Below are 53,968 nucleotides of genomic sequence, written 5' to 3' on the forward strand. Positions count from 1 at the left end.
CGTGGACGGGACCGACGCGGCGCTGAAGTGCGTCATCCTCGCGAACGTGCTCTCGTTCGGCGCGGCCGACGACCCGGCCGACGACCCGGGCGACGCCCGGGAGTTCACGCTCGACGACGCCGACGTCGAGGGGATTCGAAACGTCGCCGGAAGCGCGCTCGACCTCGCGAGCGAAGACGGGATGACGGTCCGGCTCATCGGCGAAGTCGGGGACGACACGGTCCGGGTCGCGCCCCGGCTCGTGAAACGGAACTCGCCGCTCTCCGTGTCGGGAACGACGAACGCCGTCCGGATCGAGACCGCATCGGCCGGAACCCTCACCGTCTCCGGGCGCGGGGCGGGCGGTTCCGAAACCGCGAGCGCGGTGCTGATGGACCTCAATCGGCTTCCGTAGCGCTTCGGACGGTTTCGGTTCCGAAGAAAAGAAGACCGATCGATTCTGGGCGGACCGACTACGCGACGAGGCCGTCCTCGGCCTCTAACAGCTCGTGGTACCGGTTCCGGATGGTGACCTCGCTGATGTCGGCGACCTCCGAGACCGCGGCCTGCGTCGTCTTCTCGTTGGTGAGAAGCGCGGCGGCGTAGACGGCGGCGGCCGCGAGGCCGACCGGCGACTTGCCCGAGTGGACGCCCTTCTCCTTGGCGTTCCGCAGGAGGCTCTTCGCACGCATCTCGGACTCCTCGGAGAGCTCCAGGTCGGAGGCGAACCGGGGAACGTACTGCTCGGGGTCGGCCGGCTTCACTTCGAGCTTGAGCTCGCGGACGACGTAGCGGTACGTCCGCGCGATCTCGGCCTTCTCGACGCGCGACACGTCCGCGATCTCGTCGAGGCTGCGCGGGACGCCGGCCATCCGGGCGGCGGCGTACACGCAGGAGGTGGAGACGCCCTCGATGGAGCGGCCGGGCAGGAGGTCCTCGTCGAGCGCGCGGCGGTAGATGACCGAGGCGGTCTCGCGGACGTTGTCCGGGAGCCCCTGTGCCGACGCCATCCGGTCGATCTCGCCGAGCGCCTGCTTCAGGTTCCGCTCCTTGGAGTCGCGGGTGCGGAAGCGCTCGTTCCACTTGCGGAGCCGCTGCATCTTCTGGCGCTGGCGCGCGCCGAGCGACCGGCCGTACGCGTCCTTGTCGCGCCAGTCGATGTTCGTCGAGAGCCCCTTGTCGTGCATCGTGTTGGTCGTCGGGGCGCCGACGCGGCTCTTCTCGTCCTTCTCGCGGGAGTCGAACGCGCGCCACTCCGGCCCGCGGTCGACCGAGTCCGCCTCGACGACGAGTCCGCAGTCGGCGCAGACGCTCTCGCCGTGTTCCTCGTCGTTGATGACGTTGCCGTCGCACTCCGGACAGCTCAGCGTCTCGTCTGTCTGTTCCGATTCCTTCTCGTCCGTCTCCGTTCGGGAGCGGCTCCCCCGCGTGTGTAGTCGTTCACTCATGGCTAAACCCCCTCTCGGTAACTGAACACTGCCCGAGAGCGATCTTGTCCGATAGAGGGTGGAACCAAACTTAAAACGACCGGAACGCGTCGCCGGAAACCCGACGAAAGGACACGATCTATCACGTGTTTTCGGGGATCTCCTGTGTCGACCGAAACGCTTGGGCGGGTGGCGCTCCGATCCGTCCTCGATGAGTACCCCTCGTGTCGTCTCGCTGGCCCCGAGCGCGACGGCGACCGTAACCGCTCTCGGCGCCGTAGAGACGCTGGCCGGCGTCACGCACCACTGCGATCCGCCGGACGACGCGGGCAGCGCGCACGGAACCGACGCGCCCGTCTCCGTCGGCGGCTGGCTCACCCCCGACCTCGACCGCGCCGCCGGTCTCGATCCCGACGTCGTCCTCACCAGCGACGGGCTCCAGAGCGACCTCGCCGACGACTGCCGCGAGCGCGGGTTCGACGTCCGCCACCGGGAGCCCGAGACGCTCGACGAGGCGATCGAGACCTTCGCCGCCCGCGGCGTTGACGTGGGTCGGCCCGAGGCCGGCGAGCGCCTCGCCGCCGAGTCACGAGAGCGTCTCGACCGGGTCGCCGACGCGGTCGCGGACCGCCCGCGCCCGACCGTCTACTGCGAGGAGTGGTCGGACCCGCCGATGGCCGCCGGCAACTGGGTCCCCGACGCCGTGCGCGCCGCCGGCGGCCGGTACCCCTTCGTCGAGTCGGGCGAGCGCTCCCGCGAGGTCGATCTGGGAAGCGTCGAGGCGGCCGACCCCGACCACGTCGTCGTCCACGTCTGCGGGCACGGGGACCGGATCGATCCCGCGACCGTCGAGGGGCGCGACTGGGCGGTCGACGCGCCGGTCCACGTCATCGACGACTCGCTGTTGAACCAGCCGAGCCCCGCCCTGATCGACGGCGTCGAGCGGCTGGCGGGCCTGCTCCACCCCGACATCGAGACCTATTCGTAGCCCGTCGCTCGACAACCGGTATGCGAGTCGGCGTCGGCAGCGGCAACCCGGTGAAGCGGCGCGCGGTCGAACAGGTCCTCGAGTCGTCGCGGGGGGCGGACCTCGTCGACGAGCTCGGTGGGGATCCGACGGCCGTCGCGGTCGAGTCGGTTCCCGTCCCGTCGGGCGTGGGCGAACAGCCGACCGGCCACGCCGAGACGATCGCCGGCGCGGAGAACCGGGCCGCGGCCGTCTTCGACGCGGAGCCGGGCGCGTACGACCTCGGCGTCGGTATCGAGGGCGGCGTCGCCCGGTTCGACGGCGGGGACGGGCTCTTTCTCGTGATGTGGGCGGCGGTCTCGGACGGGTCAGAGACGGGTCGCGGTGCCGGGCCGAGCCTCGAACTCCCGACCGACATCGCTGCCCGGATCGCCAGCGGCGAGGAACTCGGTCCCGTGATGGACGACGTCCTCGACACGTCGGGCGTCGCGAGACGCGGCGGCGCCGCGGGCGCGCTCACGAACGGCCGCGTCGACCGCGCGGACGCCCTCGCGACCGCGGTCGCCGGCGCCCTCGGTCCGTTCGTCTCCGACCTGTACTGATCCCGTCTCCGACCTGTACTGATCCGGCCTCCGATCCGCACAGACCGGATCCCAGGGTCTCGACGTCGGCGTTCGAGGATCGTACCGAAACGCGGGGCTCCTGCCCTCGACGCGGACGCTCTCATGACGGAAATCGCATGACTGCGGCGTGTTAACCCGATCTACCAACCGCCTTATGTGGAGATACGACCTGTAGCCCGTATGAGCACGGTCCAACCCGACGCGGTCGCCGTCGAATCGGCCGGCCTCTCCGCGAAACAGGCGCGCATCCTGCGGTACCTCCGCGAGAACGCCGCCGATAAGACGTACTTCAAGTCGCGGCTGATCGCCGACGAGCTCGACCTCTCGGCGAAGGAGGTGGGCGCGAACATGGGCGCGGTCGCCGACGCGGCGGCGGACATCGACGTCGAGAAGTGGGGGTACTCGTCGGGGACGACGTGGATGGTCACGGCCTGATCGAACGTCGCGACCCGCGGCGAGCGCGTCTCAGGGGTCGTACGCGACCAACGACGCCGCGTCGTCCGCGAAGGCGACGGCGTCGGCGTCGAAGGAGTCGGCGTATCGGACCGTGAGCGTGAGCAGTCGCTCCGGCTCGGTCAGCGCGTAGCCGTCGGTCCGGTCGAGGAGGCCGGCCGCCTCGAGGTCGGCGGCAGCGGTGCTCACGGTCGGCCGAGAGACGTCGAGTTCGGCGGCCAGCTCCGCGCCGGTCGCCGTCGGATCGCGCAACAGCGCGAGGACCATTCCGCGCGGCGTGTCGCGTCGGAGGTACCCGAGCGCGCGCTTGTCGAGGTCGTCGAACCTGTCGGCGGGGAAGTAGCGGCGGTAGTCGGCGTCCTTCGCCGACTCGACCTCGTCGGCCTCCTCCAGCTTCCGGAGGTGGTACTGCGCCTCCCCGGTGCCGAGTCGGAGATCGTCCCGGAGCTTGGAGAAGTGGGCGCCGGGCGTCGTCGGCACGTACCCGCGGATGGCCTCGCGGGTCTCGTTCGCGTCGCCTCCCTCGCCGCCCCCGGAGTCGGCGGTCGCGGTCCCGACGAACGGCGCGGCGGCTCCGATGGCGGCGAACCGCCGGAGCGTCTCGCGTTTCCGCCCGTCGATCCCGTCGGTCACGCTGCGGAATAGTCGTCGCCTCGACAAAAGTACTTCGTTCGGGGCTGTATCGGACCGCTTCGCGTCGCGGGCGCCAACGACCCCGACGGAGTCGCAATCGCAATCCCTCGTCAGTTCTCCCGCTCGGTCTCCACGTCGCCGTCAGCGGCCTCTTCGTCCATCTCTTGGATGACCTCGTCGGCCGACTTGATGTCCGCGCCGGCGCCGCCGGCCTTGACCGCCTCCGCCTCCTTCTCCAGCTCCTCGACGTCCATCTCCGCGGACTCCTCGATCTGGCCGAGGATCTCGTCGATGTCGTCGAGCCCGAGCATCTTCCGGGTGTCGTCGTCGAACTCCTGTCCCTCGAGGCCCTCCATGTCCTGAACGTCGGAGCCGGACAGCGCCTTGCCGTAGCGGCCGACGAGGCTGGTGAGCTCTTGCGGGAGCACGAACGTGGTGGACTCGCCTTTGCCGATCTCTTCGAGGGTCTCCATCCCCCGCTCGATGATGGCGCGCTCGCCCATCGACTCGGCCGAGCGGGCGCGGAGGACCGTCGAGATCGCGTCACCCTGCGCTTCGAGGATCTGAGACTGCTTTTCCCCCTGCGCGCGGATGATGTTCGACTGCTTGTCACCCTCCGCCTGCTCGACCGCGGAGCGGCGTTCCCCCTGCGCCTCGAGGATCATCGCGCGGCGGCGGCGCTCGGCGGAGGTCTGTTGTTCCATTGCCTGCTGAACGTCCTTCGAGGGGTTGACCTCGCGGACCTCGACGCTCTCGACGCGGATCCCCCACTCGTCGGTCGGCTCGTCCAGCTCTTTGCGGATCTTCGCGTTGATCTCCTGGCGCTTGTTCAGCGTGTCGTCGAGTTCCATGTCGCCGAGGACGGCGCGGAGCGTGGTCTGCGCGAGGTTCGAGACGGCCTTCTTGTAGTCGTCCACTTCGAGGAACGCTTTCTTGGCGTCCATCACCTTGATGTAGACGACCGCGTCCGCGGTGACCGGCGAGTTGTCCCGCGTGATCGCCTCTTGGCGGGGAACGTCCAGGGTCTGCGTCCGCATATCGAACGGGTACGTGCGGGAGACGAACGGCGGGATGAGGTTGATCCCGGGTTCGAGCAGTTTTCGATACTCACCGAACACGGTGAGCGTCTTCTTCTCGTAGGCGTCGACGATCTCGAACGACTGCCAGAGCGTGACGACCACGAGCAGCAGGAAGAGCAGCCCGACGCTCACCAGGCCGAACCCGAGGCCGGATTGGAGGGTAATCGGATCCATGCCTCAACCTTGGGCCATCGCGTTGTTAATACTTCGCCCGACGCGGGATACGTCTCTCGCGAATCCCTCTCGAACCGCGTGGCTCCGGCCACCCGCCGCCGATCTGTGCGCTCCGAAGATAACAAACCCTAAAACCCGGCTCGTCGACCGATCCCGTATGCATTTGCGGTTCGTCGGGCGGCTCGGGCTCGCGGACGCGGTGACGGTGGCGAACGCGGCGATCGGCTTCCTCGCGGTCGTCGCCGCCGCCGTCGACCCCCGGATCGCGGCCCGCCTCATCCTGCTCGCCGCGGTCGCGGACGGGCTCGACGGGGTCGTGGCGCGTCACCGCGGCTCCACCGACGCCGGGCCGTACCTCGACTCGCTGGCGGACGTGGCGTCGTTCGGCGTCGCGCCCGCCGCGCTCGTGGCGTTCGTCCTCCTCGACGCGCGAACGTTCGCGGCCGACCCGGTCTTCGTCGCCGCCGGACTCGGCGTCGCGGCCCTGTTCGTCTCGCTGGCGGTCGCCCGGCTCGGGATGTACACCGCCTACGACGCCGACGAGCGCGAGACGGTGGGCGTGCCGACGACGCTCGCGGCCACGGTGCTCGCCGCGGCCGTCATCGCCGGCTACACCGCTCCCGCGTTGCTCGTCGCGGTGACCGCCGCGTTCGCCGTGCTGATGGGGTCGACGGTCACGTACCCCGACCTCCACGCGCAGGACGCGCTCGTGATGGGCGTCGTGCAGGCGGCCGTAATCGTCACCCCGGTCGGCCACATGGCCACGTCCATCCTCCCGGCGTGGATCGGCGAGGGGTTCGCGTTCGCGCTGCTGTTCCTCTCCGTCGGCTACCTCGTCCTCGGACCGCGGTTCTACTGGGGCGACGGGATCCGGTCGCCGACGGACGTGGGGGACGGGAAAGATGCGAAAGACGCCGACGCCGTCGAAGATCGCGGCGCCTAGGGCGTCGTCGTGTCGCGGGACGGGAAAACGCGAATCGGAACGGAACGGATCGCAGAACGAAGTCGGGGTCGCTCCCCGGAACGCCTTACAGGAGGTCGTCGAAGTCCTTGTAGCGGGTGATGTCGACGCCATCGTCGGTGACGACGGCGACGTTGATCCCGTTACCGGACGCGAGGTCGCGCTCGACGGCGGACTGGATCGCCTTCGCGGCGATCTCGGTCGCCTCGTCGACGGTCACGTCGTCGTGGTACTCCTGTTCGAGGACACCGAGCGCGTACTGGGAGCCGGAGCCGGTGACGGTGTACTCCTCCTCGGTCGTGCCGCCGAGGGCGTCGATGGAGTAGATGTGGGCGCCCTCGTCGTCGACGCCGCCGAGGATCGGCTGGACGATGTAGAACGCGCCGGAGCGGAGGAGGTTCCCGGTGAGCGTCGACAGCGCCTCCATGGACATGTCCTTGCCGCGGCGGGTCTCGTAGAGGCTCGTCTCGGCCTTCAGCGTCGAGATGAGATTCTGGGCGGCGGAGACGGAGCCCGCGATCGTGAGCGCGCCGCGGGGGTGGACCTCCTCGACCTTCTGGACGTCCTTCGAGGAGACCATCCCGCCGAGGGAGGCGCGCATGTCGGTCGCCATCACGACGCCGTCGGCGGTCTTGATGCCGACCGTCGTGGTTCCGGTCTTCATCTCGCCCTCGCCGTCGGCCTGCGCCGCGCGGCGTTCGCTGTGTTCGAACTCGCCGATCTCAGGTCCGAAAACGGGCTGATCGCGGCCTAGCTCCTCGGCCGGTCCGTCGGAGAGGTCGCCAGTCGGTGTTCGCATTACGCCTCCGTTGGCCCGGCGCGCTGATAAAGGCAACCCTTCGGGGACCGACCGCCGGTTCCGACGGGTCTATTCGTCGGCGATCGTGCTCGGCACCGTTTATAAGCGAGGCGGTGCCCGAATCGACGCCGGACCGGCGATCTCGCTTCTGGGTGACGGGTCTTCGATCTCATACGAACTGGTCGTTCAGGCCCGGGTCGTCTCTCGGGCCAAGCGGATCGTCTTATGAGCGGATCGTCTTATGAGCGGATCGTCTTATGAGCGGATCGTCTTATGAGCGGATCGTCTCATGCAGTGGCGCGTGCCGACGAGCGGCCGAACGCCGCGAGTAGCGAGGGACCGAAGGACCCTCTGACGGCCGGCGACTTCGCCGCCGGCGACTGGCGGTTTCGGCGGTGGTCACCCGATCGGCAGCGATCGGTTAGAAACACCGATCGGCTCCGAAACGACGCTCGCCAGACGGAGGCGCTATCAAAAGTACTCTCGGAGACGGGGCGGTCACGGCGGCGCCGACGCGCTCACTCCTCGGTGGCCTCGTACACCTCGCCGGTGGTCTCGACGAGCCGGCCGATGGGGACGTTGATACCGAGTTGCTTACGGGCGAAGACGGCCACCGGGAACAGCGAGATCCCGACGGCGACGGTCGCCTGGTGCAGCCCGAAGAGGGCCGCCGTACGGATGCGGTCGAACATGGGTCTTCGAGCGACACGAACGGAGGTGTGTATAAATACTTTCCGGGGGCTGTGGTTCGGACACCCCGACGCAGTCGTGCGTTTTCGGATCATAAATTAACGTTTATGAAATATAATAGCGGAGCTGTCACGATCGGGATATCCACGGCGGTCCGAACCCCGCTCGTTTCCATAAGTTATGCGTATCCATCGCGCCTCGTGCGCCTCGCATCCGCGGGGTCAGTGGGGTCTCCGGGGTTCGGACCGAACCCCGGGCGGCTCCGGTCGCGGACCGAACGGGATTTAACCGTTCCGTCGCCTATCAGGCGGCGTGCAGAACGTCACGGACCGAACGCGGAACCCGTTCGGGATGCGCCCGGACTGCGAGTCGTTCGTCCCCGGCTACGGCGACGCCAACGCCGACTTCCACGTGATCGGCGACCATCCCGGTGTCCACGGCGGCGTCGACGCCGGCGTCCCGTTTACCGACGAGCCGTGGTCGACCGCGTTCCTCTCCGCGCTGGTCGAGGGGGGCCTGATCGCGGGGTTCGACGAAGACCCGGCGACTGACGACGGCGAGACCGCGGACCCGATCGCCGCCGGCCGGACGTTCTTCTCGTACCTCCACATGTGCGTCGCCGACGGCGTCCCGGACGAGGCGTCGTACGACGACATGGAGCGGTTCTTCGACGCGGAGCTCCGAGCGATCGCCGCTCACGTCCTCCTCCCGGTCGGCGCCCGCGCGACCGACCACGTCCTCCGGCAGTACACTTCGCGGGCGCACAAGACGGAGATCGATATGGACGCGCTCCACGCCGAGGAGCTGCTCGGCTCCGGCTGGCTCGTCCTCCCGGTCAAGGACCCCGCCGAGTGGACCGACGGCGACGGCGACCGGCTCGCCGCGGCGCTCCGCGAGCTCCGATCGACGGACTTCCGCCGCGAGAGCGACCTCGGACGCTTCATCGCCGGCAGCGACCCGTACCTCGTCAGGTGACCGTCCCGGATCGCGGGCCGCCACCGTCCGCTGCGGCGATTCAACCCGCTCGGCCGCGCTTATCCGATCGCTCGGGCGGATGCATGTGGGGTTCCGACATGTCTTCGAGGCTCCGAACGGATCGTTCGGGCCGAATCCACACCATTAGTGTTCGAACGTTATTCATTCGCGGGATGGTGGTGTGATATTTGTCGCTACTCCCCGAATTTTATACTCGTCACCGCCATTCGTCAGCAGACGCCCGATCGATCGGGCGTCGGCCGTAGGACTGGTACTCCATACGGCGGCTTGGTCAGCATCGGCCCTCACGGGCCGTTTTTCGCGTCGTTCGGTCCCCGCCTACTCCTCTGCCAGCAGCGCGTCGAGGTACTGTCCGACGTGGTCGTCCATGCGTCGTTTGAACCCCGCCCGCCGCGCGAGCCGGTCGAGCTCCCGAGAGACGTACGTCCCGTACTGGACCGCCTTCTTATCGGCCGTCCGGACTGACTCAGGAACCCGACTGGCCGCCGCCCGGCGGAGCGCGACCTTTCGCTCGCCGTCGCTCGCGAGCAGTTCGCCCGGCAGCGCGAGCGCGGCCGCGACGATCCGGTCGTCGAGAAGCGGCGCGACCGGCTCGACCCCGGCGGCGCGGAGCGCGAGCACGTCGCGTTCGAGCTGGTCCGGGAGCGTCCGGACGGTCTCGGTTCGCGCTCCTCGCACCGTCTCCGCCGCGACGCGGTCGTCGCCGACGGGGTCGGCGACCTTGCTGTAGCCGCCGAACAGCTCGTCGGCACCCTGTCCCACCGCGAGCCGGCGGAAGCCGTCGGCCGCGGCCGCCTCCGCCGCGAGGTACAGCGGGACCGCGATCGCCACGTCCATCGGGTTGCGTCGCCCGGTCGCCGCGGCGACCTCGCGGACCGCGCGCACGAGGTCGTCGTGGGCGATCTCGACGACGCGGAGGTCCAGATCCATCTCCGCGGCGGCCTCGCGGGCGGCCGCGACGTCGTGACACCCCTCGAAGCCGGCGACGTAACACGGGGCGTCCGGGACCGCGGCGGCGACGACCCCGGAGTCGACGCCGCCGGAGAAGGCGACCGCGAGGTCGTGTCCGTCGCTCCCGGGCTCGGTTTCGATACCCCCGAGCGCGGCGTCGAGCGCCTCGTCGACCGCGGCCTGGCCGGATTCCGGATCGGTGGGCCCCTCGTCCGGAAGCGACCAGACGCGCTCGGTCCCCGCGCCCGACGCGACGGCGCCGGCCGGGACGGGTTCCGGATCGTCGAGGTCGGTCCGGTCGAAGCTCCACGCGTCCGATTCGGTGGGGTCACCCTCCGACGCCGAATCCGCGGCGCCGCGCTCGACGAACAGCGGCTGGCGGCCGAGCACGTCGCGGACGAGCACCGGCCCCTCGCGGTTCGGCGGATCGCGGAGCAGCCCGGCGAACCCGCGCCCTCCGGGGAAGGGGTTGCCGCCGCGGAGGGTGTCACGGACGCGCCCGGGCGATGCGCCGCGCAGATCGGAGGGCGGAACGCCTACCATCGCGGTCAGCGGAGCGCGTTCAGCGCACGGAGCGCCCGGCGTTTGGCGCCGCCGCCGAACTGGCGGAGCGAGACGCGCCACGGGGTCCGTTTCCCGACGACGCTGGTCCGGCCGTCGGCGATGCCGTCGAGGATCGCCTCGGCCGAGCGGTCGTCGGCGCCGACCTCGGTCACGGCCTGTCCGACCATCTCCGAGATGTGGGCGTCGCTGCCGGCGGTCATCGGGAGCCGATTCCGGATCGCGAACTTCTCGGCCTGCCGGTTCGAGCGACCGGTGAACAGCCGGGAGTTGTACACTTCGAGGGCGTCGGCGCTCGCCAGCTGCTCGTCGGTGATGTGGGCGGCGACGCCGTGGCGGGACTTCTGGAAGGGATGCGGAACGACCGCGATCCCGCCCTGGTCGCGGATCCGATCGAGCGTCTCGTCGAAGGGGAGCCCGCTCTCGACGCGCTCGCTGATGCCGAACGCGAGGACGTGGCCCGCCGCGCTCGTCACCTCCATGCCGACGATGCCGACGAGTCCGTAGTCGGGGGCCTTCTCGGCCGCCTCGATGCTGGCGTCGATCTCGTCGTGGTCCGTGACGGCGAGCGCGTCCAGTCCGACCGCCGCCGCCTGCTCCAAGAGGAGGTCGACCGGATCACGCCCGTCGTAGGACAGCGCGGAGTGCGCGTGCAGCTCGACCGATAGCACGCGCTCAGGTTCGAGCGTCGTCTTAAAAAGCGCCCCGGTCCGCGGCGGTTCGCGTCGATCTCTGCACGAGACTCCGTCGCTGCGATCCGATATTTAAAAAGACCCGATGCGGTGGCGCGTGCCGGTGAGCGGCCCGGAGGGCCGCGAGCCGCACGCGCGAGGGAGTCGCTGGCGCCGACGGCGCCAGCGACGAGGTTGGGGAGGTGTGAGGCTGCGGTCGCGGTGCGGTCGGGGAGGATTCAAAGGGGCAGCCGCGAGGACGGCGCAGGCGACGTAAGCACCGCAGGAACGACCGTAGCGAGTGACGAGGAGCGCAACGAGCGTGCGCCGTCCTCGCGGCTGGGGCTTTGGCGGTGTTCGCCGTCACTCCGGTGTCAGCGATTTATAAGCGAGCGGCTGGGGCTTTGGCGGTGTTCACCGCGTCGACGACGGCAACGGTATTTAAAAAGTACCGAGCGGACCGATCAGAACGCGCTTTCGCCGACCGTCTCGCGGTACGTCCCGGTGCCGCGGTGGCCCGCGTCGTCCCACGTGTCGACCGCGACCAGCACGCGGGTGTTCACTGCGTCGGCCGGCGCGTCCTCGATCCGGAGCGTCGAGTCGCCGATGCGGGCGACGGCCTCGCCGCCCTCCGCGCCGGTGACCATCACCTCGATCACGTCGCCCGGCTCGTAGTCGGGGGTCGATCCCCGGAACGACAGCCCGGCGAAGAACTTGTCGAAGCGGCTCATGCGCGCGACACCTCCTCAGAGGTGCGGTCGGGAATGTACTCGCGCCCGAAGCCGGTGATCGCGGCGAGCAGGAAGACGATCACGAGGAACCAGCCGTGGAACACGTACGGCACGACCTCGATGGGGTTGACCACCATCTCGGGGCCGTACTCCGTGCCGAGCCCCTCGGGCCCGACCATCACCTGGTACCCGACGAGGACGCCGCCGGCCCACGGGAAGATGTACCCGAGCGCCGACGTGTTCGCGTCCAGGATGTTCGCGCGCCGGTAGCCGTTGATGTTGAACTTCTCGCCGATCCGCGCGATGTACGGCGCGATCGCGATCTCCGCGGCGGTGTTGATCGTGATCATCCCGTTGATCGTCGCCGTGCCGAGGACCATCGTCAGTTCGGCCCGCCGGACGTTGGTCGCGACGGAGTTGAGCAGGAAGTCCTGGATCGCCGCGAAGCCGCCGCCGCGGATCATGATCTGCGCCATCGCCACGATCAAAAGCGTCAACACGATGAGCGGGAAGAAGCCGATCGCGCCGGCGTAGAGGCTCCCGCCGACGCCAGCGGTCTCGCCGACCACGACGAACGGCAGCGCGGTGAACGCCCCGGCCTCGGTCACGGTGAACGCGAGGATGTCGCTCACCGACGAGAGCCCGAACGCGAGGTTGAACGCGACGGCGACGACGATCCCCCACGAGATCGCTTCGACGATGTGTCGCCCCGCGACCGCCGTCACGATCACGACGCCCATCGAGAGCAGGTGGACCAGACCGAGTGCGGTCGCCGTCTCGCGGAGCGCGACCGACCCTTCGAGGCTCGCGCCCGACATTGCCGACCCCATGATCAGGTAGGCGATGAACGCCGGAATCGCCGCCGCGATCGCGTACTTGAACCGCGAGGCGACGACGCCGCCGATGTCGGCGTCCTGCGTCACCGCGCTCACGATCGTCGTGTCGCTGACGGGCGCGAGGTTGTCGCCGAACACGGCGCCCGACAGGATCGCGGCGAACAGCAGCACCGGGTTCGCGCCGATGAGGACCCCGGCCGGGAAGAAGAGGGTCACGAACGCGACGGTGGCGCCGTACCCCGTCCCGATTCCGGTCGCGAGCAGGCCACAGAGGACGAACGCGGCCGCTGGGAACGTCGCCGCGCCGACGTTCAGCGCGTCGGCCGCGAAGATGAGCCCCTCGACGAACCCGCCGACCTGTAGCGTCTCGGCGAACATCCCGGCCCACAGCCACGCGACGATCGCTGTCGCCGCGACGCGCTGGGTCATCCCCTCGAAGATGGTGTCGGCGTACGCCTTCCAGTTCCCGCGCACGAAGAACATACCGAGGATGGTCCCGAGCAGCGCTCCGATCACCAGCCCGTTCGTGTCGCCGATACCGAGGACGCCGCTCTGGAAGATGGCCCAGAGGATGAAGAAGGCGAGCGGGACCGTGCTCGCCCACTTCCCGCCGTAGAACGTGATCCGCGGCTCGGAGCCGGTCTCCATGCCCGTATCGGCGCTGAGTCCTCCGTCGGTCACGAGTTCGTCGTCCGCCTCCAACTCGCCTTCCGTCGCGGGCCCGCCGTCGGACGCGCCGACGTCTCCCTGGCCGCGGCGACCGCCGCCTGGCGGGGCGCCGTCGGGTGGTTCGTCGCCGGTCCGCTCGATCGGGTCGCCGTCGGATTCGTCGGTCATGTGTCTTTCCCACGCATCCCGTCATCGACGACCTACGTAAACCCTCGTGTCCTGCTGCCGTCGGCGCTTCGTCTCTCACCTCCGCTCGCGTCACCGATTTCACCCGTTCGCGATCGCCCGAGCGGGCCACAAGAACACGCTTAAGAACCCCGGCGCCGACCCCTCACACGGGAACAGCACAGCTGCAGATCCGACGCGCCGGGGTCTTTTCGCCCACGGCTTGGGAATGTAGCAGTGCGCCGACGCCTCCGGCGTCGCGGTCGGATCGCCCGCTTGCGCGGGCCGTCCGGTCGGACCGCTCGCTCCGCGAGCCGTCCGTCAGCCGCGTCGCGCGGAGTCGCGGTCACGTTGCGGTTGTGCCGTTCCAACCAGATACACAATGGCACGAATGCACACGCGCCGTCGCGGTTCGTCCGGTTCGGACAAGCCGGCGACGGACGAGAACCCGGAGTGGAGCGACGTCGACGTCGAGGACATCGAGTCCCGCGTCGTCGAACTGGCGGAGCAGGGCCACGACCCCAGCGTCATCGGACTCAAGCTCCGTGACGAGGGCGTCAAGGGCGTCCCGGTGCCCGACGTGAAGCTGGCCACCGGCAAGAAGGTCACCGAGATCCTCGAAGAGCACGACGCCGACTCGGAGCTCCCCGAGGACCTCCGTAACCTGATGTCCCAGGCCATCCGCCTGCGCGAGCACATGGCGGAGAACGGACAGGACCACCAGAACAAGCGCGCGCTCCAGAACACGGAGTCGAAGATCCGCCGCCTCGCGAACTACTACCGCGGCGACGAGATCGACGAGGAGTTCACGTACACCTACGAGAACGCCGCCGAGCTCCTCGACGAGGAGTGACGACGCCGACTCCGACGAACGGCCACTCCGACGGGAACGGCTCAGACGAGTAACCGAGACGACGCGACACGCAGGTCGCGACGAACCGACACACGACCGCACCACACGACCCCACGATGACCGAAGCCACATCCGCCACGCCCGCCCCCGACGCCCTCGCCGGCGTCCTCGCGGACGCGCCGTTCGTTCGGCTCGTCGCGACCGACGACGGCGACGCGGTAGCGGCGGCCGCGCTCCTCGCGCGAGCGCTGCGGACGGTCGGCACGCCGTTTCAGGTCCGCGTGTCCCGCGACCCGATCCCCGACGCCGGCGACGACGCCGTCGCGGTGACCGTCGGCGCGGACCGCGGCCCGCACGCGATCCCCGGCACGGGGCGTCCGGCGAGCACGGACGCGTTCGCGATAGCGCGCGCGCTCGGCGTCGACCCCGATCCCGTCGTCGCCCTCGCTGGCGTCGTCGCGGCGGGCTCCGTGCCCGGCACGGACGGCTCCGGCGACGCGCTGGAGGCGGCCGAACGCGCGGACCGCGTCCGCCGACGCCCCGGCGTCGCGCTCCCGACCGTCGACCTGGCGGACGGGCTCGCGGCCTCGACGCTCGTCCGGATGCCGTACTCCGGCGATACCGAGGCTGCACGCGCCGCGCTCGCCGAGATCGGGCTCCCGGCCGACCTCGACGACGACGCGCACCGGCGACTCGCGTCGCTGGTCGCCGTCGACGTCGCGGACGCGGAGGGCGCGAGCGCGCGGGCCGCCTCGGCGGTCGAACGCGCGCTCCGCCCGTACGCGACGGCCGGGGACGCGGCGCCGTTCGAGACGGTCGGCGGCTACGCCGACGCCCTCGACGCGCTCGCCCGCGAGGCCCCCGGCACGGGGGTCGCGCTGGCGCTCGACGCCGAGCCGAGTGACGAGCTTCGGACCGCCGCGCTCGACGCGTGGCGGACCCACGGGCTCGCCGCGCACCGCGCGCTCGACGCCGCGACGACCGGCCGGTACGACGGCTGTCTCGTCGTCCGAGTCGACCTCACGGGAGACGGCTCCGAAGGCGGGGACGGCTCCGAGGGCGGTGACGCCGCGCCCGACGCGGCCGCCGTCCTCCCGACGATCGCCCGGCTCGTCCGAGACTTTCGGTCGCCGGAACCGGTCTCGATCGCGGTCGACGAGGCCGCGGGCCGACTGGCCGCCGCGTCGACCGGCGGGGGCCGCGCAGCGGACGACGCGGACGCCGAGCCGATCGGGCTCGGCGACGCCTGCCGGTCGGCGGCGGGCGAGGTCGGCGGCGACGGCTGGGGGACCGCCGACCGCGGCGGGATCGCGGTCGACGAGAGCGAAGCGACCGACGGCGACATCACGGGCGCGCTCGCCGCGCTCAGGGAGGCGCTATGAGCGGGGAACCCGCTGGGGGCGGGGCGTCGACCCGGACGGCGACCGTCCGGACGACCCACGCCGACGCCGCCCTCGTCGCCGCCGCGCTCGCCCCGGACGAGACCGACTCGATGACCACCCGCGTCGACGGCGACGCGATCGAGTGCGTCGTCGAGCGGCCGACCACCGGCGGACTGCGGTCGACCGTGGACGACCACGTCGTGAACCTACGCGTCGCGGACCGAATCGTCGAGCGCGCGAGGGGCCACCTCGCGGCCGACGACGGAGGGCGCCGCTCCGACACCAACGGCGACACCGACACCAACACATGAGCGAACGATCCGTATCCAAGAGCAGAGAACAGAAGCGCTGGTACTCCGTGCTGGCGCCCGAACAGTTCGACCGGCAGGAGCTCGGCGAGACGCTCGCCGAGGAGCCCGACCAGGTCGTCGGCCGCACGATCACGACGACGCTGGGCGAGCTGACCGGCGACTCCGGCGCGAACAACACGAAGCTCACGTTCAAGATCACCGACGTGGGCAGCGACACGGCCTACACCGAGTTCATCAAGTACGAGCTCACGCGGGACTACCTGCGCTCGCTCGTCCGCCGCGGCGCCTCGAAGGTCGAGGCGTCGATCACGGTGCTGACGACGGACGACTACCGCATCCGCGTGCAGCCCGTCGCGCTGACGACGAAGAAGGCCGACCGCTCGCAGGAGAAGGCGATCCGCCGCGTCATGATCGACAAGGTCCACGCGGCCGCCGAGGACCGCACCTTCGAGTCGTTCGTCGACGCCATCGTCGACGGGAACCTCTCCTCGGCCATCTACGGCGAGGCGAAGCTGATCTACCCGCTTCGCCGCGTCGAGGTCCAGAAGCTGACCCTCGAAGCGCGCCCGTCCGAGGTCGCCGCCGAGGAGGAGACCGCCGTCGACGTCGACGCCGAGGAAGTGGCCGTCGACGCCGACGAGTAACGCCTCGCCGAGCGGACCCGCAGCTTTCCCGTTTATCAGTCGCCCAGCGGCGGCGCTGGCGTGAGATCGTGGAAGCGATATCGATGCGGTGGCGCGCGCCTCCGAGTGGCTGGGGCTTTGGAGGCGTTCAACGTCGATCGACAGTCAACGATTTATAAACCGTTCACTCACTCCACGTCTCGCGTCAACTGCTTACGGTACGGCTCGAACCCCTGTATCTCGTAGAACGCTATCGCTCGCTCGTTATCCACGTCGACGTCCAGCCGGAGCTCGTCGCAGCCCTGGTCACGCGCATCCGCCTCGGCGCGCTCGACCAGCCGCCCCGCGATCCCGGTCCCGCGGTACGCCTCGCTGACGTAGATGTCGCCGACTACGAGCCGGTCGGGGCGGTCGAACACCGTGGGACACCTGTCGACGCTCGTCGAGACGAACGCCGCGAGATCGCGGTCCGGATCCGGGACGCCGACGGACGCGGGGTCCTCGGGGTCGAGGCGAGCGGGGTCGATGTCGTCCGCGCCGACCCCGGCGTCGACCGCGACGACCCACGTCCGGTAGTCGTCGTTCTCCCGGAGCAGGTCGAGCCGGAACTCGGTCTCCGCGGCGATCAGCTCCTCGTCGGGCCGGTCCGCGAGCGCGTGCGCCTCGACGTTCGCCGCGAGGTCGCGGTGGTACGGCAGCCACAGGTCCGCCGCGTAGCGCTCGGCGGCGGCCTCGGTGGCCGGCAGGCGTCGGATCTCCATACGGCGGCCACCGGAGCCGGCGGCATACGCTTTCGGGTCGCGTGCGGGCCGTCGCAGCTCTCGATATTCGGGAGACGAAAGCTTGAAACGCCGCTCGCTCGACTTCACGGACATGGAACTGCGGGTCATCGAGAAGACCGACACGGAACTCCGCATCGAGATCGCCGGCGAGGACCACACGTTCATGAACGTGCTGAAGGGCGTCCTGCTGGAGACCGACGACGTCGCGGCCGCGACCTACGACATGAACCCCGAGCAGTCCGGCGGTCAGACGGAGCCGGTGCTGACGGTGAAATCCGAGTCCGGCGACCCGCTCGACGTGCTCGCCGACGCCGCGGAGTCGATCACTGACCGAACGGACGCGCTGCGCGACGCCGTGAAGGCGGCCTGACCTCCGGGCCGAATCCGTCCGATCTGAATCCGGGCTGAGACGACGGGAGCCTCCGAGCGTCTTTTCGCACACTTCCGCTGCCCCGCAAGTCGCTCGGCCGGGGATACGAGGGGCATACCTAAGTGCCGACTCCCGAAACGTGGGGGTATGCCGCCGAGCGTACTCATGCTGGGATGGGGGTACCCGCCGAACATCACCGGCGGGCTCGACGTCCACGTCGGTGAACTGTTCTCCGGGCTCCGCGACGATCTCGGGGTGGAGGCCGCCCTCGTGTTGCCCGCGGAGTTCGCGCCGGACGACGAGCCGGGGATCGAGCCCGTCGAGACCGGGGAGGGCGACGTCGCGGCCCGGGTCGACCGCCTCAGCGACCGGTTCGCCGAACTCGCTCCCGACTACGACGTGATCCACACGCACGACTGGTTTGGCTACGGCCCCGGCCGACAGGCCGCCCGCGCGTCGGACGCGACGTGGGTGTCGTCGTTCCACTCGCTCGCGAGCGACCGCAACATCGACCCGCCGACCCGCGAGGTCGAGACCGAGCGCCGCCTCGCGAACGCCGCGGACACCAACATCGCGGTCAGCGAACTCGTCCGCGAGGACATCCGCGAGCTGTACGACGCCGACTCCCGCGTCGTGTACAACGGCTTTTCGACGCCGAAATTCTCCGGGAAAGACGTCCGCGAAGACCTCGACATCGACGGCGAGATGCTGTTTTTCGTCGGCCGACACACCGACCAGAAGGGGATCTCGCACCTGCTGTACGCGGTGCGGAAGCTTCACCGTCCCGACGTGACCCTCGTCGTCGGCGGGTCGGGCCATCAGACCGACCAGCTGAAGCGGTTCGCCGAGCTGCTCGGCATCGAAGACCGCGTCGAGTTCGTCGGCTACGTCCCGGAAGCGGAACTCGGCGACTACTACGCCGCCGCCGACGCGTTCGTCTCGCCCTCGTACGCGGAGCCGTTCGGAATTACGATCACCGAGGCGCTCGAGGCCGGGACGCAGGTCGTCGCGACCCGATCGGGCGTCGCGGAGGTACTCCCTGACAACTGCCTCGTCGAGGTCGAGGTCGATTCGGAGTCGATCGTCGACGGGATCGCGACCGCGCTCGACCGCGAGCAGCCCCCGGAGTACGAGCGTCGCGAGTGGTCGGACGTCACCGAGGACACGCTGGCCGTGTACGAGGACGTGGCATAGGACGCGCCGGAACCGGTTCGCCGATCGCTTTCGACCGCTACTCCTTGTCGTCGCCGCGGTACACGTCGAACTCGGTGGCCGTCTCCGGATGCGTGATCCGGAACCCCTCCGCGGTCTCGACCACGCCGCGGGTGCTTCCTGCCCCGCCGCCGTACGGGCTCTCCTCGCCGTCGATCCCGCTTCCCCCCTGATACGGCGAGGTGTACGGCGAGTCTGACACGGGCTCGTCGAAGTCCTCCGGCGGGAGGTAGATCCGCTCGCCGCTCGCGGAGCGAACGACGACGGCGACGTCGCGGGTCCCGGTCACGTCGATGACGGTCCGCTCCTCCGTGACGCGCGTGTCGATGTCGATCTCGTCCATACCCCACGTTGCGCACGGAGGTGGTTTAGCCCTACCGGCGGTCGAACGCGGCGGCGTCACGTGGGACTGGGAGGAGCCGCGTCACGTGGGGTTGGGAGGAGCCGCGTCGCGGAGGCGAGCCGGTAGGGGTGGTGAACCCTTTTGTGCGGTCGCGTCGAAGCCGGACTCGATGGACGTCAACAGCCATGCCGAGGAGCTCGCCTCCGACCTCGGTGTCGACAAAGAGGAGGTCAAAGAGGACCTGCAGAACCTACTGGAGTACAGCGTCCCGATCGACGAGGCCAAACAGAGTGTCCGCCGGAAGCACGGCGGCGGAGGCGGCGGCTCGACGCCGACGCCCGACGCCGTCGACGTGGACGAGATCACCACCGACCACGACGGCGTGACGGTCACCGTTCGCGTGCTCACGCAGGGGACCCGTACGATCCGGTACCAGGGCGACGACCTCACGATCCGCGAGGGAGAGATCGCCGACGAGACCGGCGTCATCTCCTACACCGCGTGGCAGGACTTCGGGTTCGAGCCGGGCGACTCGCTGACGATCGGCAACGCCGGCGTCCGGGAGTGGGAGGGCGCGCCGGAGCTCAACCTCAACGACTCGACCACCGTCGCCATCGCCGACGAGCCGGTCGAGGTCGATCGGGAGGTCGGCGGCGACCGGAGCCTCGTCGACATCGACGCGGGCGACCGCGGCCGCAACGTCGAGGTCCGCGTGCTGGAGGTCGACGAGAAGACGATCTCCGGGCGGGACGGCGAGACGGAGATCCTGGAGGGCGTCGTCGGCGACGCGACCGCGAAGCTCCCCTTCACCGACTGGCAGCCCCGCTCCGAGCTGAAGCCGGGCGCGGATCTCCGGATCGAGGACGTGTACGTCCGGGAGTTCCGCGGCGTGCCCTCGATCAACCTCACCGAGTTCTCGACGGTGACGCCGCTCCCCGACCCCGTCGAAGTCGCCGAGGATGCCCCTCGCCTCTCGGTCGCTGAGGCGGTCGGCTCCGGCGGAATGTTCGACGTGGAGATCGTCGGCAACGTCCTCGAAATTCGGGACGGCTCCGGGCTCATCGAGCGCTGTCCGGAGTGCGGCCGCGTGGTCCAGAACGGGCAGTGCCGGAGCCACGGCGACGTGGACGGCGAGGACGACCTCCGCGTGAAGGCGATCGTCGACGACGGCACCGACACCGTCACGGTCGTGCTCGACGACGAGCTCACCGCCGAGGTGTACGGCGGCGGCCTCGACGACGCCCTCGACGCCGCGAAGGACGCGATGGACAAGGAGGTCGTCGCCGAGGAGATCGCCGACTCGCTGGTCGGGCGCGCGTATCGCGTCCGCGGGAACCTCTCGGTCGACGACTACGGCGCCAACCTCGACGCCAGCGAGTTCGAACTCGCGGACGACGACCCGGCCGACCACGCCCGCGCCGCGCTCGCGGAGGTGGGCGAATGAGCGACGACGGGCCGGGCGCCCGCGAGGTCGCTCACCGCGTGTTCGCCGCCGAGTTCGACGACGCCTCGATCTCGTACTCCGAGAGCGACGAGGAGCGCGCCCCCAACTACGTCGTCACGCCGACCGGCGCGCGCGTGAACCGGCTGTTCGTCGCGGGCGTGCTCACCGAGATCGAGCGCGTGAACGACGAGACGCGCCGCGGGCGGGTCGTCGACCCCTCCGGGGCGTTCGTCACCTACGCCGGCCAGTACCAGCCGGAAGCGCAGACGTTCCTCGAACGCGCCGAGCCGCCGGCGTTCGTCGCGCTCACGGGGAAGGCGCGCACCTTCGAGCCGGAGGACTCCGACCGGGTGTTCACCTCGGTCCGCCCCGAGAGCCTCAACGCGGTCGACGCCGACACCCGGGACCGCTGGGTCGTCTCCGCCGCGGAGGCCACCCTCGACCGCCTCGCGGTGTTCGCGAAAGCCCTCGAATCGGACCTCCGCGGCGAGGAGCTCCGCGCGGCCCTCGAATCGGGCGGCGCGGCCGCGTCGCTGGCGGCCGGGATCCCGAAGGCGATCGACCACTACGACACCTCGACCGCCTACGTCGAGGCGCTCCGGCGGCTCGCCGTCGACGCCTTAGAGCTGATCGCCGGCGACCGCGACGAGGTGCGTTCGCTCGATATCGCGCCCGATGCGGGCGGCGAGGCCGCGATCGGCTCGCTCCCGGAGACGGACGTGACGATCGAGGCGCCGCCGGAGCCGGTCGGCGACGAGGGAATGGCGGAATCGGAAGGCGAGCCGATCGCCGCCGAATCGGACGACCCCACTGCAGAGTCGGAGCCGGCGGTGACTGGTGAGGAGCCGGCCGAGGCAGCCGGAACGACGGAGACGAGCGACTCCGGATCGATCGACACGGACTCGACCGATTCCGACGCCGCCGACACCGCTGAGGCCGCCACCACCGCTGACACCGCTGAGGCCGCCACCACCGCTGACACCGCTGAGGCCGCCACCACCGCTGACACCGCGGCTGTCGATTCCGAGCCCGAACCCGGCGACGAGAGCGACGGGCTCGGCGACTTCGACGCCGGGACGGCCGACCTCGGAACGGACGATGCCGGGACGGATGACACCGGGACCGACCTCGACGAGCCGTCGACCGAGCCCGCGCCCGACGAGATGTACGAACTCGACGAGGAGGAGCGTGAGGAGATCGAGTCGGAGTTCGGCACGGACTTCTCGACCGGGAGCGAGGTCGACGAGCCGGGCGAGGCCGATATCGACGTTCCAGATCCCGAGGAGATGGACGAGCCCCCGGCCGAGGAGGGCACCGCGACGTCAGCGGACGCCGAGGAGTCGGACGCCACCGCTCCGGCCCCAGCGAGTGAGACGCCGGCGGACGACGAAGCGAGCGAGACGGCCGGCGACCTCGACCTCGAAGCCGCCGTTATCGACGCGATGGACGCGCTCGACGACGGCGACGGCGCCGAGCGCGAGGCGGTCGTCGAGGCGGTCGTCGACGACCACGGCGTCGCCGCCGACGCGGTCGAGGACGCGATCCAGGACGCGCTGATGAGCGGGAAGTGTTACGAGCCCGGCGACGGCGTCCTCAAGCCGATCTGATGGCGCCGGGCGCGTCGCCCGCGGTCGAGCCGGTGGTCGGCGAACCGGCGGCGGTGGCCGACCTCGGCGGCCAGCGCGCGCTGCTGGTCGCCGACGTGCACGCCGGTATCGAAGTCGGCCTGCGCTACGAGCGCGGGGTCGAACTCGACGGCCGCGCCGACGAGCGCCGCCAGCGGCTCTGCGCCCTGATCGCCGAGACCGACGCCGACCGGCTGGTGGTCCTCGGCGACCTCGCGCACCGGATCGCGGCGCCGGAAGGCGACGAGCGGGAGGAACTCGTCGAACTGATCCGAGCGGTCACGGACCGCGTCCCGATGACGCTCGTCGAGGGGAACCACGATGCCGGCGTCGCGGAGGCGTTCGCGGACGACATCGACGTGATCGAGGCGGGTGGCGGTGTGCTCGACGGAGACACGACCACGGACACAGCCGTCGGCGTCCTCCACGGCCACACGTGGCCCGACCCCGACCTGCTCGACGCCGACGTGGTCTGTATGGGTCACGAACACCCCCAAGTGCGACTCGAGGACGCGGTCGGCGGATCGCGTGCGGAGCGCGCGTGGCTCCGCGGAACGCTCGATCCGGGGGCGTTTGTGGAGGACGGCGAAGCCGGCGCAGTCGCCGACGCGGATCCGCCCGAACTCGTCGTCTTCCCCGCGTTCAACGAGCGCTCCGGCGGGACGTGGATCAACGTCGACGGCCAGTCGTTCCTCGCGCCGTTCCTCCCCGACGCGCTGCCGGCCGGGGACGCCTACCTGCTCGACGGGACGCGGCTCGGGGAGTACCGACGGATCTGACGGACGCGACAGTCCCACCGATCCGCTACCCTCCCTCGGCGAGAGCGTTTTCTCTCGCGGGACGAAACGAACCCCATGGTCGTCGACAGCGCGCCGAGCGAGATCGACGAGGCGGGGTGGCACTGGCTTCGGGTCAAACACGTGACGGGGTTCCCGCGGAACGCTCGCGACGGCTACTTTCCGGAACACGGCGTGACGCGGCCGGCGGCGACGACGGAGGCGGACCTGCCGGAGATCGGTGCCGAGGAGGAGTCGCTTCCGGTCGACTCCGCCCCCGAGACCGTCGCCGACGCGGATCGGCTCGCCTTGGAGACGACGTACCTGAGCGGGAAGTGGCTCGTCGAGCGCCCTCCCGAGACGGTGGACGATCTCTGGAACGCGGTGGTCGACGACGTCGCGGCCGAGCGGTTCTGGGACGCGAAGGTCTCGACTCGGGCCGGCTGCGAGGCGTTCGACGAGCGGGAGCACGCGATACTCGTGTTCACGCCCAACTACTTCGATGGGGAAGATGTCGACCGAGTGCGACGCCGGCTCAGAGACGCCCACGGGGTGGCCGAGGAGATCCGATACCGACCGGACGTGTACACGCTTGACGGAGTCCACGAGGAGCGGCTCGAAGATCTCACCGACTCGGAATCGGCGCGGTTCAGGGCGTGAGACGGCAGCGACGATTCGCGAGGCTCGCGACTACTCGACAGGCCGGAACCGGAACCCGTCCCAGTCCTGGCTCTCGGGCTCGCGGATCCCGGCGCCCGGCTCGCGAAGTTCGTCGGCGTAGACGGGCTCGACGCGGTCGCCGATGTCGACGTCGAACGTCTCCCCGGAGCCGTCCTCTCGCTCCGCGATCTGCCCGAGCGCGCGGACCGCCGGTCCGTCGTACTCCTCGTCCATGTCGAACTCGACGATTGCGAGGGTGTTCGGCTCGCGGACGCCCGGCGGCGTCGCCGTCGAGGTCGTCCACGTGAGGATCGTCCCCTCGTACTCCCGGAGGTCGACCGTGCCGACGCGCTCGGCGCCGTTCGGGCTCACGGTGTGGGGCGGGTACGTGACGGTTCCGTCCGCGTACTCCGCGGCCTCGAAGGTCGGTTCGTCCGCCTGAGTGTTCTCGCTCATTGGTTGCCCTCCAGAATCGCCGTGGTCACGCAGTTCCCGAACCCGCCGACGTTGCAGGCGAGCCCCGTGTCGGCCTCGACCTGCCGCGGGCCGGCGTTGCCGGTGACCTGTTCGTATATCTCGTACACCTGCGCGACGCCGCTGGCGCCGAGGGGGTGTCCCTTCGACTTGAGCCCGCCGGAGGTGTTGATCGGGAGCTCGCCGTCGCGGTCGGTGACGCCCTCCTCGACCGCCTTCCACCCCTCGCCCTTCTCGAAGAAGCCGAGGTCCTCGCTCTGGAGGAACTCGAGGATGGTGAACATGTCGTGGAGCTCCGCCACGTCGACGTCGTCCGGACCGATCCCGGCCATCTCGTAGGCGATGTCGGAGGAGTCGGCGACTCCGCCCATCGTCGTCGGGTCCGCGCGCTCGTGGACGACGTGGGTGTCGGTCGCGCCGCCGATCCCCGAGACGACCGCGTACTCGTCCTCGGGAACGTACTCCTCGGCGACCGACTCCGGACAGAACACGAGCGCGGCGGAGCCGTCCGTGATCGGACAGAAGTCGTACAGGCGGAGCGGGTCGGCGACGATCGGCGACTCGAGCACCGTGTCGAGGTCGACCTCCTTCCGGAACTGCGCGTGGGGGTTGTCCACGCCGTTAGCGTGGTTCTTCACCGCCACCTTTCCGAGGCTCTCGCGCGGCGCGTCGTACTCGTCGAGGTAGAGCCGCGCCGTGAGCCCCGCGAACGAGGGGAGCGTGACGCCCTGTTTGTACTCGACCGGGTGAGTGAGCGACGCGATCACGTCGGTCGCCTCCGACGTCGTCCGGTGGGTCATCTTCTCGCCGCCGACGAGCATCGTCAGGTCGCTCGCGCCGGAGGCGACCGACTGCCACGCCGCGTACACGCCCGCGCCCCCCGACGAGGAGGTCTGGTCGATCCGGGCGGTGTAGGCGGGCTGTGCAGCCAGGTCGTGAGCGAGCGCGTTCGGGACCCCGGTCTGGCCCTCGAACTCGCCGCTGGCCATGTTCGAGACGTACAGGTGATCGAGGTCGTCGCCGTCGATCCCGGCGTCGTCGAGCGCGGCCGCGCCCGCCTCCGCCAGCAGCTCTCGCACCCACGCGTCACGTTGCCCGAACTGGGTCATCGACGCGCCGATGATCGCTACGCGTTCCATACGCGTGGGTCCACGGCGCCCGCCTAAAGCGTATCTCTCTGTGGCCGCCGAGCGGCCGCCCGCCGTTCCCCTCGACTCACTCCGCGCGCCGCCCGGCGTGGCCCGGGTAGTCGCGCTCGAACCGCGATCCGATCTCGTCGCGGTCGAGCCGTATCACGACCGGACGCCCGTGCGGACAGGCGTACGGGTTCTCGCACGCGTCGAGCCGGTCGAGCAGGTCGACGACCGACCCCTCCGTCAGCGAGGTGTTCCCGGTCACGGAGGGGTAACACGCGAGATCCGCGAGCAGCTCGTCGACCACGTCCGTCACCGGCTCGTCGCCCGCGGTCGCGTCGCCGACGAGCGCGGAGAGCACGTCCCGGACGAGTCCCGGGTCGAGCGCGGCGTCGAACACCGCCGGGACCGATTCGACCACCACCTCGCGCTCGCCCGCGCGCTCGGCGCGGAACCCGACCCCCGCGAGGTCGTCGACGAACTCCTCGAACAGCGCCGCCTCCCGCGCGGTGAGCTCGATCCGGACGGGCTCGGCGAGCGCCTGCGCGTCCGCGCCGTCGGCGAAGGCGGCCTGCAGGCGCTCGTAGTTCACCCGCTCGTCGGCGGCGTGCTGGTCGATCAGCACGAGCCCGTCGGGCGCCTCGGCGACGACGTACGTCTCGTGGAGCTGGCCGAGCACCCGCAGCGACGGGAGCGAGTCGTAGGTACGCTCCGCGCTCGTCGGCTCGCCGCCGAGGGTCCGCTGGGCGGTCGCGGTCGACCGCGACTCGGCCGTCGGCTCTCGTCGTTCGTCCGACGCTGGCGCGTCGGGGCCTGTCGCGGCGTCAGTGTCGGCCGCGTCTGAGTCGCCGGCCGTCGAGTCGCCGAACCGGTCGAGTCCGTCGCCATCTCCGGTGTCGGTCTCGGCGGTGGCGACCGCGCCACCGTCGTCGTCCCCCGCTCCGCCCTCGGCTCCCACCCCGCCCTCGGCCCCGTCCGGATCCGACTGCCAGCTCCGCGGCGAGGGGCGGTCAGACCCGGAGCCGGTGAAATCGGCGGACTCGGGAGAATCGGTGGAGTCGTCCGACCCCACGTCGCCGACCGCCCACGCCTCCTCGTCCGTGGGGTCCAGTTCGGACGCGCCGGTCGCGGAGCCGGCAGTCGGATCGCCGCTGTCGTCCCGGTCGCCGTCTCGACCGCTGTCGTCTCGATCCCCTCCCTTCCGATCGCTGAGCGCCGCGCGCTCGTGGTCGGTCCCGGCGCCGCCGACGGCCTCGGTCTCCGGGGTCTCGGGAGCGACCGCCGTCTCGTCCGGTGCGGACCGGCCTCTGGGGGCCGTCGAGCGGATCAGCCCGTGGTCGAGTAGGGCCTCCTCCACGGCGGCTACGACGGCCTCGCGCACCGCCGGCTCCTGGTCGAACCGGACCTCCAGCTTGCGCGGGTGGACGTTCACGTCGACGTCGCCGGGGGGGACCTCGACGAACAGCACCGCGAAGGGGTAGCGATCGGGCGCGAGCTGGCCGCCGTACGCGTCGAGGACGGCCTCGCGCAGGGCGCTCGCGGTGACGTACCGACCGTTGACGTAGGTCGCGAGGTACTCGCGGGTCGACCGGGTCGTCTCCGGGTGCGAGACGAGGCCGGTGACGCCGCGGACGGGCGGGTCGGCGGCGTCCGAGCCGGTCGGATCGCCGTCCCCGTCCGGCGCCCACTCCACGTCGACCATCGCCTCCGCGACCTCGCGGCCGTAGACGGCGAGGACCGCCGACCGGAGGTCGCCGTTCCCCTCGGTCGCGAAGGTCTCCCGGCCGTCGTGTTCCAGCGAGACGGCGACGCCGGGGTTCGCGAGCGCGTAGCCGGTGACGACCGTGTTGATCCGGTCGAACTCGGTCGCGGTCCGCTTGAGGAACTTCTTGCGGGCGGGGGTGTTGTAGAAGAGGTCCGCGACCTCCACGGTCGTCCCCTCGGGACAGCCCGCGGGTCGGACCTCGCCCACCTCGCCGCCCTCGACGGTGATCTCCGCGCCCGCGTCGGCGCCGGGCGGACGGGACCGGACGGTGAGCCGCGAGACCGCGCCGACGGTGTACAGCGCCTCGCCGCGGAAGCCGAGGGTGCCGACGCCGCGGTCGAGGTCCTCGATGTCGCCGATCTTCGAGGTGGCGTGCTCCGCGACCGCGGCCTCCAACTGGTCGGGGGGAATCCCCACGCCGTCGTCGCGGACGCGGATCCCCTCGGTGCCGCCGGCCTCGACCGACACGGCCACGCGCGTCGCGCCCGCGTCGAGGCTGTTCTCGATCAGCTCCTTGACGACGCTGGCCGGGCGCTCGACGACCTCGCCGGCCGCGATGCGCTGGACGGTCCGCTCGTCCAACCGCTCGATGTTCGGCGGCTCCATTGCTACTCACCGGTCGGTCGAGCGCGCACTTGAACCCGTTGTCGCCGACGGCGAGGCGAGAGGGAGGATGTGTCGCTGGAGTAGCGCTACTTAAAAACCGAACTGCGGTGGCGCGTGCCTCCGAGCGCCCGAAGGGCGTGAGGAGCACGCGCGAGGGAGTCGCTGGCGGCGGCAGCCGCCAGCGACGAGGCTGGGGAGGTGTGAGGCTGCGGTGCAGTGCGGTCGGGCAGGACTCAAAGTGGCAGTCGCGATTCCCGCGAGCGGAGCGAGCGGGAAGACGAGAGACAAAGTCTCTCGGAAGGACGAAGCACGGCGCAGTAAGCACTGCAAGGAGCGAGTGCAACGAGCGACTGAAGCGCGCAACAAGCCGCGCGAGTCGTCGCGGCTGGGGCTCTGGAGGTTTCCGCCGAGGAGTCGATCACGTGTGGCCGAACGGCTGGGGCCTTGGAGGAGTTTGTCGTCGATCCGCCAGTAGCCATTTATAAACGGACGACTGCGAACGTGTCAGAGTACACCACCAAATCATCGATCGCGTATAAGTAAGCGTAAGAACGAGAGATCGCAGAACGGAGGGAACCGGGCCGATCCGATTACCCCTCCATCCCGCCGAACGACAGCCCGTCTTCGACGGAGCGCTGGGCCGCGAAGTAGACGATCGCGACGGGGAGCGCGAACAGGTTCGCGAACGCCGCGAACCGCGTCCACGGCGTGGAGAACCGCCCCTCGGTCGCGATGTTGTACAGCTCCACCGAGAGCGGGTAGTTCTCTGGGCGCAGCAGCGTCTGCGCGATGATGAACTCGTTCCAGCCGGCGAGCCAGACGAAGATGAGCACGACGGCGAGCCCCGGCTTCGTCAGCGGGAGGATGACCTCTCGGATCGTGTCTAGGAAGCTCGCGCCGTCGACCATCGCCGCCTCCTCGTAGGAGACGGGGATGTTGTCCATGTACGTCTTCAACAGCCACGTGTTGAACGGGATCGCCGACGCGGCGTAGAACAGCCCGAGGATGAACAGGTTGTTCGTGAGTCCGTACGTGCTGAACAGCGAGTAGAGGGCGACGAGCGTCGCGATCGACAGCCCGGCGCCGATCTGCGTGAACAGCACGTAGCCGTAGAGGATGCGCTTGCGACCCACGAACTGCCGACGAGAGAACGCGTACGCGGCCGGGACGATCATCCCGAACCCGGCGACGAGCGTCACGCTGACGATGTAGAGGCTGTTGAACAGCGCGCCGGGACCGGTGTCGGTGCCGGCCCACCGGAAGCTCACCAGTCCGCTCTCCCCGCCGAGGACGAGCTGGGGATACCCCCAGTCGCCGTCGACGAAGAAGAAGTCGGACTCGTAGATCACCCACCGGTACGCGTCGAGGTTGTACGTCGCCGGGTCCGGGAAGATCCCGCTCGTGTTGAACAGCCGCGTCCCTTCCGCGAGCGACGCGGTCGTGATCCAGAACAGCGGAAACAGTAACACGAGCACCATCGCGAGCCCGAACAGCGTCATCAGGACGCTCTTGGTAACGTCCCACGCGGTGCGCTTCCCCGTGCGAACGTCGTATATCGCTCGCCGGATCATCACGGAGAACCGCTTCGGCGCGGTCGCGAGCGCGACCAGCTTCGCGCGGACCAAGGCGAGCGCGGAGGCGAGGAGGCTCATTCGTCACCCACCCCCTCTGCGAGGCCGCCGTAGCGCACGGCGACGTACATGAACAGCCCGACGAACGCGATGCCGACGATCAAGATTGCGGCCGATAAGCCGAACTGGTTGAACGTGATCGCCTCGCGGTAGCCGTAGACGATGATCAGCTCGTTTTGCCTCGATGGCCCGCCCTGGTTGAACACCCACGGGATCAGGAACTGCTGGAACGACGTCGCGGCCGTGAGGATCGACGCGAACAGCACCGGCCCCTTGATCGCGGGCAGCGTCACGGTGCGGAAGCGCTGAAGCGCGCCCGCTCCGTCGACCATCGCGGCCTCGTGGAGCGACCGGGGCACGTCCTGTAACGCGCTCACGATGATGATCACCATGAACGGGTACGCCAGCCACACCTCCGTGGTGACGTACGCGAAGAACGCCTCCCAGCGGCCGCTGAGGAAGCCGATCGGTACGTCGAACAGCAGGAGTTCGGGGGCCGACAGCGACGACATGAACTCGTTGTACCGGCCCAAGATCGTGTTGAACACCCCGTAGCGCGCGTCGCTGAACATCCCGCGCCAGACGGTGATCGTGAAGATGCCGGGGAACCCCAGCGGGACGATCACCGCCGCGCGCATGTACCGCTTGCCGGCGACGCGCACGTGGTTCAACAGGAGGGCGATCCCCACCGCCAGGAACACCTTGAGCACGAGCGAGACGGCGACGAACAGCCACGTCGTCGTCATCGACGTCCAGAACTGCGAGTCTCCGATCAGCTGGGCGTAGTTGGCCAGCCCGATCAGCTCGGCGCCGCCCCCGATCACCGACCCGGCGAACGTCGCGTCGGTGAGCGAGATGTAGAAGAGGTAGAAAATCGGATACAACATGAAACTGGAGAAGAGGAGGACGCCGGGGGCGACGAGCAGGAGCCCCCAGTCGCGGCTGGAGAAGGGCAGCGCTGTGCGGAGGCGCGAGAGCCCGCTGACGCCGGTGCCGGGTTGCGAAGAGGCCATCGCTTCGGAGAGGGCCTACAGCGCCTCCCGGATCTCGGAGGCGGCCTGATCGAGCGCGGCGTCGCTGTCCTGCTCGTCGTTGAAGACGCGCTCCAACGCTTCCGTCACGGGCGTCCAGACGCTGTCCATGTCGGGATGCGTCGGGATGGGGACGCCGTGGTCGACCTGTCGGGCGAACGCCTGGACCTCGCTGGAGAGGTCGTCGTTGCCCACCACGTCGGCGAGCACGGGGATGTACCCCTGCTCTTCGGCGTTGGTCTGGATGACGTCCGCGTTGGTCGTGTACCACTCGGCGAGGCCGGTCGCGGTGTCGACCGTCGACTGGTCCGCGTCGGCCAGCATCGCGCTGAAGTAGAACAGCTGGATCCCGGAGTACGTGCGCGGGTTGTTCCCGTCGACGGTCGGCAGCGTCGTGACGCCGAGGTTGTCGATCTCGCCGCTGAGATTCCCGAGCTCCCACGGACCGTTGATCGCGAACGGCGCGAGCCCGTCCGCGAACGCGACGATCTGCGACTCGTATCCGGGATCGGCGGGAACGTAATCGGACAGCGTTTCGAGGGCGTCCATGCCCCGCTTACACGCGTCGCTGTCGACGGTCACTTCCAGGTTCTCCTCGTCGAAGATGTTCCCGCCGTACGCCTGGATGAACCCGCTGACGAAGTAGGGGTCCGTCACGGGGTACGAGAGCCCGTACTGCCCGTTATCCGGATCGTGGTGCTCGTCCATGATCGAGACCATCTCCTCCATCGTCTCCGGCGGCTCGTCGACCATGTCCTCGTTGTAGAACAGGGCGACGGTCTCGGAGGCGAACGGGAGCCCGTAGAGCGAGCCGTCGAACTGGGCGGCCTGCCGGGCGGTCTCGGTGTAGCTGTCGAGCGAGACGTCGACGTCGTCGCTCGCGTCGTACAGGAACGGCGGCTCCTCGCGGACCGCGAACCGTCCGACCCAGTCGTGCGCCCAGATCCACGAGTCGGGGCCGTCGCCGGCCGGGATCGCCGTCTCCAACTGCTGGTCGAGTTCCCCGCCGGGGGCCTCCTTGTTGACGGTGTTGCCGGACTCCGACTCGTACTGGTCGATGTAGCCGGAGATGGCCTGGTCCTCGGCGTCGGAGAGGTCGGCCCACAGCCTCGCGGTGCCCGTGGTACCGCCGTCGGAACCGTCGGAGCCGTCGCTGCCATCGGAGCCGTCCGACCCGTCGGAACCGTCAGCTCCGTCACCGCCGTCGCCGCCGGTGCTGATACAGCCCGCGAGCGCCGCGAGCGCCGTCGATCCCCCCATCGATTTCAGGAGCGTTCTGCGTTTCTCGTTCATATGTCTACAACAAACGATGAATTACATATTCATACATTTAGTACTTTGGGTCGGGTTCGCAGGGAGCCCGATAAGCGCGGCTCGACGCCCGATCGAACCGCGATCGGCGTTCTGATAATATTTAAGATGAGATCGTTCCTCATACATCGGCAAAACAGCAAAGCACTAATATGCCAGTAGGACCGTTCTCCTGGAAATGGCACGAGTCACGCTCGACACGCTCCGGAAGGAGTTCGACCGGGGGACCATCGTCGCCGTCGACGACATCGACCTGGAGATCGAGGACGGCGAGTTCGTGACCGTCGTCGGGCCGTCTGGCTGCGGGAAGACGACCACGCTCCGGATGGTCGCGGGGCTGGAGGAGCCCACGTCGGGCGCCGTTCGGTTCGACGACGAGGACGTCACCGAGGTTCACGCGAAGGAGCGCCCGGTCGCGATGGTGTTCCAGAACTACGCGCTGTACCCCCACAAGACGGTCATGGGGAACATGGAGTTCGGGCTCAAGATGAGCACCGACATGACCCCGGAGGAGCGTCGCGAGCGCGTGACCGAGATGGCCGAGATGATGGGGATCGAGGACCTGCTCGACGACAAGCCGGACGAGCTCTCCGGCGGGCAGAAACAGCGCGTCGCGCTCGGCCGCGCCATCGCCCGCGAGCCCGAGGTGTTCCTGTTCGACGAGCCGCTCAGCAACCTCGACGCCAAGCTCCGCACCGAGATGCGCGCGGAGATCCAGAAGCTTCAGAAGGAGTTCGGCGTCACCGCGATGTACGTCACCCACGACCAGGAGGAGGCGATGACGATGGGCGACCGCCTCGCGATCTTGAACGACGGGAAGCTCCAGCAGGTCGGGAAGCCCACCGAGGTGTACGAGAACCCGGTCAACGAGTTCGTCGCCGGCTTCATCGGCTCGCCCTCGATGAACTTCATCGACGTGGAGGTCGAGACCGACGGCTCGTCGGCGACGATCCGCGACGACGCGTCGGGGCTCGCCTTCGAGCTCAGCGACGAGTACGTCGCGGGTCACGAGCTGGAGAACGCCCCCTACACGCTCGGGATCCGCCCCGAGAACATCCGGATCGTGGAGGACCCGACCGGCGACGAGACGCTCACCTCGACCGTCGAGGTCGTCGAGCCGATCGGCTCCGACAACTACGTCCACCTCGCGATCAACGAGGACTTCCTCGCGCGGTCGACCCCGGACGTCCTGCCCGAGACCGGCGACGAGGTCGGCGTGGCGTTCGAGGAGTCGGACATTCACCTGTTCGACACGGAGACCGGCGAGGACGTGTTCCTGACCGACGAGGAGATCGCGGCTGCGGTGGCCTGATAAACACCGTTTTCTCGAAGCGTGACCGTGTTCGCCGCCGTCGACGCGCTGCGTGATCGCCTATAAACAGCGGACTGCAGCTCGATGGCGACCGTCGTCCTCGCGGCTGCCCCTTTGAGTCCCGCCCGCCCAGCACCGCAGCCTCACGCCTCCCCAGCCTCGTCGCGGCCGCTTTTAAGCGGCCGCGGCTCCCTCGCGCGTGCTGACTCGCGGCCGCCAAAGGCGGCCGCTCGCAGGCACGCGCCACCGCAGAAAATAGGATCTAAAAGTCGATTTATAAACCGCTTCGTCCTCCGCGTCAGCCCCTCAGTCCGCCGCGTCCGGCGTCGGCGCCTCGCCGCCGAGCCGGTCGCGGTCGTGGTCCGCCTCGAAGTCGAGATCCGGCCCGCGCGCGATGATCCCGGAGGGAGTCACGTCGGGGTGAGTCGTGTAGTAGTGCTCCTTGATGTGGCTCATGTTCACCGTCTCGGCGACGCCCTCGGTCTGGTAGAGATCGCGCAGGTACGGCCAGAGGTTGTCGTACTGGTGGACGAACTTCTTGTTACACATGAAGTGGGTGTGGTACACCTGGTCGAACCGGACCAGCGTCGTGAACATGCAGATGTCTGCCTCGGTCAGCGAGTCGCCGACGAGGTAGCGCTGGTCGGCGAGGTGGTCGTTCCAGCGGTCGAGCGCGCCGAACAGCTCGTCGATCGCCTCGTCGTAGGCCCCCTGCGAGGTCGCGAACCCGGCCCGGTAGACGCCGTTGTTGACGGGCTCGTAGATGTCGGTGATCACCTGGTCGACCTCCGCGACGGTCGCCTCGTCGTCGGGACCGGGGAGCAGCGACGCGTCGTTGCCGAACTCGTCGAACGCGGTCGAGAGCATGCGGAGGACCTCGCGCGACTCGTTGTTGACGATCGTCTCCTCCTCGGTGTCCCACAGCACGGGGACGGTCACCCGACAGGTGGCGTCGGGGTCGGCCTCGACGTAGAGTTCGCGGAGGTAATCGCTGCCGTGGAGCTTGTCGGGGGTACACCCCTTCTTCTCGGGAGAGAACTGCCAGCCCCCCTCGGCGCGGTACGGGTCGACGACCGAGACGTCGATCACGTCTTCCAACCCGAGCAGCGACCGCGCGAGCAGCGTCCGGTGCGCCCACGGGCAGGCGTACGAGACGTAGAGGTGGTACCGGCCGGCCTCCGGCTGGAACCGCTCGTCCGGCTCGGCGTCGACGTGGTCGGGCACGTCGCTGCCGGCGATCCAGTTTCGGAAGGTCGTCTCGCCGCGCTGGAACGAGCCGTCCTCGCCCGTGGTCTCGTACGCGTCGGTCCGCCACTCGCCGTCGACCAGTTGGTTCATACCGATCGGACGGGCGCGATCCCCATAACGTGGGCGGGGACACGTGTGTCACCGGGATATTCGCTCCGTTTCGGATCTCTTCGGCCTCGCCGGCGGAACCGGCGGAGTCGACGGAACCGGTGCAATATTTCCGCGTCGCGACCACCTCCCGGACGCGGCCCGCCGGGTGCTCGTCGCGGGCCACGGCGCGTACCCCATGGACGAGGACGTCTCCCGGCGCCGCCCCGTCGCCCGCGCGCTCCCGGACGGAGAGGGACGCGAGCGCGCCGACGCCTTCCGCGAGGCCGGCGTCGACCACGTGGTCGGCTACCCCGCACGCGGGACCGACGAGCTCCTCTCGTCGGCGCCCGCCCCTCTGTTTTTAAGATGTGCCAGCGACAGGCGAGCGCATGAGCCGCTCCGACGCGCCGACGGACCGAGACGTTCCCGCAGATCGAGGCCCCTCGTCCCCCGAAGTCGCCGTCGTCGGCGGCGGCGCCGTCGGCGTCACCGCGGCCGCCGACCTCGCGGCCCGCGGCGCCGACGTGACGCTGTTCGACCGGGGCGACCTCGGCGCCGGAAGCTCCGGGCGCGCGGCGGGCGTGCTGTACGACGCGTACGCCGAGGACGTCGACGCCGCGCTGGCCGCCCGCGCGATGGAGCGGTTCCGGGCGTTCGACCGCTCGCTCCCCGGATTCTCGTTCACGTCGTGCCCCTACGTCATCGCCGTCCGCGAGGGCGACTCGGACGCCGAGGCCGTGCCGGCGATGGTCGACCGGATGCGGGCACACGGCCGCGACGTGTCGCTCGTCGACCCCGCGACCCTCGGCGACCGGTTCCCGATCGCCACAGACGACCTCGCGGTCGCCGCGGTGGCCGAGGGCGCCGGGTGGTGCGACCCCGCGAGCTACGTCGCCGCGACGGGCGAGCGAGCGCGTCGAGAGGGGGTCGCCGTCGAGACCGACACCCCCGTCTCGCTCGCGGGCGACGGTCCCGAACTGCGGGTCGGCGGCGTGGAGCAACCCGGCGACAGCCGGGAGTTCGACGCGGTCGTCGTCGCCGTCGGCGCGCACACCGCGGAGTTCCTCGGCGACGCGGGGATCGAGGTCCCCGTGGTCCCCTACCGCGTGCAGGCGCTGACGGCCGGGGTCGGCGGCGGGTCGGCGAGCTACGACGCCCCGATGGTGTACGACGCGACCGCGGGCGCGTACGTCCGGCCGCACCCGACCGGGCTGCTCGCCGGCGACGGCACGGAGCCGGTCCCGGCCGACCCGGAGGACTACGACCCGACGGGCGACGACTGGTTCGTCGAGTCGGTCTCGTCGACGCTCCGCGAGCGGCTCGACGCGGTGGGCGAGGGCGGGGCAGACGGCGCGGGCGAGACGGACGCTCCGGACGTGGAGCGCGCGTGGGCCGGCCTCTGTACGGCCACCCCCGACGGCGACCCGCTCGTCGGGCCGATCGGGGACCCCGCCGACCGCGTGTTCGTCGCCGCCGGCTGGCAGGGACACGGGTTCATGCGCGCGCCGGCGATCGGCGAGATCGTCGCCGAAGGGGTGTTGGCCTCGCTCGACGGGCGCGAAGCGAACGACCCGGAATCGCCGTGGATCGACGCGTTCGCTCCCGACCGATTCGACGGCGACGAGGAGTTCGAGATCGCGGAGGGGATGTCGGTGGAGGGCCGGGTGAGGGAGTGAGGGAGTGAGGGGTCGTCTCAGGCGTCGTCGGCCGCGTCGCTCTCCGTCTCGTCCGCTTCGTCCTCCTCTTCCACCACGGCCACGTCCCGGCCGTCGTCCTTCTTCGGGATCTCCACTTGGAGGGTGCCGTTTCGCGTGAGCGTCGCGTTCGCTCCCTGGGGCGTCACGTTCGCGTCGCGGGGGAGATCGGCGCTTCCGGAGAGCGAGACGCCGCGGCCGGGAAACAGCATCTCGTAGCCGTCGTAGAAGTCGCGGAAGCGGTCGAGTTCGACCTCGACTGTGTGATCGAGGAAGGTGACGTTCAGGTCCTCGCCGCGGACGCCGGGGGCGTCGAAGACGACGAGGTAGGCGTCGTCGCTCTCCAGGAGGTCGTACGAGAGCGGCCGCCGCTCCTGCATCTTGCTCCACCCGCGGCCGAGGCGTTCGAGGGCGCGGCGCACGACCGACCGGCCGGTCTCGACGAGTCCGCTCACGGGTTACACCTCGATCTCGGTGAGGTCGCTCCCGCCGCAGTACGGGCACGACAGGTCCTCGACCGCGTGGTCGTCGGGCACGTCGTAGGTGTAGTGGTTCTCGAACATGTCGAGCTCGCAGTCGTCGCTCTCGCATTTGACCTCCATCGTCGATGGCATATACGGAGTCGTTGTGTCGGCGAGGGCTTAAACGGCGTGGCGACGGCGGTCGAGAGGACGCGCCGACTCCGCGGGACCGATCAGAGTCCAGACCCCCGAAGGTGCTCGGGAACGACCGTGCGCTCGGCGAGGAACGCGACGAGTGTCCCGAACGCGACGCCGGCAAGGAAGCCGGGACCGTACGGGAAAAACGGGACTTCGAACGCGAGCGCGATGCCGAGGCCGACGGAGGTGGCAAGGACCGCGGCGCCGAACGCGACGTACGTCACCGTCTCCAGTCGATCCGGCGGGAGCCGGTCCCGCGCCACCCACGCGATCGGTCCGAGGGCGATTGCGGTGGCGACCGCCCACGCGGCCGCGATCCCCCACGGCCGGGGCTCCGCGCCGTAGAACTGCACCGCGGCGTACGCGCAGACGGCGGCGAGCGCGACGTACTGCCCGATCCGTTGGCGGCGGGTTGGCGTCTCGGAGGGCACGACTGCCGTATTCGTGCGGTTTCTTATAAATAGCCGACCCGCCGCCGGACGCTCTCGGGTGGGACTCCGGCGTTCCGCACGCTTTTCCCGTCTCGGCCGACTACGGTGGGGTAACATGACCGATTCGCCCGCGTCGGGCCGGGGATCGCTCCCGCCCGACCCGAACGACCTCTCCGTCACCATCGTCGACGGCTACGTCGACGAGCCGGCGCACTTCGGCGTGCCGCCGTACATCTCGACGTACCCGCGGTACACGGCCGGCGCGCTCGTCGACGCGGGCGTCCCCGAGTCGCGGATCACCTACCACACCATCGACGAGCTGCGCGAGGACCGGGGCAAACACGCCGACGTCGCGAACGCGGACCTCATGGTGTACGTCGGCGGAATGACGGTCCCGGGCAAGTACGTCGGCGGCACCCCAGCGGAGCCGGACGAGGTGCGCGAGCTCGGGTGGACCGCCGACGGCGTCACCCTGCTGGGCGGCCCCGTGCGGTTCGGGGTCGGCGAGGAGAACGCGGGCGCACAGGAGACCGAGCGCGACGACCTCGACTACGACTTCGTCGCCATGGGCGACGTGGAGGCGGCCGCGTACGACCTCGTCAGCGAGGGGTTAGAGGGGTTCGGTAACCGGATGCGCGACAACGCGGAGATCGACCGGTGGGCCGAGAAGGGGGCGTTCGTCGTCGAGCAACACCCGAACCACCCCGACTACCTCATCTGCGAGATGGAGACCTCCCGCGGGTGCGCCTACCGCTGCTCGTTCTGCACGGAGCCGCTGTACGGGAGCCCGGCGTTCCGCGAGGCGCGCTCGGTCGTCGACGAAGTGGACGCGCTCTCGGATCGAGGAGTCAGGCATTTCCGGCTCGGCCGGCAGGCCGACATCCTCGCGTTCGGCGGCGACGGCGAGGCGCCGAACCCGGACGCGCTCCGGGAGCTGTACGGCGGGATCCGCGAGGTCGCGCCCGACCTGCGGACGCTCCACCTCGACAACATGAACCCGGTGACGATCACCGACTACCCCGAGGCCTCACGCGAGGCGATCCGCGTGATCGCCGAGCACAACACGCCGGGCGACACCGCCGCGTTCGGACTGGAGTCGGCGGACCCGGTGGTCCAGGAGGAGAACAACCTGCTCGTCACCGCCGAGGAGTGTCTGGAGGCGGTCCGCGTCGTCAACGAGGAGGGCGGCTGGCGGCCGGGCGACACCCCCGAGGCGACGCCCGGCGGCGACGGCAGGGTGACCGGTCCCTCGACCGGGCCGGACGCCTCCCCGCGGCTCCCGAAGCTACTCCCCGGGATCAACCTCGTTCACGGGCTCGCGGGCGAGCGTCCGGAGACGTACGAGCACAACAAGGAGTTCCTCCAGACCGTCTACGACGAGGGGCTCATGCTCCGCCGGATCAACATCCGGCAGGTGATGGCGTTCGCCGGCACGGAGATGGCCGAGACGGGCGCGGACATCGCACAGGAGCACAAAGACCAGTTCCAGGCGTACAAAAAGGAAGTCCGCGAGACCGTCGACAACCCGATGCTGGACCGCGTCGTCCCGCCGGGGACGGTCCTCCCCGACGTTCACTTGGAGTACCACCAGGACGGCAAGACGTTCGGGCGCCAGCTCGGGACCTACGCCCTCCTCGTCGCCGTCCCCGGCGAGCGGGAGCTCGGCACCGCCATCGACGTGGCGATCACGGACCACGGCTACCGCTCGGTCACGGGCGTCCCGTACCCGCTCGACGTGAACGCGGCGTCGATGGACGAGCTGACGGCGATCCCCGGCATCAACCGGAGTAAGGCGGGCGACATCGTCGTCGGGCGCCCGTACGGCTCGATCGACGAGGTCGACACCGGCGTCGCCGACCTCTCGCGGTTCGCCGTCGCCGACGACACGAACGTGGCGATACCGGGGCGAGACCGCGCGGGATCGGGTCCGGGACCCGCCGCGCGCTCCCTACTCGACCGACGGGACGGCTCTTCCGTCGGGCGTGGTGACTGAGCTGATGGCGACGCCGGACCCGGGGCCGTCGGTTACTCGCGTCGAACTTCCGGTCGACACCCGCGCGCCAGGCGGGACGACGAACGCCTACCTCGCGGCCGGCCTCCTCGTCGACCCCGCGGCCCGTATCGAAGCGCTCGACGCCGCGGTCGGCGTCGACGAGTCGGGCGTTGCGGCCTCCTCGTCGACCACCGCGGTCGACGCGATCGCCGTCACCCACACGCACCCCGACCACGTCGGCGCGGTCGCCGAGTACGCCGACCTGACTGGCGCGCCCGTGTTCGCGCACGCGGACCACGTCGACCGGTTCGTTGCAGCGACCGGGATCGAGCCCGACGGGACGTTCCGTGACGGCGACCTCGTCGGCGACACCTCCGTCAGCGCGGTCGAGACGCCCGGGCACGCCTCGGATCACGTCGCGTTCGCGGTGCCCGCGAAGCTCGACGACGGGGGTGAGGACACGACCGGAGAGCTCCTCTGTGGCGACCTCGCGGTCGCCGAGGGAAGCGTCGTCGTCGGCGCTCCCGACGGCGACCTCCGCGAGTACCTGGACAGCCTCGAACGGGTCCGAGAGACGGGGTACGACCGACTCCGTCCGGGACACGGTCCCGCTATCGACGACCCGAAGGCCGTCTGTCAGCGACTGATCGACCACCGGCTGGACCGCGAGCACGCGGTCCTCGATGCGGTTGCGGCCGGGGCCGACGACGTGGGCGCCGTGGTGGACGCCGCCTACGAGAAGGACCTGACCGGCGTCGCGGACCTCGCGCGAGCGACGGTCGTCGCTCACCTCGAGAAACTGGTCGCAGAAAACCGAATTGACGACGGGTGGGCGGAGCGGACCGACGGCGATGCGTCCGCCGAGTAGGCTTTCCGTCGGGCTATGGCTCCGCTTCGAGGTGAGCCGCCAGCTCGTCGAGCGGCGTCTCCGCCACGTCCACGAACCGTCCCCCCACGTCCTCGACGCCGCCGTCCGCCGCCGGGTCGTCGCCGACGTGGACCAGCGACGCGGGCGCGACGCCGAGGGCCTCGGCCGCCGCCTCGAACGCCTTCGGGTGGGGCTTCCGCCAGCCGCAGCCGATGCTCGTCGTGACCGCGTCGAACTCGCCGCGGAGGCCGGCGCGGATCAGCGTCTTGGGAACCAGTTCGGGCACCGCGCAGTTCGAGAGGAGGCCGACCGGCCCCCGGTCGCTCACGTCGCGAACGGCCTCCAGCGCGCCGTCGCGCCGGGTCACGTCCGGGTCGAACGCCGCGACGACGGCGTGCCGGGCGACGTTGTCCGCGGCCTCCACGTCACGGGAGTCGAGCGCGTGCGCCACGTGTGCGGGGAGGGGGACCTCGGCGCCCGTCGGTGCGTCCACGTGTCGCTCGCCGTACGCGACGTGCCAGTCGTCCGGCACCTCGACGCCGCGTGACTCCAGCTCTCGCGCGACGATCTCCGCGGGGTCGGACGGGTACTCGACGTCGACGAGAGTCCCGAACAGGTCGAAGGTGACTGCCACAGTATCGGAACTACGGCGAAAACGGGATTGAACCTGTCGGTCGGCGCGGCCGATGCCGGATTTCGAGGCCGATCGGGTGCCCGGGCGCCCGTCGAGGCGCGTCCGTCAGAACATCGGCGCGATGTGGAGCCCGTAGAGCCGGAAGAGGCCGGTCACCCACGCGCACAGCCAGAGCAGCATGAACCCGGCCACGCCGGCTCGGAGCCGGGCGCGCCAGTGGCCCATGTCCTCGTGGATCTCGTCGATGTCGACGTCGGGGTCCTCGTAGGCGTCCGCGTTGCGCTTCGCCTGCAAGATCCGGGCGATGCCGGTGAGCGCGAACGCCAACAGCGCGTACGCCTGCACCCCGAGGAACGCGTGAATCACGGCGAGCCCGGACAGGTGCATGAAGAGCCGCGGGATCATCCATCCGACGATCGGGACCGTCGTGAGCACGAGCCCGGCGCCGATGTACCGCAGGTGGCGCATGAGGACGGTCCACGTCACGGTCTCGGTGTCGATCATGATCCACGCCCCGTACAGCAGGAACGGGAGGCTCGCCGTCACCGACAGCCCGGCCGCCGCCGCGATAACCGACTCGTCGACCATTACCCGCGGTTGGATCTCCGGCGCGTAAAGCCCCGCGATCCGCGGCCCGTGGCCGCGGTGTCTCCACCCGGATCGCTCCGGTCCGGGTCACACCGCCCGCAGACGAAAACAGTTAGCGTCCGGAGCACGTACTGACGGACAATGGAGGACACCTCGACGGACCCGGATCCGGGGTCGCGGCCGGACCGGTCGCCGGGCGAGTCCGACGGCGACGACGGGTCTCCCGGTGACGACGCGCCTCGCGAGGGTGACGGTGACGCTCCGGACGGTGCGTCCAGTGCGCCCGACGCTCCCGACGGCGCGGACGACGCGTACGACCTCGCCGCGCTCCGTGAACGGGTCGACGAGGAGTACGACTTCGACGACTTCGGTCCCTCGGACATGGCCCGGATGAGCGCCGAAGAGTGGGACGCCGCGTTCGATCCGGAGTCGTGGATCACCGGCGATCGGTTGCTCGATCGCGCTGAAGCGGAGCTGAAGTCCCGGATAGCTCGACGGGACGTGTTCGGCGTGTTGGAGCGCGTCCGAGAGGACGGCGAAGAGCGGATCCTCGTGTACTCCGACGAGGGGTACGCGATCGTCCGGCCGACGGGAGAGGTGACCGGTCAGGGGACCGTGCTCCGCGACATCGAACCCGTCGTCGCGCTGGCGGCGATGGAGTCGCACGACGTGCCCGAACCCCCGGACGACTGGTCGCTTCCGCATCCGGACACGGTCCCGGAGGGCTCTGGCGAATTCGGCAACCTGATGATCCAGGTGATCGCGGTCGTGCAGGTGCTCGCCGGGGCGGCGCTGCTCGTCGCCTCGTTCGTCGCCGACCTGAACACGATCGTCGCGCCGGCGATGGGGATCGTGTTCCTGCTTATCGGTCTGCTGCTCTTCGTCATGGTCGCGAACGCGCGGCTCTCCGATCGGTTCCGCTCGGAGGAGTACCGCGAGCGGCTGCGGGCCCTCCGACAGGCCAAGGAGCGGCCCGACTTCGTCCCGGTCGAAGGCGGGGCCGTGAACGACGACGACCGCGACGAGTGAACCGCCGATATCGCGGGACACAGGCCTTGTAAACCCCTCCGCGTCAACGGGTTCAGTCGGTGGGTTTAAGCGCACCCCGTCCCGAGTGAACCTGTATGAAAAGGCGGGAATTCGTGCGCACGGCCGGCGGTGCGACCGCCGTGGCCGCGGCCGGTGCCGGGGCAACCGGGACGGCCGCCGCACAGGAGGCGGAACCGGACTGGCCGAGCGGTGTCACCGGCGGAAACCTCGGGGAGTACCAGGACGCCCGCGGCGAGAGCGAGGTCACCGTCGAAGTCGGCGCGGGCGACAGCGGCCTCGCGTTCGCCCCGACCCAGTTGTGGGTCGACACCGGCACGACGATCACGTTCGAGTGGACCGGGAACGGCGGCGACCACAACGTCGTGACGGTCGAGGGCGAGGCGTCCCTCGACAGCGGCGACCCCGTCGGCGAGGAAGGATACACCTACGAGTACGAAGTGACCGAGGAGGACGCGGGGATCACTCACTACCATTGCTCGCCCCACGACGCGGTCGGGATGCACGCCGGTATCGCCGTCGGTGAGGACGTCCCCACCGTCGAAACCGGCGGGAACACGGGGTGGCCGGAGAACATCGCCAAAGTCGGCGTCCCGCTGCACGCCCACTGGGTCGGCGTCGCGGCAATACTCGGTATCGCGCTGACCTTCGTGTTCACCTTCTACCTCCTGAAGTACGGCGAGTCGGCCCACACCGGCCATGGGGGGAGACAATGAGCTCCGGGGGCTCCTCGTACGGCGACATCCACCGGTACGAGCCCGCTCGCGAGAGCACCGCCGCCGCGATCGCGATCGTGCTTCTCACGATCATCGAGGTCGTGTTCGTCTCTCTGTTCGTCTACGGGCTCATGTCCGCGTGGGCCTCGACGGAATTCGGGAACATGTTCGCCGGCGCGTTGCTGGCGATGATATTCATCGACCTCGCCTTTATCCTCCTCCTGTACCGCAAGGAGTTCCTGCCCGACGTGATGATCGTAAAGAAGCGCCGCCGCAAGTGGGAGGACCTCTACGTCCGCGAGGAGGAGAAAGACGGCGTCGGGGTCGACACCGGGAACCTGGCCGAGACGCTCAAACGGGCCGTCTACCCGTACTACAAGAAGTAACTGACAATGAGCCTCAAAAAACAAGACGAGATGGACCACAACGCGTGGCTTAAAAATCAGGACCTGACGGTCATCGAGACCGCGTTCCTCACCACGCTCATCTGGCTCGACAAGCGGCTCCGCATCGTCGACTACCTCGAGCTACTGGAGACGATGTACTACCGCGCGAACCTCCAGATGCCGAAGAGCCACACGGAACAGTACGACCTCGACAACAAGTTCTGGTACTGGTACCCCCTGTACTCGCTCGGGTCGCTATCGATCGTCGCGTACCTCGTCGCCGCGGTCTCCGGCGCGCTGCTCGGGTTTTACTACTCCCCGTCGACCGCCGGCGCCGCCGCGCAGGGCGACCCGACGGCCGCGTACGACTCGCTCGTGATGATCATGACGGACGTGCAGTTCGGGTACATGCTCCGCTCCATCCACCGCTGGGCCGCCCAGTTCATGGTGGCGGCGGTGTTCCTCCACATGCTTCGCGTGTACTTCACCGGCTCCTACAAGGAGCCCCGCGAGGTCAACTGGATCCTCGGGATCGTCCTCATCGGACTGACGCTGCTGTTCGGCTTCTCCGGGTACGTGCTCCCGTGGAAACAGCTGTCCTACTGGGCCGCACAGATCGGCGTCGAGATGGCGCTCGCGACGCCCATCGTGGGCGAGTGGGCGGCACAGCTCCTGTTCGGCGGCTTCACGCTCGGACAGGCGACGCTCGTGAGAATGTACATCCTGCACGTCTTCGTGCTGCCGTTCGTGGTGACTGGCCTCATCGCCCTCCACGTCGGCATCGTCTGGGTGCAGGGAATCGCGGAGCCGCACTAATCCAATGACCGACGACGACACCCCCATGACGGACGGAGGTACCGACGACGAAGCGCGCACGGACGGCGGTCCGCCGGCCACCGTACCGCCGGACGACGAGACCCCCACTTGGTCGGATCGCAAAGAGCGCTCGCAGGGGCTCGCACAGCTCACCTACCAGTACTTCGAGCGTTCCCGCCGCGAGGACGAGGACCTCCGCGCCGAGTCGACGTACGTCGAGCGCGACGTGCTCGGCTTCCCGACGTGGCCCCACGAGACGCTCCGGAACCTCGCTATCACGAGCTTCTTCGTCGGGATCATGCTCCTCGTCGCGGCGCTGATGCCGGCGCACTTCGGCGAGCCCGCGAACCCCGGCTCGACGCCGGCGATCATCCTCCCCGACTGGTACCTCTACTGGTCGTTCGGGCTGCTGAAGCTCAATCCGCTCAACCCCGAGCTGGCCGTGCTCGACGGCAACATCGCGATAGGGAACGAGTTCCTCGGGATCATCGCCCACGGGATCATCTTCGGCGTTATCGGGCTCGTGCCGTTCCTCAACAAGGGGAGCGCACGCCGACCCGTCGAGCAGCCGTTCTGGGCCGCCGTCGGCGTGACGGGCGTCATCCTGGCGTTCACGCTCGCGGCGCTCGCGATCCAGAACTTCTTCCCGATCTCGCTCGACCTGCTCATCACGCTCACGTTCATCCTGCCCGTGCTCGGCGGGATCATCACCTACGCGGTGTTGAAGACCATGCGTGAAGGGTACATGTACGACCTGAATCGGCGGTACTACATGTTGCGCCCCCCGAAGTAACCGGCCGACGGACCATCGATTTTGCGGTCACCGTTCACCGATGTCACCACCACCCGACCACGACGACACACAGGCGTTCGACGAGACCGGGGACCCGGTCGCGAAGGACGCCGAAGAGGACCCGCGAAACGAACCGACCGGGCCGCGCGTCGGTCCCGACGGTCGGGAGATCGTCGTTCCGTTTCGGCTGTACAAGGCCGTCACCGTCTTCTCCACGCTCGCCGCCGTGATCGCGTACCTGATCGGCTTCACGCTGATCGACGCCGCGACGCTGCAGATCAGCTTCGTCCGGACGACGATCGTCTACCTGCTCAACAACGCCGGGCTCTACCCGTCCGACGACCTCCTGGTCGCGGTCCTCGCGATCACCGGGATCGGGTTCCTCGTCGCGGGAACGGCGGTGTACGTTCTCGGCACGCGGTTCCGCGGGCAAGGGATGGGAAAGCCTCAAGGCGATTCCAGCGAAACCTGAGATAATGGCAGACGAGTTCATGAAGGGGTTCACCCTGTTCACGCTCGGCGGTCTCGGATGGCTCACCTTCGGCGGCTGGTATCGGACGCCCTCGTACTACGACGTCGTCCAACTCGTTAATCCGGCCGAAGGGGTCAACACGGCCTACGGCGAGATCGGGTTGGTCGTCGGCGACGCGTCGTTCTGGCTGATGATCCTCGGCGCGCTCACGTTCTGGGTGTTCATCCCGCTGAGCCGCCAACTCCGCGACATGATCGGCGGCGACGCCGACGCCGCGAACTGACCGCGACCGTTTCTCCTCGGTTTTTCACCCTCTGCCCCCCGTTTTCCGTCATGGTGTCGACTCCACGGTTCGATCCGTTCGGCCTTCTGTCGACTTCGCCGTGCGTTTGACTCCAGCCCGGAGGTCTCGGTGCCGGATCGAGGAGGCGTTCGGAACTGCGCAGTTTGCACGAGCCGGCCCTGTCGTTCCTCGCCCACCAGTCAGATTCTCGTCCGAAACGGCCGCTCCCTGACCGATTGCGGGAGTGGGTGAATCACTGTGATAGCGTGGTTATTTATAAGTCGAGTTTTGGTGTTTTGTCGGCTATTTATAGGTGATTGACGGCCCTGCGGTGATGCTCTCCAAAGCCCCAGCCGTGAGGCGGGCACATGCTCGCTGCGCTCCTCACTCAGTCGCTATCGCTCCTTCGTTGCGGTGCTTACGTCTCCTGCGCCCGCCTCACGGCTGCCCCTTTGAACCCCACCCAACCGCACAGCCTCACACCTCCCCAGCCTCGCCGCGGCCGCCAAGGCGGCCGCGGGCTCCCTCGCACGCGCTCCTCGCGGCCGCCGAGGGCGGCCACTCGGAGGCGCGCGCCACCGCACCGCATTTATAAGTAGATGCTGCTGGCGCTCACGATAGTTTAAATACTGTATCGTTGTCGTGGTTCTGAAACACCCACTCCCGTTATCGCTCGCCGTTACCGGTGCTTCAGCACTCTCGATCGACCTCGGTCGAAGATGAGCCCGACTCGCCGGATCGCGCTCGTCTACGCGACGACGAACTGGTTCCAGATCCCCGAGACGAGGAAGAACAGCGAGTAGTAGGCGACGAACACCATCAGGAGCAGCGAGGCGGCGATCGAGCTCTTCGGGGCCTCGATCGGCATGTCGTTGCGGGCCTCGACGTTGCGCGCCTCGAGCTCGAACAGGTCGGCGATCAACATCGTGACCGCGATAACCCCGAGGATCGTCCCGCTGACGGGCGCTTCGAGCACGAACAGGAACGTCAGGAGCATCAGCCCGATGTTCGTGAACGCGTGGGGAGTGTACGGATCGACGCTGTCGTTGTCGCTCCCCTGTTCGACGTGGTGCCGGTGCGCGATGTGCCGGGTCGCGAGGTTCGCGACCGCCATCACGAGTATCGCGTACGGCAGCATCGGTCCGACTTCGGACAGCCAGCCGAGCGGAACGAGGAACTGCAGTGGGTCCATACCCACACATCCGGTCACGAGTTATTAGAGTGTTTCCGATCAGCGCGCTCGCGACGCCCCCTCGGCACCGCGAACGCGACCCGATCGACCGCCTCGATCTCGATCGGTCGGTGCGGCTCGACCGCGCTCCGTCGCTCCCCGTCGACCACGAGCGCGATCGGCTCGCCCTCCCGTTCGACGGTGAGCCGAACCCGATCCGCCGCGACCCACGCGTCCGTGCGGGTGCTGAACGGGGCGATCGGCGCGACCGAGAGCCCGCCGTCGGGTTCCACGAGGGGACCCCCGGCGGCGTTCGCGTACCCGTCGCTCCCCAGCGGCGTCGCGACGACGACGCCGTCGGCGCGGACCGACTCGTCTCGACCGCGGGAGAACTCGACCGCGAACTCCGAGATCCGGGCCGGTTCGTCGGTGACGAGGGCCACGTCGAACGCGGCCCTGACCGACGTGACTCCCCCGCCGTCGACGGCGAGGACCGGATGCGTGACGCGCCTGACGGAGTCGTTCGCCTCGGTGCCGTCGAGGAGCCGACGGAGGGCGTCCGCCGCGTCGTCACGGTCGAACGCGAGCCGGCGATCGGCGACCGGGATCACCGTCCCGTCCGGCGCCGCGACGACCGCGTCCCGGATCGCCGCCTCCCCGACCGCCACGAGGAGAGTCGCGTCGCCGTCACCGACCGCCTTCGCCTCGGCGACCGCTCCCGTCTCTGCGTTCGCTCCAGACTCGGCGCTCTGGCGCTCGGGACTCGCGAGCCGTCCCCCGGCGTCTCGGACCGCGTCTCGGAGTTCCGACGCAACCTCGTCGTCGCCGACGACGGCGACGCGGCGTTCCGACGCTTCCATGTCCGGAGATGCGACCGGCGGGAGTGAAAACCCCCCGGTTCGCGGCGCGCGCGGCTAGAACGGCCAGTCGCCGGTGATCTTCATCCCGGTCGCCTTTCCCTCCCGTTCGAGTGCGCTCGCGATCTCGTCGGTCGGCTTCCGCGCGGTCGACACGCCGTCGCCGGCGAGGTCGACGACGAGTTCCGTCAGGAGGATCGCCTGCTCGCGGAGGTTCCGCGACTCCAGCTTGTCGAGCGTGTCCGCGCCGGTGTGGCCCCAGCCGCGGCCGCGCCCCTCCGTCTCCCCGGAGACCATGTAGCCGGGGATCCCGCGCTCGACGAACGGCCAGTGGTCGCTGTGGGGGACCAGCTCTCCGCCGAGCGCGATCGGGTGGTCGAACCGGTCGCTCACGCGCTCGCCGGCCGCCTCCAGCGCGTCGAACCCGTGGTGATCGAGCTTCAGCGTGCGGCCGAACACGTTGCTGTCGACGTTGACGACGGCCTTGACGCGGTCGGGGTCGACGCCCGCGGCGAACCGGGAGGAGCCGACGAGCCCGACCTCCTCGGCGCCGAAGCCGACGAACCGCACTCTGGTGTCGAGTTCGTCCTCCCGGGCCGCGAGGGCGGTGGCGACCTCGACGAGCGTCGCCGTGCCGGCGCCGTTGTCCATCGCGCCCTCCGCGAGGTCGTGGGCGTCGACGTGGCAGGAGACGACGAGGAACTCGTCGGTGTCGGGGCCGAGGTCGGCGACCGCGTTCCCGCTCGTCGCCTCGGCGGTCTCGCAGTCGACGGCGACGGTGAGGTCCTCGCCCTCGCGTCGGCGCGCGAGGCGCGCGCCGGTCTCCTTCGAGACGCCGACGGCCGGGATCTCGCCGATCGGCGCGTCCGCGGTGCCGACGCTCCCGGTCGGGGGCAGCGTCCCCTCGACGTGGTTCGCGAAGACGAACGCCGCGGCGCCGGCGTCGACGGCGTGGTAGTACTTCTCGCGGCGGTGGACGAACCGGTCGACGGAGTCTGGGGTGTCCGACGAGACCATTACGACCGTCCCCGTCAGGTCCTCCTCGAAGTCCTCGGGGACGCCGTACCCCAGATCGACGAACTCGCCGGTCGCCTCGCCGCTCGGGCTCCGCGGGAGCGCGACGCAGGCGTTTTGGCCGCTCGCGAGGATCTCGTCGCCGCGTCGGACCTCGCTGTCGCCGCGCTCCCAGCCCTGAATCTCGAACTCCTCGATCCGCGCGTTTCGCGCGCCGGCGTCGGTCAGCGCGTCGCGTGTCAGTTCGAGCCCGGCGCGCTCGCCGTCGGAGCCGGCCATGCGGTGGCCGACGCCGACGAGTGATTCGAGGTGGTCCCAGCCGGCGTCGCTCGTGAAGGCGTCGCCGATCCAGTCGGTCATGCGTGTGGGTGATCGTGGCGCGGCTCAAGCGTTTCGATGGCGGCTGACGGGGGCGGATTCGGTGGGGCGACGGGGTGGGGCACCGGTCGGGATTGGGGTGGGGAACCGGTCTGGATCCGCGGTGAGAGGGACGCGTCTAAGCGACGGGAATCGTCGGAATGAGCGCCGTCGCGGCCTCGGCGGCCGCGAACGTCGAGTCGTACGCGTGGTTCAACATGAGGTAGGTGACGACGCCGAGCACGAGCGAGAGGAGCCACGCGCTCGCGGCGATCCGGCCGACCCGGCGGTGCGGGGTCTCGTTCCGGAGCTCCGCCTCCGAGTGCGTGAGCCCGAGGACGACGGCGTAGAGGACGACGGGCACGGCGACGACGGAGAGAATGATGTGGATCGCGAGCATGATCAGGTACGCGTAGTAGACCCAGTCCCACAGGGGAACCCACGCGTACGCCGAATCGAGGACGAACTCCCGCGTTCCGCCGCCGGCGACCTTCGGGAGGTAGAGCCCGAGGAACACGAGGATGAGGCCGAAAGAGGTCGTCATCGCCGCGGCGTGCTTCTTCACCTCGCCGTTGCGGATCCAGTACCACCCGAGCGAGAGCGTGGCGATCGTGACGGTGTTGACGGCGGCGATGGCGTGTGCGAAGAGATCGACGGTGCTCCGCGTCAGATCGGGGAACAGCGCCTGAAACTGCGGGACGAGGAACACGCCGCCGACCGCGCCGTAGCCGACGACGGTGAGGAGCACGGTGACTGCGCCGGCCCGGTCCTTGGCCCGGTCGCGAACGCTAACGGTGGACATATCGGGAGGTGGGCACGGAGCGATAAGTCGGCTTCGGGTACTCCCGACGGCCGGGACGATCCTCCGGACGGCCGGGGCGATCCCCCCGGTCTACCGATCGATGACGCCCGTCGCGGTCGCGACCTCGACCGCGGCCGCCTCGTTGATCCCGCCCTGCAGGATCGTGTACCGGTCGCGGATCTCGTGGGCGCTGGTGAGGGCGGCGATCAGCTCGGCGTCGTCGAGCCCGAGTTCGGCGGCGGTCGTCGGAGCGTCGAGCTCGGCGAGCGCGTCGCGGATCGCGGTCCACTCCCCGTTTTCGCCGCTGTGGAGGTACTCGGTCATGATCGAGGCGACGCCGACCTGGTGGCCGTGGAGCGCCCGCCCCGGCGCGGTCCGGTCGAGCTGGTGGGAGATGAGGTGCTCCGCGCCGGATGCGGGCCGCGAGGAGCCCGCGATCGACATCGCGACGCCGGAGGAGACGAGCGCCTTCACGACGACCCACGCCGACTCCTCTAACCCGGGCCGGATCATGTCGGCGTTCTCGACGAGCAGCTCCGCGGTCATCTCCGAGAGCGCGCCCGCGTACTCGCTGTACTCGACGTTGCGAAGCCGGCGCGCGAGCCGCCAGTCCTTCACCGCGGTGTAGTTCGAGATGATGTCCGCACAGCCCGCGGTGGTGAGCCGCCACGGGGCCTCCGCGATCAGCGTCGTGTCCGCGACGACCGCGAGCGGCGGGTCGGCCGCGACCGAGTGGCGCGTGTCGCCCTCGGGGATCGAGGAGCGCCCCGAGACGATCCCGTCGTGGGACGCGACCGTGGGGACGGAGACGAAGCCGACGCCGAGGTGGTCGGCGGCCATCTTCGCGATGTCGATCGGCTTCCCGCCGCCGAGGGCGATCAGGTAGCCGGGGTCGACCGCCTCCGCGGTCTCGGTGAGTTCCTCGACCGCCTCGAAGGAGGCCTCCTCGACGACGGCGGTCGCGGGGTCGTCGAACTGCGCGCGTACCCGGTCGCCGGCGATGTCGTTCGGCGTCGGGCTCGTCACGATCAGCGGCCGCCCCGTGAGGTACAGCTCGCCGACCGCTTCCCCGAGGTCGTCGAGGACGCCGTGGCCCACGAGCACGTTGCGCGGGAGCTTGATCCACGTGGTCTTCTCGAACATATCGGGCGGTCGAGCCGGCGGGTGAAAGCCGTTGTCCATGCGGATCGTCGGCGCCGGTCCGGCCATTCGAGCGGTTTCGGCCCTCGGGGGCTCAGATCCCGAGCACCGCCAGCGTCGTCGCCGCGTCGTAGAGGAAGTAGACGCCGAACCCGGCGAGCACGATCGCGGAGCCGACCGCGACGATCGGCGCGAACGTCTCGATCCGGCGCTCGGCGGCGATGAGTCCGGTCGGGAACCCCACGATCCACGTCAGCACGCCGAGGAAGAACCCGCCGATGAGCGCCGGGGAGCCGGTAGCGACCACGAGCGTGCCGGCGAGGTCCTCGCCGACGACGGGCAGCCTGGCGAGCACGTCGAGCTCGCCGGGTCGGAGGAGCCCGACCCCGATCGTCAGCCAGAACAGCACTTGGTACGGGTTCGTCAGGGCGAGCACCAGCGCCTTTCGGAACCCCTTCCCCTCCTCGACGACGGGCTCGTCGCCGGAGGTGGGACGGAACGACGCCCGCGCGCCCCGCGCCGCGCCGACGGCGAAGTACAGCATCAGGACGCCGCCGACCGCGACCATGGCGCCCTGCAACAGCGGGAACGACTCCACGACCGCGACGACGCCGACGTACGCGAGGACGAAGAAGATCGCGTCGGCGGTCGCGGCGCCGAGGCCGGCGCGGAAGCCGGCGAGGCGACCGCGGAGCACCGACTCCTCGGCGATCACGGCGTTCATCGGTCCGGGCGGAGCCGCGAGCGCCAGCCCGAAGACGACGCCGGCGCCGAGCGTTACGAGTAGACTCACACCGTTCGAGAGGGTCGTTTTCGTGAAAAGCCTCGCGAACGAAACGTGGTGGTCACGGGCGAAGAATACGCACCGATGTACGAGTGTGGGCGGTGGAGGTCGGCGTTGCGTTCGGTCGGGACCCGGGCCGGATCACTCGCCGTCCTCGACCCGGATCGAGCGGGCGATCTCGGCCGGGAGGCTCTGCTCGCCCGTGGGCGTCGTCACGGTCACCATTCCGAAGGGAGCGACGTCGACGACTTCGATCTCGGTGCCCGGCGTGATCCCGGCGTCGGAGAGGTACGCCAGTTCGTCCTCGTCGCGGTCGGAGACGCGGGTGACGACCACGCGGTCGCCCTCCTCACGGTCCGCGAGGCGCGCGCCGCTCCCCTCGTCGACCGGTTCGAGGTCCGCGCTCGGGATCGGGTCGCCGTGGGGGTCGACGACGGGGTCGCCGAGCGCCTCCGCCACGCGCCGCTCGAACGCCTCGGAGATGTGGTGTTCCAGGGCGTCGGCCTCCTCGTGGACCTCGCTCCAGTCGTAGTCGAGCCGCTCGGCGAGGAACGCCTCCAGCAGCCGGTGGTGACGGACGACCTCCAAGGCGACCGCCTCGCCCTCGGCCGTCAGCTCCGCGCCGCGGTACGGCTCGCGCTCGACGAGCCCGCGCTCCTCCAGCTTGCCCAGCATGTCGGTGACCGACGGCGAGGTCTTGTCGAGATACTCCGCGATCGCCGACGTGGAGACGGGGGGCCCCTGCTCGGACTGGAGGACGTAGATCGCCTTCAGGTAATCCTCCATCACGTCGCTCAGCATTTATAAGCGATCGCGCGCGACGGCGGAAATACCTACCGGGAGTCGCCGCGGACGGTCGGCTGCGGGAACCGTTCCGCGACCCCGACCCGTCAGTCTTGCAGTTCCGCGTCCCGAAGCGCCTCGTTGAGGTCCTCGCGGACGCGCTCGCCGGTCTCGCGGTCCATCGCGGTGGTGACGATCCGGTTCTCCTGTACGCTGGAGCCGTCCCGCAGGAGGAGCCGGACGTTCCCGTTGGTCCCGGCCCGCGTCGCCTTCGCGCGCAGCCCCGTCCGGGAGCCGGTGCCGCCGGCGTCGATCGGACCGGGAACGATCTTCTTGACGTGGGGGTGTTGCGCGACCGTGCTGACCGCCGTCCGGCCCTTGCGGTCGCCGATGAGCGTCGAGTGCGACCCGCCGATCTTCTCGCGCGGCGGCGTCTCGACGACCTCCAGCGCGCGGTCGCCGCGGCGGTCGAGCACCCACGAGACGACCGGGCTCTCGCGGTCGCGCTCCCGATCGCCGGCGGGCCCCTCGTCGACGCCCGCGTCGGGGACGCGGTAGAACTCGTGGTGGACCTGCGCCCGCGTCTCGCGGAGCGGCTCTCGGACGCCGGCGGCGTAGACGGTGTCGGGCCGCTTCCGGCGGATCTCGTCGGCGACGCGCCCGGCGAAGTTGCGGAGCTGGATCTCGGTCAGCTGCTCGTCGCTCTCGGGGCGAGTGGTCACGGTCGTCTCGCCGACCACCTCGTCCTCGTCGAGCATCGTGAGGCGGGCGCGATCCGTCGAAAACTCGACGACGACGGCGTCAGCGTTAGCGGTGTTACAGGTGAGACAGTAGTCCCCGGGCTTACGGAGCGGGGTTCCACACCGCCGGCAGTTCATAGCGAAGGGAGGGACGTGACGGGTAAAAGCGCGTTCGTTCGCCGTGTCGCGGAGACAACCCCTATAGTGGGGGCCGGCCTGAAGAAGAGTATGAACAGCGACCGATCCGCGGCGGACGCCCCGGACGGCGATTCCGAGGGCGAGGTCGACGGGGGCGGTCCGGCCGACTCCGATTCGGTCGATCCCGAACCGTCTGACACCGATCCGGTCGATCCCGAACCGGGTATTCCGGGCGGCGGCGTTATTGAGGACCGGGTGGCGCGGCTGTTCCGCAACGGGCGGACGAACGCGGTGATCGCGTGGGCGATGATAGCGGTGCTCGGGGGGGTGTTCGTCGAGAGCCTGCTCGGGTTCGACCTCCTCCCGATGGTCCTCGTCGCCGCCATCACTGCCGTCGTGGTCGCGCCGGCGGTCTCGGCGCGGGACCCGCAGGTGATGCTCCCGTGGGAGGTGCT

58 protein-coding genes and 1 pseudogene (1 of these 59 cut by a window edge) are annotated in these 53,968 nt (G+C 69.6%); 28 read left to right on the top strand and 31 right to left on the bottom strand.

Going from position 1 to position 53,968, the window contains the following annotated elements; all coding sequences use genetic code 11:
* Window positions 1–394, top strand: a pseudogene (locus FGL94_RS00005) (homoserine dehydrogenase); the annotation flags it as partial.
* A 58-nt stretch (window positions 395–452) separates the two neighbouring features.
* Here the strand turns inward: FGL94_RS00005 and FGL94_RS00010 are convergent.
* Window positions 453–1,427 carry a transcription initiation factor IIB gene (locus FGL94_RS00010; RefSeq protein ID WP_012659836.1) on the bottom strand — a complete coding sequence of 325 codons (975 nt, stop codon included), beginning with the start codon at window positions 1,425–1,427 and terminating at the stop codon, window positions 453–455.
* A 190-nt stretch (window positions 1,428–1,617) separates the two neighbouring features.
* Between FGL94_RS00010 and FGL94_RS00015 the strand changes: the two genes are divergently transcribed.
* The 3 genes from FGL94_RS00015 to FGL94_RS00025 all read left to right on the top strand — a co-directional run bounded on the left by FGL94_RS00015 (window position 1,618) and on the right by FGL94_RS00025 (window position 3,431).
* Window positions 1,618–2,394, top strand: coding sequence for a cobalamin-binding protein (locus tag FGL94_RS00015; RefSeq protein ID WP_144919731.1), 777 nt, complete (start codon window positions 1,618–1,620; stop codon window positions 2,392–2,394).
* Window positions 2,395–2,414: 20 nt separating this feature from the next.
* Window positions 2,415–2,975: a DUF84 family protein gene (locus FGL94_RS00020; protein WP_144919733.1), complete on the top strand. Its 561-nt coding sequence runs from the start codon at window positions 2,415–2,417 to the stop codon at window positions 2,973–2,975.
* Window positions 2,976–3,176: 201 nt separating this feature from the next.
* Window positions 3,177–3,431, top strand: coding sequence for a DUF7123 family protein (locus tag FGL94_RS00025; protein ID WP_144919735.1), 255 nt, complete (start codon window positions 3,177–3,179; stop codon window positions 3,429–3,431).
* A gap of 30 nt (window positions 3,432–3,461) precedes the next feature.
* Here FGL94_RS00025 and FGL94_RS00030 read toward each other — a convergent pair whose 3' ends face one another.
* Entirely contained in the window at window positions 3,462–4,082 is a 621-nt protein-coding gene (locus FGL94_RS00030; RefSeq protein WP_144919737.1) for a winged helix-turn-helix transcriptional regulator, read from the bottom strand.
* Window positions 4,083–4,192: 110 nt separating this feature from the next.
* A complete protein-coding gene (locus FGL94_RS00035) occupies window positions 4,193–5,335 on the bottom strand; it encodes an SPFH domain-containing protein (protein ID WP_144919739.1) in 1,143 nt (380 codons plus the stop codon).
* Window positions 5,336–5,492: 157 nt separating this feature from the next.
* Here FGL94_RS00035 and FGL94_RS00040 point away from each other — a divergent pair, with 157 nt between their 5' ends.
* On the top strand, window positions 5,493–6,278 hold the full coding sequence (locus FGL94_RS00040; protein ID WP_144919741.1) for a protein sorting system archaetidylserine synthase: 786 nt from the start codon (window positions 5,493–5,495) through the stop codon (window positions 6,276–6,278).
* An 85-nt stretch (window positions 6,279–6,363) separates the two neighbouring features.
* Here FGL94_RS00040 and psmB read toward each other — a convergent pair whose 3' ends face one another.
* Window positions 6,364–7,095: an archaeal proteasome endopeptidase complex subunit beta gene (gene psmB / locus FGL94_RS00045; RefSeq protein ID WP_050027024.1), complete on the bottom strand. Its 732-nt coding sequence runs from the start codon at window positions 7,093–7,095 to the stop codon at window positions 6,364–6,366.
* A gap of 518 nt (window positions 7,096–7,613) precedes the next feature.
* Window positions 7,614–7,787 (bottom strand): hypothetical protein, encoded by a 174-nt coding sequence (locus FGL94_RS18100; protein WP_008004640.1) that lies wholly within the window; start codon window positions 7,785–7,787, stop codon window positions 7,614–7,616.
* A gap of 310 nt (window positions 7,788–8,097) precedes the next feature.
* Between FGL94_RS18100 and FGL94_RS00050 the strand changes: the two genes are divergently transcribed.
* On the top strand, window positions 8,098–8,760 hold the full coding sequence (locus FGL94_RS00050) for a uracil-DNA glycosylase family protein (RefSeq protein ID WP_144919743.1): 663 nt from the start codon (window positions 8,098–8,100) through the stop codon (window positions 8,758–8,760).
* Between the two features lie 339 nt (window positions 8,761–9,099).
* On the opposite strand, the gene FGL94_RS00055 is transcribed toward FGL94_RS00050, so the two are convergent.
* The 4 genes from FGL94_RS00055 to FGL94_RS00070 form a co-directional block, all read right to left on the bottom strand.
* A complete protein-coding gene (locus FGL94_RS00055; RefSeq protein WP_144919745.1) occupies window positions 9,100–10,275 on the bottom strand; it encodes an asparagine synthase C-terminal domain-containing protein in 1,176 nt (391 codons plus the stop codon).
* Between the two features lie 5 nt (window positions 10,276–10,280).
* Window positions 10,281–10,964: a PHP domain-containing protein gene (locus FGL94_RS00060; RefSeq protein ID WP_144919747.1), complete on the bottom strand. Its 684-nt coding sequence runs from the start codon at window positions 10,962–10,964 to the stop codon at window positions 10,281–10,283.
* Between the two features lie 464 nt (window positions 10,965–11,428).
* Complete coding sequence (locus FGL94_RS00065; protein WP_144919749.1) at window positions 11,429–11,695, bottom strand: DUF7513 family protein; 267 nt, start codon at window positions 11,693–11,695, stop codon at window positions 11,429–11,431.
* Window positions 11,692–13,368, bottom strand: coding sequence for a Na+/H+ antiporter NhaC family protein (locus FGL94_RS00070; RefSeq protein ID WP_144919751.1), 1,677 nt, complete (start codon window positions 13,366–13,368; stop codon window positions 11,692–11,694). Before FGL94_RS00070 ends, FGL94_RS00065 begins: the two co-directional genes overlap by 4 nt.
* 379 nt (window positions 13,369–13,747) lie before the next feature.
* Here FGL94_RS00070 and FGL94_RS00075 point away from each other — a divergent pair, with 379 nt between their 5' ends.
* The 4 genes from FGL94_RS00075 (at window position 13,748) to FGL94_RS00090 (ending at window position 16,555) form a co-directional block, all read left to right on the top strand.
* A complete protein-coding gene (locus tag FGL94_RS00075) occupies window positions 13,748–14,218 on the top strand; it encodes a 30S ribosomal protein S15 (RefSeq protein WP_144919753.1) in 471 nt (156 codons plus the stop codon).
* Window positions 14,219–14,334: 116 nt separating this feature from the next.
* Window positions 14,335–15,600 carry an exonuclease RecJ gene (locus FGL94_RS00080; protein ID WP_144919755.1) on the top strand — a complete coding sequence of 422 codons (1,266 nt, stop codon included), beginning with the start codon at window positions 14,335–14,337 and terminating at the stop codon, window positions 15,598–15,600.
* Window positions 15,597–15,911, top strand: a complete 315-nt coding sequence (locus FGL94_RS00085; RefSeq protein WP_144919758.1) for a KEOPS complex subunit Pcc1 — start codon at window positions 15,597–15,599, stop codon at window positions 15,909–15,911. The genes FGL94_RS00080 and FGL94_RS00085 overlap by 4 nt, the downstream gene beginning before the upstream one ends.
* On the top strand, window positions 15,908–16,555 hold the full coding sequence (locus FGL94_RS00090; RefSeq protein ID WP_144919760.1) for a 30S ribosomal protein S3ae: 648 nt from the start codon (window positions 15,908–15,910) through the stop codon (window positions 16,553–16,555). Before FGL94_RS00085 ends, FGL94_RS00090 begins: the two co-directional genes overlap by 4 nt.
* Window positions 16,556–16,722: 167 nt before the next feature.
* Here FGL94_RS00090 and FGL94_RS00095 read toward each other — a convergent pair whose 3' ends face one another.
* Window positions 16,723–17,295 (bottom strand): GNAT family N-acetyltransferase, encoded by a 573-nt coding sequence (locus tag FGL94_RS00095; protein ID WP_144919762.1) that lies wholly within the window; start codon window positions 17,293–17,295, stop codon window positions 16,723–16,725.
* A gap of 112 nt (window positions 17,296–17,407) precedes the next feature.
* Here FGL94_RS00095 and FGL94_RS00100 point away from each other — a divergent pair, with 112 nt between their 5' ends.
* Both FGL94_RS00100 and FGL94_RS00105 read left to right on the top strand, forming a co-directional pair.
* The gene (locus tag FGL94_RS00100) at window positions 17,408–17,686 is read left to right on the top strand and encodes a DNA-directed RNA polymerase subunit L (protein WP_095636367.1); all 279 of its coding nucleotides are present in this window, start codon (window positions 17,408–17,410) and stop codon (window positions 17,684–17,686) included.
* Window positions 17,687–17,851: 165 nt separating this feature from the next.
* Window positions 17,852–18,880: a glycosyltransferase family 4 protein gene (locus FGL94_RS00105; RefSeq protein WP_144921375.1), complete on the top strand. Its 1,029-nt coding sequence runs from the start codon at window positions 17,852–17,854 to the stop codon at window positions 18,878–18,880.
* A gap of 37 nt (window positions 18,881–18,917) precedes the next feature.
* On the opposite strand, the gene FGL94_RS00110 is transcribed toward FGL94_RS00105, so the two are convergent.
* Window positions 18,918–19,241, bottom strand: a complete 324-nt coding sequence (locus FGL94_RS00110; protein WP_144919764.1) for a DUF7510 family protein — start codon at window positions 19,239–19,241, stop codon at window positions 18,918–18,920.
* A gap of 169 nt (window positions 19,242–19,410) precedes the next feature.
* Between FGL94_RS00110 and FGL94_RS00115 the strand changes: the two genes are divergently transcribed.
* The 4 genes from FGL94_RS00115 to FGL94_RS00130 all read left to right on the top strand — a co-directional run bounded on the left by FGL94_RS00115 (window position 19,411) and on the right by FGL94_RS00130 (window position 23,746).
* Complete coding sequence (locus FGL94_RS00115; protein ID WP_144919766.1) at window positions 19,411–20,685, top strand: Single-stranded DNA binding protein; 1,275 nt, start codon at window positions 19,411–19,413, stop codon at window positions 20,683–20,685.
* Complete coding sequence (locus tag FGL94_RS00120; protein WP_144919769.1) at window positions 20,682–22,292, top strand: hypothetical protein; 1,611 nt, start codon at window positions 20,682–20,684, stop codon at window positions 22,290–22,292. The genes FGL94_RS00115 and FGL94_RS00120 overlap by 4 nt, the downstream gene beginning before the upstream one ends.
* On the top strand, window positions 22,292–23,089 hold the full coding sequence (locus FGL94_RS00125; RefSeq protein ID WP_144919771.1) for a metallophosphoesterase: 798 nt from the start codon (window positions 22,292–22,294) through the stop codon (window positions 23,087–23,089). The genes FGL94_RS00120 and FGL94_RS00125 overlap by 1 nt, the downstream gene beginning before the upstream one ends.
* Before the next feature lie 75 nt (window positions 23,090–23,164).
* Window positions 23,165–23,746, top strand: a complete 582-nt coding sequence (locus FGL94_RS00130; protein WP_144919773.1) for a putative phosphothreonine lyase domain-containing protein — start codon at window positions 23,165–23,167, stop codon at window positions 23,744–23,746.
* 30 nt (window positions 23,747–23,776) lie between these two features.
* On the opposite strand, the gene FGL94_RS00135 is transcribed toward FGL94_RS00130, so the two are convergent.
* The 6 genes from FGL94_RS00135 to FGL94_RS00160 all read right to left on the bottom strand — a co-directional run bounded on the left by FGL94_RS00135 (window position 23,777) and on the right by FGL94_RS00160 (window position 31,679).
* Complete coding sequence (locus FGL94_RS00135) at window positions 23,777–24,202, bottom strand: Zn-ribbon domain-containing OB-fold protein (protein ID WP_144919775.1); 426 nt, start codon at window positions 24,200–24,202, stop codon at window positions 23,777–23,779.
* Complete coding sequence (locus FGL94_RS00140) at window positions 24,199–25,359, bottom strand: thiolase family protein (RefSeq protein ID WP_144919777.1); 1,161 nt, start codon at window positions 25,357–25,359, stop codon at window positions 24,199–24,201. The genes FGL94_RS00135 and FGL94_RS00140 overlap by 4 nt, the downstream gene beginning before the upstream one ends.
* Before the next feature lie 76 nt (window positions 25,360–25,435).
* The gene (gene mutL, locus FGL94_RS00145) at window positions 25,436–27,724 is read right to left on the bottom strand and encodes a DNA mismatch repair endonuclease MutL (protein ID WP_144919779.1); all 2,289 of its coding nucleotides are present in this window, start codon (window positions 27,722–27,724) and stop codon (window positions 25,436–25,438) included.
* A gap of 590 nt (window positions 27,725–28,314) precedes the next feature.
* A complete protein-coding gene (locus FGL94_RS00150; RefSeq protein WP_144919781.1) occupies window positions 28,315–29,376 on the bottom strand; it encodes a sugar ABC transporter permease in 1,062 nt (353 codons plus the stop codon).
* Window positions 29,373–30,368 carry a carbohydrate ABC transporter permease gene (locus FGL94_RS00155; protein ID WP_144919783.1) on the bottom strand — a complete coding sequence of 332 codons (996 nt, stop codon included), beginning with the start codon at window positions 30,366–30,368 and terminating at the stop codon, window positions 29,373–29,375. The genes FGL94_RS00150 and FGL94_RS00155 overlap by 4 nt, the downstream gene beginning before the upstream one ends.
* Window positions 30,369–30,383: 15 nt before the next feature.
* Complete coding sequence (locus FGL94_RS00160; RefSeq protein ID WP_186313297.1) at window positions 30,384–31,679, bottom strand: extracellular solute-binding protein; 1,296 nt, start codon at window positions 31,677–31,679, stop codon at window positions 30,384–30,386.
* A gap of 196 nt (window positions 31,680–31,875) precedes the next feature.
* Between FGL94_RS00160 and FGL94_RS00165 the strand changes: the two genes are divergently transcribed.
* On the top strand, window positions 31,876–33,009 hold the full coding sequence (locus FGL94_RS00165) for an ABC transporter ATP-binding protein (protein ID WP_144919785.1): 1,134 nt from the start codon (window positions 31,876–31,878) through the stop codon (window positions 33,007–33,009).
* Between the two features lie 306 nt (window positions 33,010–33,315).
* Here the strand turns inward: FGL94_RS00165 and FGL94_RS00170 are convergent, their stop codons facing one another.
* Window positions 33,316–34,347 carry a glutathione S-transferase family protein gene (locus tag FGL94_RS00170; RefSeq protein ID WP_144919787.1) on the bottom strand — a complete coding sequence of 344 codons (1,032 nt, stop codon included), beginning with the start codon at window positions 34,345–34,347 and terminating at the stop codon, window positions 33,316–33,318.
* A 389-nt stretch (window positions 34,348–34,736) separates the two neighbouring features.
* Between FGL94_RS00170 and FGL94_RS00175 the strand changes: the two genes are divergently transcribed.
* Entirely contained in the window at window positions 34,737–36,023 is a 1,287-nt protein-coding gene (locus FGL94_RS00175; RefSeq protein WP_144919789.1) for an NAD(P)/FAD-dependent oxidoreductase, read from the top strand.
* Between the two features lie 17 nt (window positions 36,024–36,040).
* On the opposite strand, the gene FGL94_RS00180 is transcribed toward FGL94_RS00175, so the two are convergent.
* The 3 genes from FGL94_RS00180 to FGL94_RS00185 all read right to left on the bottom strand — a co-directional run bounded on the left by FGL94_RS00180 (window position 36,041) and on the right by FGL94_RS00185 (window position 37,131).
* Entirely contained in the window at window positions 36,041–36,496 is a 456-nt protein-coding gene (locus tag FGL94_RS00180; RefSeq protein WP_144919791.1) for an Hsp20/alpha crystallin family protein, read from the bottom strand.
* Window positions 36,497–36,499: 3 nt separating this feature from the next.
* A complete protein-coding gene (locus FGL94_RS18105; protein ID WP_186313298.1) occupies window positions 36,500–36,655 on the bottom strand; it encodes a DUF7559 family protein in 156 nt (51 codons plus the stop codon).
* Between the two features lie 80 nt (window positions 36,656–36,735).
* Window positions 36,736–37,131 (bottom strand): hypothetical protein, encoded by a 396-nt coding sequence (locus FGL94_RS00185; protein WP_144919793.1) that lies wholly within the window; start codon window positions 37,129–37,131, stop codon window positions 36,736–36,738.
* Between the two features lie 115 nt (window positions 37,132–37,246).
* Between FGL94_RS00185 and FGL94_RS00190 the strand changes: the two genes are divergently transcribed.
* The gene (locus FGL94_RS00190) at window positions 37,247–39,124 is read left to right on the top strand and encodes a radical SAM protein (protein WP_144919795.1); all 1,878 of its coding nucleotides are present in this window, start codon (window positions 37,247–37,249) and stop codon (window positions 39,122–39,124) included.
* 4 nt (window positions 39,125–39,128) lie between these two features.
* Complete coding sequence (locus FGL94_RS00195; RefSeq protein WP_144919797.1) at window positions 39,129–39,992, top strand: MBL fold metallo-hydrolase; 864 nt, start codon at window positions 39,129–39,131, stop codon at window positions 39,990–39,992.
* A 13-nt stretch (window positions 39,993–40,005) separates the two neighbouring features.
* Here FGL94_RS00195 and FGL94_RS00200 read toward each other — a convergent pair whose 3' ends face one another.
* Entirely contained in the window at window positions 40,006–40,626 is a 621-nt protein-coding gene (locus FGL94_RS00200) for an HAD family hydrolase (protein WP_144919799.1), read from the bottom strand.
* A 105-nt stretch (window positions 40,627–40,731) separates the two neighbouring features.
* Complete coding sequence (locus FGL94_RS00205) at window positions 40,732–41,214, bottom strand: DUF7321 family protein (protein WP_144919801.1); 483 nt, start codon at window positions 41,212–41,214, stop codon at window positions 40,732–40,734.
* Between the two features lie 141 nt (window positions 41,215–41,355).
* Here FGL94_RS00205 and FGL94_RS00210 point away from each other — a divergent pair, with 141 nt between their 5' ends.
* From FGL94_RS00210 to FGL94_RS00240, 7 genes are all read left to right on the top strand, one after another.
* Complete coding sequence (locus FGL94_RS00210; protein ID WP_144919803.1) at window positions 41,356–42,243, top strand: DUF7319 domain-containing protein; 888 nt, start codon at window positions 41,356–41,358, stop codon at window positions 42,241–42,243.
* 95 nt (window positions 42,244–42,338) lie between these two features.
* Window positions 42,339–42,977: a halocyanin domain-containing protein gene (locus FGL94_RS00215; protein ID WP_144919805.1), complete on the top strand. Its 639-nt coding sequence runs from the start codon at window positions 42,339–42,341 to the stop codon at window positions 42,975–42,977.
* Window positions 42,974–43,363 (top strand): DUF7318 family protein, encoded by a 390-nt coding sequence (locus FGL94_RS00220; protein ID WP_144919807.1) that lies wholly within the window; start codon window positions 42,974–42,976, stop codon window positions 43,361–43,363. Before FGL94_RS00215 ends, FGL94_RS00220 begins: the two co-directional genes overlap by 4 nt.
* 6 nt (window positions 43,364–43,369) lie before the next feature.
* Window positions 43,370–44,179: a cytochrome b gene (locus tag FGL94_RS00225; RefSeq protein WP_144919809.1), complete on the top strand. Its 810-nt coding sequence runs from the start codon at window positions 43,370–43,372 to the stop codon at window positions 44,177–44,179.
* Between the two features lie 4 nt (window positions 44,180–44,183).
* Window positions 44,184–44,972 (top strand): cytochrome b family protein, encoded by a 789-nt coding sequence (locus tag FGL94_RS00230; RefSeq protein WP_144919811.1) that lies wholly within the window; start codon window positions 44,184–44,186, stop codon window positions 44,970–44,972.
* A 40-nt stretch (window positions 44,973–45,012) separates the two neighbouring features.
* Window positions 45,013–45,444: a DUF7315 family membrane protein gene (locus FGL94_RS00235; RefSeq protein ID WP_144919813.1), complete on the top strand. Its 432-nt coding sequence runs from the start codon at window positions 45,013–45,015 to the stop codon at window positions 45,442–45,444.
* Between the two features lie 4 nt (window positions 45,445–45,448).
* Complete coding sequence (locus FGL94_RS00240; protein ID WP_144919815.1) at window positions 45,449–45,727, top strand: DUF7314 family protein; 279 nt, start codon at window positions 45,449–45,451, stop codon at window positions 45,725–45,727.
* Window positions 45,728–46,475: 748 nt separating this feature from the next.
* Here FGL94_RS00240 and FGL94_RS00245 read toward each other — a convergent pair.
* The 8 genes from FGL94_RS00245 to FGL94_RS00280 all read right to left on the bottom strand — a co-directional run bounded on the left by FGL94_RS00245 (window position 46,476) and on the right by FGL94_RS00280 (window position 53,513).
* Window positions 46,476–46,919 (bottom strand): DUF7313 family protein, encoded by a 444-nt coding sequence (locus FGL94_RS00245; RefSeq protein WP_144919817.1) that lies wholly within the window; start codon window positions 46,917–46,919, stop codon window positions 46,476–46,478.
* A gap of 14 nt (window positions 46,920–46,933) precedes the next feature.
* A complete protein-coding gene (locus FGL94_RS00250) occupies window positions 46,934–47,758 on the bottom strand; it encodes an NAD(+)/NADH kinase (RefSeq protein ID WP_144919818.1) in 825 nt (274 codons plus the stop codon).
* A 54-nt stretch (window positions 47,759–47,812) separates the two neighbouring features.
* Window positions 47,813–49,129 (bottom strand): M28 family peptidase, encoded by a 1,317-nt coding sequence (locus FGL94_RS00255; protein ID WP_144919820.1) that lies wholly within the window; start codon window positions 49,127–49,129, stop codon window positions 47,813–47,815.
* A 136-nt stretch (window positions 49,130–49,265) separates the two neighbouring features.
* Window positions 49,266–49,928: a DUF420 domain-containing protein gene (locus FGL94_RS00260; protein WP_144919822.1), complete on the bottom strand. Its 663-nt coding sequence runs from the start codon at window positions 49,926–49,928 to the stop codon at window positions 49,266–49,268.
* A 90-nt stretch (window positions 49,929–50,018) separates the two neighbouring features.
* A complete protein-coding gene (locus FGL94_RS00265) occupies window positions 50,019–51,071 on the bottom strand; it encodes an NAD(P)-dependent glycerol-1-phosphate dehydrogenase (RefSeq protein WP_144919825.1) in 1,053 nt (350 codons plus the stop codon).
* A gap of 91 nt (window positions 51,072–51,162) precedes the next feature.
* Window positions 51,163–51,861 carry a LysE family translocator gene (locus FGL94_RS00270; protein ID WP_144919827.1) on the bottom strand — a complete coding sequence of 233 codons (699 nt, stop codon included), beginning with the start codon at window positions 51,859–51,861 and terminating at the stop codon, window positions 51,163–51,165.
* A 132-nt stretch (window positions 51,862–51,993) separates the two neighbouring features.
* A complete protein-coding gene (locus FGL94_RS00275; RefSeq protein WP_144919829.1) occupies window positions 51,994–52,653 on the bottom strand; it encodes a metal-dependent transcriptional regulator in 660 nt (219 codons plus the stop codon).
* An 89-nt stretch (window positions 52,654–52,742) separates the two neighbouring features.
* Window positions 52,743–53,513: a DUF2103 domain-containing protein gene (locus tag FGL94_RS00280; protein WP_144919831.1), complete on the bottom strand. Its 771-nt coding sequence runs from the start codon at window positions 53,511–53,513 to the stop codon at window positions 52,743–52,745.
* Window positions 53,514–53,603: 90 nt separating this feature from the next.
* Between FGL94_RS00280 and FGL94_RS00285 the strand changes: the two genes are divergently transcribed.
* Window positions 53,604–53,968, top strand: the beginning of a protein-coding gene (locus FGL94_RS00285; RefSeq protein ID WP_186313299.1) for a hypothetical protein. The gene runs 382 nt beyond the window's last position; the window shows 365 of its 747 coding nt (coding positions 1–365); the start codon lies at window positions 53,604–53,606; its stop codon lies off the right edge, out of view.

This window comes from Halorubrum salsamenti (genome assembly GCF_007671685.1).
GTDB classification, from domain to species: domain Archaea; phylum Halobacteriota; class Halobacteria; order Halobacteriales; family Haloferacaceae; genus Halorubrum; species Halorubrum salsamenti.

Excerpts from the sequence above, each read along its gene's own strand:
- FGL94_RS00010 (WP_012659836.1), bottom strand. The coding sequence starts at position 1,427 with ATGAGTGAACGACTACACACGCGGGGGAGCCGCTCCCGAACGGAGACG.
- FGL94_RS00015 (WP_144919731.1), top strand. The coding sequence starts at position 1,618 with ATGAGTACCCCTCGTGTCGTCTCGCTGGCCCCGAGCGCGACGGCGACC.
- FGL94_RS00020 (WP_144919733.1), top strand. The coding sequence starts at position 2,415 with ATGCGAGTCGGCGTCGGCAGCGGCAACCCGGTGAAGCGGCGCGCGGTC.
- FGL94_RS00025 (WP_144919735.1), top strand. The coding sequence starts at position 3,177 with ATGAGCACGGTCCAACCCGACGCGGTCGCCGTCGAATCGGCCGGCCTC.
- FGL94_RS00035 (WP_144919739.1), bottom strand. The coding sequence starts at position 5,335 with ATGGATCCGATTACCCTCCAATCCGGCCTCGGGTTCGGCCTGGTGAGC.
- FGL94_RS00040 (WP_144919741.1), top strand. The coding sequence starts at position 5,493 with ATGCATTTGCGGTTCGTCGGGCGGCTCGGGCTCGCGGACGCGGTGACG.
- psmB (WP_050027024.1), bottom strand. The coding sequence starts at position 7,095 with ATGCGAACACCGACTGGCGACCTCTCCGACGGACCGGCCGAGGAGCTA.
- FGL94_RS18100 (WP_008004640.1), bottom strand. The coding sequence starts at position 7,787 with ATGTTCGACCGCATCCGTACGGCGGCCCTCTTCGGGCTGCACCAGGCG.
- FGL94_RS00055 (WP_144919745.1), bottom strand. The coding sequence starts at position 10,275 with ATGGTAGGCGTTCCGCCCTCCGATCTGCGCGGCGCATCGCCCGGGCGC.
- FGL94_RS00065 (WP_144919749.1), bottom strand. The coding sequence starts at position 11,695 with ATGAGCCGCTTCGACAAGTTCTTCGCCGGGCTGTCGTTCCGGGGATCG.
- FGL94_RS00070 (WP_144919751.1), bottom strand. The coding sequence starts at position 13,368 with ATGACCGACGAATCCGACGGCGACCCGATCGAGCGGACCGGCGACGAA.
- FGL94_RS00075 (WP_144919753.1), top strand. The coding sequence starts at position 13,748 with ATGGCACGAATGCACACGCGCCGTCGCGGTTCGTCCGGTTCGGACAAG.
- FGL94_RS00080 (WP_144919755.1), top strand. The coding sequence starts at position 14,335 with ATGACCGAAGCCACATCCGCCACGCCCGCCCCCGACGCCCTCGCCGGC.
- FGL94_RS00085 (WP_144919758.1), top strand. The coding sequence starts at position 15,597 with ATGAGCGGGGAACCCGCTGGGGGCGGGGCGTCGACCCGGACGGCGACC.
- FGL94_RS00090 (WP_144919760.1), top strand. The coding sequence starts at position 15,908 with ATGAGCGAACGATCCGTATCCAAGAGCAGAGAACAGAAGCGCTGGTAC.
- FGL94_RS00095 (WP_144919762.1), bottom strand. The coding sequence starts at position 17,295 with ATGGAGATCCGACGCCTGCCGGCCACCGAGGCCGCCGCCGAGCGCTAC.
- FGL94_RS00100 (WP_095636367.1), top strand. The coding sequence starts at position 17,408 with ATGGAACTGCGGGTCATCGAGAAGACCGACACGGAACTCCGCATCGAG.
- FGL94_RS00105 (WP_144921375.1), top strand. The coding sequence starts at position 17,852 with ATGCTGGGATGGGGGTACCCGCCGAACATCACCGGCGGGCTCGACGTC.
- FGL94_RS00110 (WP_144919764.1), bottom strand. The coding sequence starts at position 19,241 with ATGGACGAGATCGACATCGACACGCGCGTCACGGAGGAGCGGACCGTC.
- FGL94_RS00115 (WP_144919766.1), top strand. The coding sequence starts at position 19,411 with ATGGACGTCAACAGCCATGCCGAGGAGCTCGCCTCCGACCTCGGTGTC.
- FGL94_RS00120 (WP_144919769.1), top strand. The coding sequence starts at position 20,682 with ATGAGCGACGACGGGCCGGGCGCCCGCGAGGTCGCTCACCGCGTGTTC.
- FGL94_RS00125 (WP_144919771.1), top strand. The coding sequence starts at position 22,292 with ATGGCGCCGGGCGCGTCGCCCGCGGTCGAGCCGGTGGTCGGCGAACCG.
- FGL94_RS00130 (WP_144919773.1), top strand. The coding sequence starts at position 23,165 with ATGGTCGTCGACAGCGCGCCGAGCGAGATCGACGAGGCGGGGTGGCAC.
- FGL94_RS00135 (WP_144919775.1), bottom strand. The coding sequence starts at position 24,202 with ATGAGCGAGAACACTCAGGCGGACGAACCGACCTTCGAGGCCGCGGAG.
- FGL94_RS00140 (WP_144919777.1), bottom strand. The coding sequence starts at position 25,359 with ATGGAACGCGTAGCGATCATCGGCGCGTCGATGACCCAGTTCGGGCAA.
- mutL (WP_144919779.1), bottom strand. The coding sequence starts at position 27,724 with ATGGAGCCGCCGAACATCGAGCGGTTGGACGAGCGGACCGTCCAGCGC.
- FGL94_RS00150 (WP_144919781.1), bottom strand. The coding sequence starts at position 29,376 with ATGAGCCTCCTCGCCTCCGCGCTCGCCTTGGTCCGCGCGAAGCTGGTC.
- FGL94_RS00155 (WP_144919783.1), bottom strand. The coding sequence starts at position 30,368 with ATGGCCTCTTCGCAACCCGGCACCGGCGTCAGCGGGCTCTCGCGCCTC.
- FGL94_RS00160 (WP_186313297.1), bottom strand. The coding sequence starts at position 31,679 with ATGAACGAGAAACGCAGAACGCTCCTGAAATCGATGGGGGGATCGACG.
- FGL94_RS00165 (WP_144919785.1), top strand. The coding sequence starts at position 31,876 with ATGGCACGAGTCACGCTCGACACGCTCCGGAAGGAGTTCGACCGGGGG.
- FGL94_RS00170 (WP_144919787.1), bottom strand. The coding sequence starts at position 34,347 with ATGAACCAACTGGTCGACGGCGAGTGGCGGACCGACGCGTACGAGACC.
- FGL94_RS00175 (WP_144919789.1), top strand. The coding sequence starts at position 34,737 with ATGAGCCGCTCCGACGCGCCGACGGACCGAGACGTTCCCGCAGATCGA.
- FGL94_RS18105 (WP_186313298.1), bottom strand. The coding sequence starts at position 36,655 with ATGCCATCGACGATGGAGGTCAAATGCGAGAGCGACGACTGCGAGCTC.
- FGL94_RS00190 (WP_144919795.1), top strand. The coding sequence starts at position 37,247 with ATGACCGATTCGCCCGCGTCGGGCCGGGGATCGCTCCCGCCCGACCCG.
- FGL94_RS00195 (WP_144919797.1), top strand. The coding sequence starts at position 39,129 with ATGGCGACGCCGGACCCGGGGCCGTCGGTTACTCGCGTCGAACTTCCG.
- FGL94_RS00205 (WP_144919801.1), bottom strand. The coding sequence starts at position 41,214 with ATGGTCGACGAGTCGGTTATCGCGGCGGCGGCCGGGCTGTCGGTGACG.
- FGL94_RS00210 (WP_144919803.1), top strand. The coding sequence starts at position 41,356 with ATGGAGGACACCTCGACGGACCCGGATCCGGGGTCGCGGCCGGACCGG.
- FGL94_RS00215 (WP_144919805.1), top strand. The coding sequence starts at position 42,339 with ATGAAAAGGCGGGAATTCGTGCGCACGGCCGGCGGTGCGACCGCCGTG.
- FGL94_RS00220 (WP_144919807.1), top strand. The coding sequence starts at position 42,974 with ATGAGCTCCGGGGGCTCCTCGTACGGCGACATCCACCGGTACGAGCCC.
- FGL94_RS00225 (WP_144919809.1), top strand. The coding sequence starts at position 43,370 with ATGAGCCTCAAAAAACAAGACGAGATGGACCACAACGCGTGGCTTAAA.
- FGL94_RS00230 (WP_144919811.1), top strand. The coding sequence starts at position 44,184 with ATGACCGACGACGACACCCCCATGACGGACGGAGGTACCGACGACGAA.
- FGL94_RS00235 (WP_144919813.1), top strand. The coding sequence starts at position 45,013 with ATGTCACCACCACCCGACCACGACGACACACAGGCGTTCGACGAGACC.
- FGL94_RS00240 (WP_144919815.1), top strand. The coding sequence starts at position 45,449 with ATGGCAGACGAGTTCATGAAGGGGTTCACCCTGTTCACGCTCGGCGGT.
- FGL94_RS00245 (WP_144919817.1), bottom strand. The coding sequence starts at position 46,919 with ATGGACCCACTGCAGTTCCTCGTTCCGCTCGGCTGGCTGTCCGAAGTC.
- FGL94_RS00250 (WP_144919818.1), bottom strand. The coding sequence starts at position 47,758 with ATGGAAGCGTCGGAACGCCGCGTCGCCGTCGTCGGCGACGACGAGGTT.
- FGL94_RS00255 (WP_144919820.1), bottom strand. The coding sequence starts at position 49,129 with ATGACCGACTGGATCGGCGACGCCTTCACGAGCGACGCCGGCTGGGAC.
- FGL94_RS00260 (WP_144919822.1), bottom strand. The coding sequence starts at position 49,928 with ATGTCCACCGTTAGCGTTCGCGACCGGGCCAAGGACCGGGCCGGCGCA.
- FGL94_RS00265 (WP_144919825.1), bottom strand. The coding sequence starts at position 51,071 with ATGTTCGAGAAGACCACGTGGATCAAGCTCCCGCGCAACGTGCTCGTG.
- FGL94_RS00275 (WP_144919829.1), bottom strand. The coding sequence starts at position 52,653 with ATGCTGAGCGACGTGATGGAGGATTACCTGAAGGCGATCTACGTCCTC.
- FGL94_RS00280 (WP_144919831.1), bottom strand. The coding sequence starts at position 53,513 with ATGAACTGCCGGCGGTGTGGAACCCCGCTCCGTAAGCCCGGGGACTAC.